Source organism: Paenibacillus sp. FSL F4-0122 (assembly GCF_038002845.1).
Lineage (GTDB): Bacteria > Bacillota > Bacilli > Paenibacillales > Paenibacillaceae > Paenibacillus_AQ > Paenibacillus_AQ odorifer.
The window spans coordinates 461,373-519,043 of the sequence record NZ_JBBODI010000001.1 but is presented as its reverse complement, the minus strand read 5'-3'; the positions used below and the strand labels follow the sequence as shown (position 1 = coordinate 519,043).

Here is a 57,671-nt window from a genome sequence, read left to right as displayed (position 1 = left end):
TCAATCTATTCTTTATATTCCTGGCTTGATTTCAATTTCTGCGGCAGCACTGATTTGGCTGTTGATCTTTAATAAGCAACTAGGGATCACTGGTAATCTGTTTGGATCACAAATTGCTTGGCCTGCAAATCAACCCTATGCGTGGATTATTATCATTGTAATTACTTTATGGGGTGGTATTGGGGGCAACATGATTATCTATCGTGCTTCCTTAAGTGGCGTGGCTCAAGAGTTATATGAATCAGCGGAGCTCGATGGTGCGGGTTCAATTAAAAGATTCACCAGTATTACCTTGCCATCTATTCGTTTTCCATTAATTTATACCTTTGTTATGACAACTGCGGGTGCCTTTAATGTATTCGGCCAACCGTTAATGATGACCGATGGTGGACCTCGACAAAGTACACACGTTCTAATGATGTATATTCGTCAATTAGCTTTCGGTAACGGTGAATCCATCGCCGGGATGGCATCAGCTATGGCAGTTTTACTGGGATTAGTTATTTTGGTGATCTCAGCACTGCAATATTATGTAATGAACCGAAATGCTTCATAGGGTTCGCAGAAACTAATTGACTAACAAGGAAATGGAAAAGGTAGGTGTACTAAAATGTCAAACCAGGCAGTAAATCCAGTTGTAAATACAACAGGCAAAATAAAAGGCTCCTCCAGTGTAAGTATTTCAAAATATATATCCTATATATTTCTAGGTATCCTATGTGTGATTTGGATCATTCCTGTTATATTCGGGATTTCCACCTCATTTAGATCACAAACGGAAGTAGTATCCTCGGGCTTTAGACTATTTCCTAAAGAGTGGGTCTTTGAGAACTACGTTACGATCCTAAACAATACTTCTACAGCTCCAATTCTACGTTGGTTAGGTAACTCATTGTTTATTGCTACATCTCACACCATTCTGGTTGTTATTGTTATTTCGATTACAGGTTTTGGTTACACCCGTATTAAGTTTAAAGGAAGAGACACATTGTTCTTTACTTTGCTGGGGATCTCCTTCTTCCCGGGTGTTGTTAACTTGATTCCTTCGTATAAAATCATTGACTCCTTTGGTTGGGTGAACACTTCCTGGGCTATGATTATCCCTGGTCTTGCGGGTATGGGTAATATCTTCTTGGTCAGACAGTTTATGAACGGTATCCCAAAAGAATTAGATGAATCGGCTAAAGTTGATGGTGCAAGTGACTTTAGAATTTTCGCGCAAATTATATTGCCGTTAGTTAAACCAATACTAATTGTTTGCGGATTGTTCTCCTTTACTGGATCTTGGAATGACTTCCTCTGGCCGGTTATCGTGTACACAGATGTAGACAAAATGCCAATTACCGCTGGTTTGCTCTTATTGCAAGACATCTACGGAAACTATCGTATGATCGGACAATTAATGGGCTCGGCAATCATGGCGATTATTCCAACATTGCTGCTATTCGTTTTTGCACAAAAATACTTCGTTCAATCCATCAACCTGAATTCGGGTATCAAAGGTTAGATCGAATGAACTTAAACTTAAATACACCTTGACTTCTTATAAGGAAGGGTGTGTTTTGGTGACCTGCAAATATAAAAAAAGAGATAAATATAGGAGTTGTCATTGTGAGAGAATTTAATGTAAAAAATCCACTAGTTGAGCAACGAGCAGATCCTTGGATCTATAAACATACTGATGGTTACTACTATTTCATAGCTTCAGTTCCAGAGTTCGATAGAATTGAGCTTCGCCGTTCTGAATCCATTCAAGGATTGGCTGAGGCTGAAGGAAAGACCATTTGGGTTAAGCATGAAACGGGTTTGATGAGTGCTAATATTTGGGCGCCAGAGATTCATTATATTGATGGAAAATGGTACGTATATTATGCAGCTGCACATACCTCTGATACGAAAGACGGTTTATTTGATCATCGCATGTTTGCGTTAGAAAACCCATCCGCAAATCCTTTAGAAGGTGAATGGGTGGAAAAGGGTCAAATAAAAACAAAATGGGAATCTTTTGCCTTGGATGCAACAACTTTTGAGCATAAAGGAGTTAGATATTACGTTTGGGCACAAAAAGATCCTGCTATCCCTGGCAATTCAAATATTTATATTTCCGAAATGGAGAACCCTTGGACACTAAAAGGTGAGCAGGTGTGCATCACTACTCCTGAATACGATTGGGAAAAAATCGGATTTTTGGTGAACGAAGGCGCGGCAATCCTTAAGCGTAATGGACGTATTTTCATGACATTCTCAGCTAGTGCAACAGATCACAACTACTGTATGGGATTGTTGACTGCTGATGAAAATAGTGATTTAATGGATCCAAAATCATGGGTCAAGACACCTGAACCTGTGTTTACGACTTCTGAGGAAAACGGCCAATATGGTCCAGGACATAATAGCTTTACTGTCTCTGAGGATGGCACACAGGATATCCTGGTTTTCCATGCTAGAAGCTATAAGGAAATTGTCGGTGATCCGCTTTACGATCCGAATCGTCACGCACGTGTGCAAGTAATCCAGTGGAATGAAGACGGAACGCCAAACTTTGGTGTACCTAAACCGGATACGAAATAAAAAGGGATTTGTCGCATAAAACAACAGAGCAATGATTCTCCCAGTGGAGAAACACTGCTCTGTTGTTTTTTATAAGAGTCATAGTTATAACCCTCCTGAGGCTTAAGGACTCAGCTGACGCTATTTGCAATTTTTTAGTCATTTGAGTAAGGTTGCGGACCCCAGTGCAGCTATTCCTTTAGAAAAGGTTCGTTTTTGCTGATCTTCAAGCCAATAACGACTTTAGGGTCCGTTAGGTACGCAAATTTGTGATAAAGTTGCATTTAAGGTCAACTGTGTCCGATAGTTGCTTCGGGAACGCGTAAAAGCGAGTTGATCAAATGAGGTACTCTTATAATGGAAGATCCCGTCTTCTGAACAGCTCTACTCCCAAGGAAAAGGTGAGCACTCCGATCAACAGCAGCCAACTGGAGACCTGAATAATCTCCACGTTGCCCTGAACGATTTCCCCGGGTTGATAAAAGGAGAATAAGGTTAGGAAACGCAGCCCTTCCAGTTTGTCGCTTATTTTACCGAGTAGATCCAGAGTGAAAAATCCGAAGGCGATGGCGCCGGAAATTCCGAGCGCTTTTTTCTCGTCATTACATACAGAGGACACGAGAAAGGTAAGGCCGCCTACCGCAAAAAATAATAAAAACGCCACGGTATTCAGCTGAGCGAAGCGACCGCTGTTAAAGTCATATTCACTGCCAAGGAACCATGCTTTACCTAATAATCCGGCGAGGGTGGTTACACCCATAATTAAGAGTAATGCTGTAGTGAGAACAAGTGCCTGCGTGGTAGCGACTTTTCTCCGTGTAGTTGGGGCTATGAGCAGATAAGCCATGGAACCGCGATCCACGAGTCGAGCCATAAGCTGCGTTGACATTTGCACACAAACTATGGAAAGAATCAGAACTAGTATAAGTCCATAATATTCTCCGGAGATAAAAGCTTCAGCACTGGTAAATCCGCTATTTAACCCAAAGGCTTTACCCACACCCTCTGGCATCGCCTTAATAAGGTCATCAATTGCTTGTGTACTCCCCGCAATCCCTGGATAAAGCCAGATCATAAACAGAATATAGAAGGCAGAACCAAAGGCGTAATTCAATATTCCTTTCAGGTTCACTCGCATCATTTCCTTATAGAGCGGAAGATTCATTGCACTGCCCCCTCACGGTCATAATAGTCCATGAAGATGTCCTCTAGATTCTGCGTGAATACGTCGATGCTGCGGATATTGTATTTTCCAGTTTCCCGGATGAATCGATCATAATTGCCTTGCACAGCTATGCGGACCCTATTTCCCTCATGAGCTTCCACTTGTAGGCCGGAGGCGGCAAAATCCACTGCATCTTCACTATTCGCAAAAATGACCTCAAACAGCTTCCGTTGCATCGATTGTAGTTCATGAATATTTTTTACGGTGATAATCCGTCCGTCTTTAATAATTGCGGCGCGGTCACAGGTGCGTTCAATTTCCTGAAAGCTGTGTGAGGACATGAGAAAGGTAGTTCCGGCTGATTTTTCCTCCAGTACCAGATCAATAAATACCTTTTGCATGAGCGGGTCGAGACCCGAGGTAGGTTCATCCAGAATAATAACTTCAGGACTGTGCATAAAAGCAGCGACGATTCCGACCTTTTGCTTCATTCCCTTTGACATTTTTCGGATCGGAGTTGTGGCATCAAATTGCAAGCGTTCAATCAGCTGCTCGCGTTTGGTAGTATTTTTGATTCCCTGCATGGCTGACATGAATTTAAGGAAAGAAAGGCCCGTCATCCCATCAAAAAAGTTAATTTCACCGGGTAAGTAGCCAATATGCTTCTGGACTGTCCCTTGTGCCTTCCATACATCAAGCCCATGGATACTCGCATGCCCTTGATCTGGTTTCATAAAACCCATGATATGCCGTATAGTTGTCGATTTACCCGCGCCGTTAGGACCTAGAAATCCAAAAACCTCGCCTTTGTTTACGGTAAATGTTACATCTTCGATTCCTTTGCCATTCGAAAATCGTTTAGTTAAGCCTTCTACAACCAGCATGCCGCCACCCCCGCCGCAAAATAATGAACTAATATGAATTGAATATTTCATATGTTATATTATTCCTAGTGGTTAATGAAGTCAATATAATTATGAAATAATTGAAATGGAATATTTCATTAAATTTAAATACGCATACTTAATAACGAAGTTAGGGTGGAAGCTATGAATGGATTTGAGAAGAGAGCAGCACAGATTAAATTCAAAATTATGAAAACTACTATGGAGATGCTCAAGAGCTGGGAACCCAAACGTCTACGGATCGCAGATATTGCGAAAGAAGCAGGAGTCTCTCAGGTGACGATTTATAATTATTTTGGCAGTAAGGAAGCGCTGCTTAGTGAGTCTTTTAAGGACTTTGTTCAGAAGGAAATTCAGGAGTTTGAAGATTACATTTATCAAGAGCATTCTCTAAAGGAGATTATTGGTTACATTCTAACCATGGAAAGGCAAACTTACAGCGGTTTATCTCCCGCGACTGTGAAGGAGCTTATGGTTGAGGATCAAGAAATGTTCCGTTATATTGAGGAACGATATGCGAATGACATTTTGCCGGTGCTGGTGAAGATGGTTGAGGATGGGAAAGCCCGGGGAGAAATCTCAAATAAAGTATCCACCAAAGGGATACTTTCACTAATGGGGATGTATATGCGTAATGCGGGTGAACTTCTAGACGAAGCTAGCAAACAGGAAGATATGGATGCCTTCATCGAGGAAGCCATCCATATTTTCTTCTATGGCATTTGCGGGAAAGAGTAAGGGGAGCTTGAGCTACGTGAACATCACCCTTAATTGATCAGGTCAACAGCGGATTCCCATTCATGCCGACCCAAAGAGCGGATTGTTCAAGCTGGGCAGCAAGCTGAAGCAGCAAATCTTCACGGCCTTTGTTCGCCATGACTTGAACGCCTAGCGGCAGGCCAGTTGCTGACTTATGGACGGGCACACTCATTGCTGGCTGGCCTGTCAGATTTGCGAGCTGGGTGAACGGTGTATAGGTTAGGCTTGGCTCAAACATCTCGTAAATTAAGCGGCTCTGTTCTTCTTTTGGCAATTCGTTTACGTGCAGCAGCTTTGCTATCTCTGCAGGTTTATGCGTTAATTCACCAATTTTGGGAGCGGAGTTTGCATTCGTAGGTGTTATATATAAGTCGTAATGATTAAACAGTTCCGCCATTTGGGCGGCTGCAACGTCCCATTCATCCAGACTATGTACGAATTCGGCCGCTGAAACATTTTTTCCGGTCTCACCAAGAACCCACGTAATGATATCGACATCGTCAGCAGTTATGGAACGTCCCATATTTCTCTCCAGGGAGACGAACATGGCTGCTACCTCTCCGGCATTCATCGTATAGTAGTTCTCCATCAGTCTTGTGCCATTCACAGGACTTTCTGTTTCTTCAACCGCATGTCCTTCAGCTTCGAGCCATTTCACGGTTTTGAGAACAGCATTTACGGCCTCTTCAGAGACAGGCGTACCTACTGGGGAAGCAGTCGTAAATCCAATTCGTAGTTTACGTTGCGTAGGCTTAAACAGATCATCCAGATATACGCCCGGATATAACGGAGTCTGGAAGGCGGCTTCTGGCTGCACAACCTGCAGCAGATCTAACATAGCAGCGCTATCGCGAACGGACCGGGTTAAGGCAAAATCAATAGAAGCCCCTTGCCATTGACGGCCGACTCCGGGTCCTACTGGTGTGCGCCCGCGCGTGGGTTTAAGTCCGAATAAGCCTGTGAATGAGGCGGGAATACGGATGGACCCACCACCATCACTGGCTCCTGCTACTGGAACGATACCAGAAGCAACAGCTGCCGCGGCTCCGCCACTCGAACCTCCAGGAGAATATTCGAGATTCCAAGGATTACGAGCAGGTCCATGGAGGACATTCTCTGTAATGTTTTTTAAGCCGAACTCTGGTGTGTTCGTATGGCCAAGTGGAATGAAGCCGGCTTTCCTAATCCGTGCAACATAATTTGAATCCCACCGCGCGACATTGTTCTTCATCAGCATAGCCCCACAAGTGATGGGCTCGCCAGCGATAGATTGGGAAATATCCTTTAATAGAAACGGAACGCCAGCAAACGGCCGAGTGTTATCCTGAACAGGCATCTCGTCGGCTTCTCTAAGAGCAGCTTCCCGGCGGGTGCGCACCACCGCATTTATGACCGGATTGACCTCATCTAACCGAGCAAAGGCGGCTTCGACCAGCTCACGAGGTGAAATTTCACGTGCTTTGACAAGTGAAGCAAGTCCTAGAGCGTCATAGGTAGAGTAAGAAAAGGTCAAATTAATACCCACTTTCAATTTAGGATGATTATTATATTATACATCCCATTAGTTATTTTTTGAAAATGGGTAATCTGACATCTATCAATTCTTTTTTACGTCATATTAGGCTATACTTAGTGTTAAATGATTTTATGGGGTGTACTGATGAACGAAGAGAAATATCAGAATGTGGATGGATTAATGGAGGCTTTCCAACAATTCGCTAGAATGAACTGGCGTAAAACTACGATTTGGGGCTTGAAGCCAAGTGAGGTCCGGATGTTGGTTTCTTTAAAGCTTGGTAAAGAACGGGAAGGGAAGAAGGGACAGACGGTTTCGGAGATTAGCAAGTTTCTGAAAGTCACCTCTCCTACGGTTACCCAAATGCTCAATAGTCTGATTGCACAAGGATATGTGGTGCGTACTTCCGATGCACAGGATCGCCGAGTTAGTGAGATCACGCTTACGGAAAAAGGGGAGCATCTGGCTGAGATGGCCGTAACGAAATCCCGGAATACCTTTAAAGGTATGATTGATTACATGGGCAAAGAACAGACGGATACGTTAATGGAGCTGTTAAACGGAGTTTACGTTTACTTCGAAGAATTGAATGATCAATCAAACGAATCCTAGCCCTTCTTATCAAAAAGAGATGCTGCACAGCCTAAGCTGTTTACGGACATCTCTAATGTAAGGTTATTTGTGATTAATGTGCAGCAGGCACAGATTTTTCGAGTTTTTTACTCCCGGTTTTATCCTCTGCGTGTGCCTCCATTTTTTTCTCTCCACTACGTAATGGAATCTCTTTAAGGAACAGAACGAGCAGTGCTGCGATAACTAACAGCGCCGTACCACTTAAGAACACAACTGTCAGGGAATCGCTCAGTGCGTTCCGCAGCATCTCAATCAATTGATTGAAGAGCGGCTGGATTTGCTCTGGCAGTGTTGCATGCAATTCCTTTAGTTTAGGTTGATCTAGCAACATTTGAGGGTTCATAAATGCAGAAAGCTGTTTAGCGGATTCAGGATCGAGTTTGGATAAATCCGGACCTTTGCCTGAAGATACCGCTGCCTCTAATTTTTTCGTTAATGAGGAGTTCATAATGGTACCCATGATGGCAATACCTATGGTTCCACCTAAATTACGGAATAAAGTATTTGTAGCAGTAGCAACACCTAGCATTGAAGGAGCAACAGCATTTTGTACGGTTAGAGTAAATACGGGCATCGATAGTCCTAACCCAACCCCGAAGATAATCATGCTGACTACAGCCGTAGCAATGTTACTCATAAAGGCCATTAATATCATGGCTACAACCATGAATGGCATCCCCATTAGAGCATAACGTTTATATTTTCCTGTTTTGGAGATCCATCTTCCCACTAAAGTACTTAGTACAATCATAGTAAGTGACATTGGCATATTGATAAAACCAGATTTAGTTGGGGAGACGCCCTCTACCCCTTGCACAAAGAAGGGCAGGTAGATCATTGCGCCCATCATACCGGCATTCATCAGGAAACCGACAATCATTGAGATGGATACGATGGAGTTTTTAAATAAGGATAATGGCAATACGGGGCTCTTAGCTTTACGCTCAATCAGAATCAGGATAATCAGACCCAGAATGGAAGCCCCAAACAAGCCGAGAATCTCCGGAGAACCCCAGTCATATTTTGTTCCTGCCCATGAAAAGCCGAGCAAGAGCGCAACGATGGTCAGGGAAAGGAAAATGGAGCCTAAATAGTCAATGGACTCAGATGTAGAACGCGTTGTTTTAGGGAACATTTTCAAAATCATAAAGAAGGCCACGATACCGAAAGGCAAGAAGATCCAGAAGATCCATTTCCAAGCCATGTGATCTACCATGAATCCGCCAAGAGTAGGACCAATTACGCTGGAGAAACCAAATATCGCCATCATAATTCCAGTCCACTTGGCTCTCTCTCTTGGAGCGAACAAATCACCTACAGCGGTTACGGTAGCCGACATGAGAATCCCGCCGCCTAGACCTTGAATCCCGCGATAAGTGATCATTTGAAAAATGTTGGTCGACAATCCGGATAGGAACGCACCTATAATAAAAATGACAATCCCTGATAACAGGAAGGGCTTTCTTCCGTAAATATCGGATAACTTACCGACAAGTACGGTAGCAATGGTTGAGGTGAGCATATAGATGGTAATTACCCAGGTATAATGTTCAATGCCTCCAAGCATCGCAATAATTCGGGGCATTGCTGTGCCCACAATTGTCTGGTTGATTGCTGCGAAAAACATAGCCGCCATTAAAGCAATCATAATTGTAACTTTCTTTTTCTGAGTGAGATGCTCCAGAGCAGTTCCTCTCCTTTAACTTCTATATATTGTAGTTTGGGAATTCATGTCGTAATAATTAGGTAGCCAAACTATCATTTATGTATAATACACAAATTCATCAATTAGCACAACAGGTTAATTATTAAATTTTAATTTAAAGAGAATTTGAATTTGACTTGATTTTTTGGGAATAGGTAAGTAATCTAATTAGATTGAGGTATATTGGAGGTGCCCTATGGATACCCATGACAATCAAGAGCAGAAGCTTATCATAGCCCTTGAAAATATAAAGCGTCTGACTGCTCGCCCCTACTCGATTGATGTAGTATCGTATAGAGAGTTTGTTATGATGTACGTCATTCACACTGTAATGAAGCAAAAGAAAGCGACCGAAGGTGACAAACAGCACCGGGGAGTTATGATTTCTAAATTAAGTGACCTGCTCCAGATAAGTAGACCTACTGCCACGCAAATGGCAAATACTTTGGAGGAAAAAGGTTACGTAGTACGTACAACATCCGAGACAGATCGTCGGGTCGTATATATCTGTTTGAGTGAGCTTGGAGAGCAGATTTATAGCAGGCAGATGGCATCCTATTCCGGTATTTTGAGTGAAATCACGCAAAAGGTCGGTAAGGAAGAGATCGACCAGCTGATCTTTTTGTGCGATCGTTTTCAAGAAGCGGTGCATGAGGTCAGAAGCCGTCATTTTTTTCCACAGTCGGATGAAGAGTCATTAGTTATAGAATCAGTATAAAAAGCCCAACATCAAAAGATATTCCTGCACACCCGCGGGAACATCTTTTTTTGCATCTTAGAGCAAGGAGCGATTATCATCAGAATATTAGCAATTAGTGACATTCACGGAAGTTATGTAGAATTCAATGCACTGTTATCAAAAGTGAATTATCGCCCAGCGGAGGATAAGCTTATCTTGATGGGAGATTATGTGGATAGAGGGCTGGACAGTAAAGGAATTGTGGAGGAAGTGATGACTCTGCAGCAAGAATGTGGAGCTATAGTTCTCAAAGGAAATCACGATAAAATGGCTTGCGATGCGCTCACCGGCGAAGATGATAAATTGGATACCCATTGGCTTACTAATGGCGGATTTCATACGCTGATGAGTTATTGTGAGGCGGGCTCCGAAGGTTTGCAGGAGGATTTTGGCTGGAAGGATTATATGCAGCTAAAAGAAAAAATTAGGCGGGACTATAGACATCATATAGACTTTCTAAGCACATTGCCGCTTTATCATGAGACGGAAGAACATATTTTTGTTCATGCGGGCATTAATCCATTAATAGAGGATTGGAAGCAGCAGGACCCTTATGATTTTATCTGGATTAGAGAACCCTTTTATAAGAATCCGGTAGTTAGCACTAACAAAACGGTTGTTTTCGGTCATACTTCGACGATGGATCTGCATGATTCAGAAGAAATTTGGTTTAGTCCACTTGGAGATAAAATTGGCATAGATGGTGGCTGCGCATATGGCCAACGACTAAATTGCTTGGAGATTTCCGCAGGGAAATACATAACGCATTTTGTTCGGAATGGTGAGACGCTTTGAGCGTTCTCCCATTTTTTTTAGAATAGTAATGAATTAAACGTTAACTATGTATAAAATAAAGATAGGAGGGGTGCAAATAGGTGAATGCAAACAGCAAATATCATATCCTCATGCAAGGGGCCATCAGCAAGAATGTGAGCGAAACCTGTAAGGAGTTTGGCATTTCCCGGACGATCTATTATAAGTGGTCTAAAGCTTATCAACAACATGGAATGGATGGACTTGGGGAGAAGAAAAAAAAGCCGGTAATGCCTAATAAAGTAGATAAGAAAACGGAAAGATTGATTTTGCAGTACGTCGCCAGATTTCCTGAGGATGGGCCTAGACGCATCTTTTATGAACTGCAAGATGAAGGTATGCAAATAGGGGAATCGGGTATTTATAATGTACTACGTCGAAACGGACTAAATAAACGAATAGAGCGTGAAGCTTACGCCAATCAAATCAAAGCAAAGAAGAGGGATGGCGCACAATCCACTCTCACTAAAGGATTTAAAGAGAAACGGAGAACACTAGATTATAAGATGAAGAATCCGATAAATGCTCATCCCGGGTATATGTGTCAGCAGAGTATCAGCTATTTGGGAGTTTTCCCGAGGGTCGGAAAGGTATATCAATATGTAATTTATGATGCCTACTCCAGACTAGGTCTAGTTAAGCTATACAATCGTAAGTCTACCATTCATTTTATAGATTTTATGCATCTGAAAGTTCTCCCATTGATGAAGACATTAGATTTTCATATCGATAATCTGGTTACGAACAAAAGCCGTGAATTCATTACGAACTGGGACAGAGGAAAACATAAATATAGTGAATTTTTACATAAGAACAATATTAATCAAGTAGCTATAACGGTAGACCAAACAGAGATATTTCAGCCCTTGCAGCAATTTGCGGCGGTGTTGACCAAAGAATTCTACCAGCAGGCTTGGGTAGATGATACGATAGATTCTTTTGAAATTTTAGAAAAGCGCTTACATGAATACTTGAGAACCTACAACTTCAGCAGGCAAATTACAGATGGGCCTAATCAAGGTAAAATACCATCGGATGTCGCACTTGCCTATACGGGACAACGAGAAACTTTGCCATTATGGTTATTTACAAGGAGATAACGGATGATGACAAACACGAAGAATAAAGACCGAATTGGGATCATCGGTGCAGGGATTTCTGGGGTTACAGCTGCTTACGAATTAGCGAAAAAAGGATATACCCACATTACCCTCATGGAGAAGTCGGACAGAGTAGGAGGAAAGTGTCATTCTATTGAGTACAAAGGAAAAAGTTATGAAATGGGGACGCTAATCGGCCTGCCTACCTATAAACATACGATGGATTTAATGAGAGATTTTGATCTTATGGATAGGGGACCCTTGTTAGAACGTGGATTTTTTGATAATAATGGGAGAAAAACTTCACAGATTCCCATGGAGCAGATAGAGGCGTTTACACAAGAATTCAAACGACTGCCGGATATTCTAAAACGCTATGAGTCTCTCCAAGAACCGGGATTTCTTCACTTACCACCAGATTTATGTCAGCCATTTTCACAGTGGTGTGCAGAGAATAAGCTGTCTGTCCTTGAACAGGTCTACATGCATTATTTTAATACTTTTGGATTTGGTAGTATCCATAATGTGCCCGCTGCATATGTGTTGAAATTTCTAAGCTATGATAATCTGTTGTCGTTTATTGAAATTACTCATATGATAACCTGGCCTAAGGGTGTTACTGAACTGATAAGACGAATGGCCGACCAAGTGAACGATCTCCGCCTGACTTGTGAAGTGCTTTTTATGGAGCAAGAACAAGATGGACAGGTTCGAGTAGAGACGAGTCAGGACATCTTTTATTTTGACAAGGTCATTTATACAGCAGCTTTAGAGCAAATGGGCGATACAGTTAGCCTGTCCAGTGAGGACAAAACCTTATTAGCGAGTATAACGTATGAATGGTTTAGGGTATATGCCTACAGAGTGAAAGGGCTGCCGGAGCTTTCTGGCTATATCCCCCGGAATATGTACCCTGAACGTAAAGGGCATATGATGGCATGGTACTATCGGTGGGCAGATATGGGAACTACGGATCTAGTTACGGTTTATGTAGCAGAGAATGAAGCTATGACTGATCTGGAAATGCGAGAGACGGTAGAAAATAAACTTCGCGAGCTGGGCGGAGAGAGCATTCGACTGTATATGATGAAGCGTTGGAAGCATTTCCCTCATGTGGATTCTAATGCACTACATGAGGGGTTTTATGAACGGGTTGATCAGATGCAGGGGAACAACAATATCTATTTAGCTGGAGAAATCATGAACTTCCCTACACTTGAGAATTGTATTGTATATGCGAAACACTTGGTTGAACGATTCTTTTAAATAATAGTAAAGAGGAACCTTGTCCACAAAGAAATTTGTCGACAAGGTTTTTTTTACATTCAAGTTAGGTTTGCAGTATATAGTTCTGTAGACATGCATTCTAATAGATTGCTCAGAAGAAAGGTAGAAACTTTGGCGAATCCTAGTGCTATGGTTGTGTAAACTCAACTTGAAATGAAACTAAAAAAACACTGATAAATCAACGTTTTAAGCGATTTGATCATTCAAAGAGGGATGTACTATATTGGACCTGAGACACAGATTATATACACCAAACTACAAGGAGGAGTAAAACATGTTTTTATTCGAATCGATTCCCTGGTACTCTGCGCTAATGTGGTTAGTAGTACTAGCAGGATTAATGTTTGTAAATGAAATCGCACGGAAGAGCAAGTGGTTCTCAATCATTCTGTTTATAGTTGTCCCTATTGTTCTTACCATAGCGGTCTGGCCGAATACGGCAGGCGAAGGCTCTAGTACCGGAACATGGTTTCACTGGGTAAAAGTATATTCTGCTTTGGCAGGATGTATAGGGTTTATGGCTATCCGTTATGTTAAAGGATGGGACAAAAATAAATATATATTAATGTTCCCGGCTATTATCCTTGCAGTTAACATTCTTGAAGCAGTTATTCGTGATTTCCAAGTGTACAGCTTGCAAGGTATGGTGGATGGCGTAATGATGGTAGGTGGTCCTTGGAACATTATGAACGGGATCGCAGGTATTCTGAACATTATTACGATTTCTGGTTGGATGGGAATTGTGATCAGTAAAGATAAGAGTAAAGATATGTTGTGGCCTGACCAGCTTTGGTTCTGGATCATTGCTTATGACATTTGGAACTTTGCCTATGTATATAATGCAGTTTCTGACCATTCCTTCTATGCAGGTGCAGCATTGTTGATTTCTTGTACCATCCCGGCGTTCTTCTTCAAAAAAGGGGCATGGCTGCAGCATCGTGCACAGACTTTGGCGATTTGGATGATGTTTACGATGTCATTCCCGGCGTTTGTTGGCGAGTCAAAGTTCTCTGTACAATCCTCTCATAGTGAAACCGCTCTGTGGGTAGTAAGTGCATTATCTTTAGCTGCTAATATTGCAGTGTTTGGTTATCATTTCTATAAAATTATCAAGCATAAACGCAATCCGCTTAAAGAGGAAGTTTATACGGATTTAGCTGCTTATAAGGCTATTGCAGAGGGTGCGAATTAATAGAAATAATATAATAATGAAAGAGGTTCCTCCAGCTTAAAGGGTGGAACTTCTTTTTGTGAGTAATTAAAGTTCTAATTATCAGAGCTCCATCTCCGCCTGATGTTGCTGCGCGCGAAACTCTTTCCTTTTTATACAAAGCAAAAGACAGGTCAGTAATAACACACATAATAAAGTTGCCGTATACGTGAAATTGCTATTCCAAAACACTATCTGAATATTCATTAATGAGTGAACGCCGATCACGAAAAATAGATTTTTGGTTAAGATATAGAGTAGAGCGAATATAACTCCTAGAATTAGAAGCATGATAAAATCATAAACAAACTCCATTCCAACTAATCCTGAGTAAATCCGGTTTGGGATATGTATGGCGGCAAAGATCGATTGTGAAATTAGCATTGCAGAGATCATCCGTGTAGTTTTGTTGTTGATTTTTTTTAAGCATAGATAGATTTGAACGAGCAGGAAGCCGCGAAATAAGATTTCTTCCAATAAAGCATTTCCGAAGATTTGACCTAGAATTTCACCGAAAACTAAATTTGAATGGCTGAAGATAGCATTGTTAAGTGTTAGCTCTGAGTGATTCAGGTGTACCATACACAAATCTACTATATTTATAGCGAGCCAAAACAGAAAGGTACCCAGCAGTCCGGCTCGTAATTTTTCTATTTTTAACCCAAAATCCCGGGGAGAAACTTTAGCTATCAGAATCAAAAAAATAATTACTTCTAAGAGAAGCCCAACTAGATTGGCGGCTAACGTTTCATTGATCCAGTGGTTTGTGTTTTTGGCGATAAAACTTAAATATCCATGCTCAAAAAGGATGAGATTAACCGCAAGAGTAAAGATAATATGAATAAAAATGAGGCTCGCTATAAAAAGGTAGTGTGTAGGCTTTGCTTCAAAAATCGATGATGGATTGAACTCCTTGGAGTGAAGCATCAACGGCAGTCCTCCTGAATACAAAATATTCCAAATTAACCTTAGATTTCACTATATCCTTTTTGAGTCCAAGTTTACTGTTACAAAAATCATGTGTTATTCTTCACATTCGCCCATCCCCAGATTGACAGAAGCAAGGGCACTGGCTATACTTGAAATGTTAAAATGCAAATCGGACAAATCGTTGATGAAAATGAAGTACACCGGAGGATGGCTTGATCAGAGAAAAGGTTCCTTTACGAAACGTTTCGTAATGGCTGTGAGAACCTTGAAGACAGGCCGGTGGAAAGCTAATTTCGGAGTGTGAGATCAATGCTCACCGGGGGCGCCCGTTATCAGCCGCGACAAGGCGATCGTCTGCAATTGTCCCATTAGTGGGGTCAAGGCGATAACCAGGGTGGTACCGCGATATTAATCGTCCCTGAATTATTCAGGGGCGTTTTTTTGTTTTTATTTTTTAGGTATTTTGTAATTTCCGGTGTAAATGCCGAAGTAAAAAGATGAGACGGGAGCTGTAAATTATGAAAGCAAGTGAAATTCGTTCCAAATGGCTTAAGTTTTTTGAAAGTAAAGGTCACAAGATTGAACCAAGTGCGTCCCTCGTTCCTCACAACGATCCTTCGCTTCTGTGGATCAATGCGGGTATGGCACCTTTGAAAGTATACTTCGATGGCCGGGAGGTTCCAGAAAATCCGCGCCTGACTAACTCACAAAAATGTATTCGTACCAATGATATCGAGAATGTGGGTAAGACACGCCGTCACCATACATTTTTCGAGATGCTGGGTAACTTCTCCATCGGCGATTATTTCAAAGAAGAAGCTATCACATGGGCTTGGGAGTTCCTAACCGGCAAAGAGTGGATCGGCTTTGACCCGGAACGTATTTCCGTAACGGTGTACGCAGAGGATGAAGAGGCATTTAAGCTGTGGAATGAAAAGGTTGGCCTGCCTGCTGAACGCATCATTAAGCTGGGCGACGAAAATTTCTGGGATATTGGCGAAGGCCCATGCGGTCCTTGCTCGGAAATCTTTTATGACCGCGGAGAAGCTTACGGCAGTGATATGAGCGATCCGGAAATGTATCCAGGCGGAGAAAATGAACGTTGGCTGGAAGTATGGAACTTGGTGTTCTCACAATTCAACCATAACAAGGATGGCAGCTATACGCCGCTTCCGAATAAAAACATTGATACAGGTGCTGGTTTGGAGCGTTTTGCATCCATTCTACAGGATGTAGATTCCAACTTCGACACTGATTTGTTCCAACCTATTATTCAAAAGACAGCACAGCTCGCGGGTGTAACTTATAAAGATAACGTTGAGCAGGATATCGCGCTTAAAGTAATCGCTGACCATGTGCGTACCGTTACTTTTGCAGTAGGGGATGGAGTACTTCCTTCTAATGAAGGACGCGGTTATATTATCCGCCGTTTGCTTCGCCGTGCTGTTCGGTACGGAAAGACCTTGGGTCTGGATCGTCCATTCCTGTATGAGCTGACTGAAACCGTTGGCGAAATTATGGGTGTCTACTATCCATCCGTTGTGGACAACCGCGAATATATCGCAAAGATTATTCGTACTGAAGAAGAACGTTTCCACGAAACATTGTCTGACGGATTGGCTATTTTGGGTGAGATCAGTGCTAAAGCAAAAGCAGAGGGTCTCAGCAATATTGCTGGAGCCGATGCATTTAAGTTATATGATACTTATGGATTCCCATTTGACTTGACCGAAGATTTCGCAGCGGAGCAAGGATTAACTGTAGACCGTGAAGGTTTTGATGCGGCTATGCAGGAGCAACGTGACCGTGCAAGAGCTGCACGTCATGATGGCGGCAGCATGAAGATTCAGGGAGGCGCACTAGCAGACCTGACGGTTAAAAGTGAATTTGTTGGATATAATGACTCGGTAACAGAGTCGAAAATCCTGGCTATTGTTGTGGGTGATGAATTGGTAGATGTCGCCGGCGAAGGCGCAGAATGCCAAGTTATTCTTGAAGCAACACCGTTCTATGCTGAGAGCGGCGGACAAGTAAGTGACACCGGTGTGCTTACTGGGAGTTCAGTTACGGCTAAGGTAAAAGGACTCTTTAAAGCGCCGCACGGCCAACACGTACATTTGGTAACTGTGGAAGCGGGAGAATTGAAAGTGGGCGAATCCGTTCGCGCGGAAGTGGATCGTGCAGAGCGTGAAGATATCGTGAAGAACCACACAGCTACCCATTTATTGCACAAAGCGCTTAAAGAAGTTCTTGGCGGGCATGTTAATCAAGCGGGATCTTTAGTGGAAGGTGCTCGTTTGCGGTTTGACTTCTCCCATTTTGGAGCGATTACTCCAGAAGAACTGAGCGATATCGAACATCGCGTAAATGCACAAATCTGGCGCGGTCTAGATGTAGTGATTGAGAACAAGCCGATTGATGAAGCTAAAGCAATGGGAGCAATGGCGCTCTTTGGTGAAAAATACGGTAATATCGTCCGTGTCGTTCAAGTGGGCGATTACAGTCTTGAGCTTTGCGGTGGTTGTCATGTATCCAACACGTCGCAAATCGGAATTTTCAAGCTGCTTAGCGAAAGTGGCATTGGATCCGGAGTGCGCCGCATCGAGGCAGTTACCGGACGTTACGCTTACCAGTTCACTGAAAGCCAGCTAGATTTGCTCAAACAATCAGCAGGCCTTCTCAAGTCTTCTCTGAATGACGTTCCGAAACGGATCGAAGCGCTGCATAACCAGGTGCGTGAGCTTTCACGTGAGAATGAATCTCTGCAATCCAAGCTGAGCGCTACTTTTGCTGCTGAACTTACAAGCAGTGTGAAGACAGTTGGTGCAGGTACGCAGCTCCTGGCTGTTGCTGTTCAAGCAGGTAATATGGATGCTTTGCGTTCTACAGCGGATGAATTGAAATCCAAGCTTCCGGATGCAGTGCTTGTATTAGGTGCGGCGATGGATGATAAGGTGAACTTTGTAGTATCTGTACCGCAAGACCTTGTGAAGAAAGGTTTCCACGCTGGTAAACTCGTTAAAGAAATCGCAGCGGTTTGCGGCGGCGGCGGTGGCGGGCGTCCAGATATGGCGCAAGCCGGCGGTAAAGATGCTTCTAAGCTAAACGAAGCATTGGCAAAGGCTGAAGAATTGGTAGCTTCCTTAGCCTAAGTTAAAATTACGAAACCATTTCTCTAACTAAACGTATTACGAGAAAACATAGCGGTACTGAGAGTTTGATATCAGTACCGCTACTCTTTATTAGCAGGATGTTAGATTATTCATGAAGAATTGTGCTTGACAATAGCTTAAAAGCCAAAAATATCATAATTTTTGTAGAGAAAATGCCAAAAAAAGCGTTAATAACGGGCAGGATTTCCTCGTTGGGGCATGAATATGTTATGATAAAGGAAGCAAGCGAGCTGCACAGTAGCAACTTTGCGAAGCCGTCCCAAAAGGCGATTTTGCAGAAGGAAGGTGTCACAAATGGACTCCATGGACAAAACGGTCAAATTCAATGTGAAGGGCGACGAAAAGGAAGCTTCTCCCCAGGAAATATTGCTAGCAGTATACGATGCACTGGTGGAGAAAGAGTATCATCCGATCAATCAGATCGTAGGGTATCTTCTTTCCGGAGATCCGGCTTATATTCCGCGCCATAACAATGCGAGAAGTTTGGTCCGGAGAAAAGAACGTGATGAGCTGATTGAAGAGCTGGTTAGATTCTATCTCGTCAATCACAGGGTGGACAATCCGAAATGAAGAAAAAGTTAGGTTTAGATTACGGCGACCGTAGAATCGGTGTAGCCACAAGCGATGTTTTTGGCTGGACGGCACAAGCTCTTGAAACGATTGAGCGCCGAGGTACGGGTAATGAGTTCGAACGCATTCGTGAACTTGTTGCAGAGCACGAAATTGGAGAGATTGTAGTTGGTCTGCCGAAGAATATGAACGGCTCAGTAGGACCCCGGGGCGAAATCTGTATTGAATTCGCTGATAAGTTACGGGAAGAGTTAGAAATGCCCGTACACCTTTGGGATGAGCGTCTGACGACGGTATCCGCAGAGCGGGTGCTGATTGAAGGGGACGTCAGCCGGAAGAAACGCAAGGGGATTGTGGATAAAATGGCTGCAGCCCTGATTTTGCAAAATTTTTTGGATGCTAACAGTAAAAGGTGAGGGGTGCGAGGATATGACAAACGAACAGATTGGCCAAGAGGAAGAACCGGAAATTATCTATATTCCCGATGAGGAAGGTAATGAAGAGGAATTCGAGGTCATTATGAAGTTTGAGGTTGATGGCTCGGACGCTAAGTATATGATGGTGGTTCCGCTAGACTCCGAGGACGAGGAAACCGATGAGGTATACGCGTTCCGTTATGTGGAAGAAGGCGACGATCTTCAATTGTTCATGATCGATAATGATGAGGAGTGGGCGATTGTCGAAGAGACTTTCAACACACTGGTCGACGAGTTGGACGGAGGATCGGAGAATGACTGAGATATCCGCTGATCAAGCGGTGTGGACTTCACGGCTTAAAGAAGCATACGGAGAAACTGTAGAACTGGAAGATGAGCAAGGCAAATCTTCCATTTACGATATTATCGCCGAATTTGAAGTCGGTGATCGCGGATATGCGGTGCTGAAAGGCTCTGGCAAAGACGTGGAGTATGAAATCCTGCGTATCGTTGTCTCTTCTGACGGACTTCCGGAATTGGAGAGCATTATGGACGATGAAGAGTGGGAAGACATCTCTGAGCTATACGATGAGATGACTTTTCCAGCAGATGGCGCTGAATAAATCTTAAACATGTACGTTACATTTATGATGGGCACGGAAGAGGGCGGAGAATTCCGCGCTCTTTTTGCTTGAAATGCGAGCAATATCCTGTATAAACATCAATTTAAGGAAATATATATTGAATTTTAGGCAATACACTTTTATACTTTATAGTCGGAAAGTGAGGAACCAGACTTGAAATCCGCAATCCGTACTGTGTTAATCATTATTCTTTTGCTGGCAGCAGCAGGAGGTGGGGGAGCATGGTACATTTGGAACGGGATGCAGCCGGTAGAGCCTGCAGGTCCTGCTGTAACATTTACGATAGAGAAGGGCATGGGAAGTGCGGAGATTGCTGATCTGCTTGAGCAGAATGGCATTATCCGTAAGAGTCTTTTTTTTAAGGGATATTTGAAATGGACTAAAGAAGGCTCTAGCTTCAAAGCAGGTACTTATATCGCTAAGCCGGGTGACAGCTATGATGAACTCATTGCGAGATTAAATGCAGGTGATGTAGTTAAGGAAGAAACTGTGGTCTTTACCATCCCCGAAGGATATACTGCTGAGCAGATCGCTAAGAAGCTCGCTGAAGCTTGGAATCAGGATGCGGCTACTTTTCTTGAAATTATGGATACTGGTGCAGGTTTGAAGGGGATTGATATTCTGGGTATCCCGCAGGATAAGAATCTTCGCCACCGTCTTGAAGGATATTTATTTCCCGAAACCTATGAACTGGCCAAGGATAGCACGCCCCAGGAAGTTGTAGAAGCACTTTTGGATCAGTTCCAGAAGAAGCTGGATACGATTCCCGACTGGCAGCAAAAGCTAGAAACGCGTGGATTGTCTCTGCATGAACTGTTAACCGTAGCCTCGCTGGTAGAGCGGGAAGTTGTGGTGGATAGTGAACGTCCGCTTGTGGCTGGGGTTATTTATAACCGCCTAAAGAAAGAACAGAAGCTGGAGATTGACGCTACCGTTCAATATTTACTCAATAAGCAGAAGGAAAGACTTTTGTATAAAGATTTAGAAGTTGATAATCCATATAATACGTATAAGAATATTGGACTTCCTCCGGGACCTATTAGTAATCCGGGGCTGGAGTCCATTCAGGCGGCACTCGAACCAGAAGCTTCTGAATATTATTTCTATGTGACCAAAAAAGATGGTACACAGGGCCATTTGTTTGCTAAGACCTACAAGGAACATTTAGCCAATATCGAAAAAAGCAAGCAAGAATCGAAGTAAACTATTAAAATGAAGAGTGGTGCGGTTGAAATAACTGTACAAGTAGGAGGTACAACATGACTAACAAACCGGAATTGCTGGTGACGGCAGCGTCCTTAGAGGAAGCTGCTGCTCTGCTGGATGCCGGAGCAGATGCGCTGCTCATTGGGGATGACCGTTTCGGGATGCGGCTTGCTGGACATTTCTCTCTGGAGGATACAGCGACTGTCGTAGAAATGGCGCATTCGCGAGGCTGCAAAGTGTATGCAAGCTTGGGTGGGCTGATGTCTAACCGTCTGCTGGATGAGCTTCCTGACTATGTGAAGGCTTTAGGTGAGCTTGGCATTGATGGTGTTGAATTCGGGGATCCAGCTGTGTTAACCACAGTGAAGAAAGAAGCGCCAGTAATGAAGCTGCACTGGAATGCGGAAATGACTTCCACCAACTATGCGACCGCGAATTACTGGGGACGCAAGGGGGCTTCTCGTGTCGTGCTGGCCCGTGAGCTGAATATGGATGAAATGACGGAAATGGTTCCGCTTTTGGAGATTGAGGCACAGGTGCAGGTTCATGGAATGACTAATATATACCATTCCAAGCGGAAGCTTGTTGAAAGCTATATGTCACATCAAGGCCGTCCTAGTGATGGAGGAAGTCTCGGGAAGGAACGCGGACTATTTCTGATTGAGGAAGAACGAGATGACCAGAAATTCCCGATTTATGAAGACGAGAACGGCACTCATATTATGAGCTCGGATGATATTTGTATTTTGGAGGATCTGCATATTCTGATGGCTGCAGGTATACACAGCCTTAAGATTGAGGGACTCTTGAAATCGATAGCGTATAATGTGACGGTTGTGAAGACTTATCGTAAAGCTATAGATCTTTATGCGGCTGATCCGGAAGGTTATGCCTTCGATGAGGAATGGATGGATGTAATCAGAACGGTGCAGGACCCTGAACGGGAGTTAAGCTTCGGATTTTTCTATAAAGAGCAAGTATATTAAGTTTGACAAAAATAAAGAGGTTATAGGTCCCCACGAAGATTAGGACAGCATTTATAGCATGTGACTTAGCTTTGTGGGGCGATGGAGGGGAGAACAGGAATGGGAACCATGACAAAGCCGCAATATAAGGGCAAACGTTACCGTCTGGACAAACCGGAGCTCCTCGCTCCGGCTGGTAATTTGGAAAAATTGAAGTTCGCAGTACACTATGGTGCGGATGCTGTTTATATCGGAGGACAACAATACGGCTTGCGTTCCGGCGCAGATAATTTCAGCTTCGAGGAAATGCGCGAAGGTGTTGAATTCGCCAAGAAATATGGCGCTAAGGTATTTGTTGCAACAAACATTTATGCTCACAATGAAGATGTCGCGGGAATTGAAGAATACCTGCGTAACTTATATGAAGCTGGCATTGCTGCTATTATCGTAGCTGATCCAATCATTGTAGATACAGCACGCCGGTTAGTGCCTGGACTTGAAGTGCATTTGAGTACACAGCAGTCTACATTGAACTGGCAAGCGGTGTCCTTCTGGAAAGAAGAGGGGCTTCCGCGTGTTGTTTTGGGCCGTGAGACAAGCCTGGAAGAGATTGCTGAGATTAAAAAACATGTCGACATTGAAATCGAAAGCTTCATCCATGGTGCCATGTGCTCCTCATATTCGGGTCGTTGTGTATTGTCCAACCATTTCACCGACCGTGATTCCAATCGCGGGGGCTGTTGCCAGTCTTGCCGCTGGAAATATGATTTGTTTGAGGATGCACGTCCGGAAGGGACTTGGGTGTCTGAGGAAGAGCAGGCTGAAGCGAAATCTCCAGCTCCTCTGCTTCCAGGTGTAACTCAGATTCCACTGCATCAGCAAGGAGATAATCCCTTCTCCATGGGCTCTAAGGATCTGTGTATGCTGGAAAGTATACCTGAACTGATTGAAGTGGGCATCGACAGCTTCAAGATCGAAGGGCGAATGAAGTCAATCCACTATGTGGCTACTGTCGTAAATGCATATCGTAAAGCCATTGATGCTTATATGGCAGATCCGGAAGGGTATGAATTGAAGCAGGAATGGATGGATGAGCTTAACAAAGCGGCTAACCGTCCGCTAAACACAGGATTCTTCTATGATACTCCGGATCATGAAGATCATATCTATGAGCCTGAAGAAAAAGCAGCTCCGTATGATTTTGCCGGACTTGTAATTGAATACGATGCTGAAAGTGGTACGGCACTAGTTCAACAGCGCAATCACTTTAAGCCAGGTCAGGAAGTAGAATTCTTTGGACCTAACGATACGTTCTTCAAGCAAACGGTTGGCGAAATATGGGATGAGAAAGGCAATTCGCTTGATGCCGCCCGTCATCCACTGCAACCTATTCGCATGAAGGTAGATCAACCAGTTGCATACTTTGATATGATGCGTAAGAAGAAGTTTTAATAAAAAACAGGGAAGCTTTTGGTCATCCAAGAGCCTCCCTGTTTTTCTTTTTGACAAAGCGAACAATAAGTTATATATATTAGGGATTAACAAATATATCCAAGGGAGGAGGTCCAACAAGCTATTTATTATGATTAAACATACATAGGTTAAAAGTTGTAAAAAAAGTCTCGTAAAGCTAAGGAAAAAGACCTAATACGCCGATATATATATTGGTTAACGCTTTCATGCGTATTCTAATATTAGCGGGTAGGTGATCAAGATGGGGGATCCTGATCAAGATAGTATTAGTGAAAAGCATAATGAGAGAAGGTTTAGCATGAATAAAAAGAATAAGAAATCGGCGATTACAGGAAACAAGGAAACAAGCAAGATTGAAGGGGCAGGCAAGACACCTAAGTTTAATTTGAAGAATGGAATAGATTTACGGGGACAGATCAAAAGAGTTAATCCTATGGAATCTGTTGGCGTGAAGATATTCCTGATATTTTTGTGTGCAATTGTAATTGTGGTAATGGCACTTGGACTGCTATCTTATTCAAAAGCCAAGAAGACAATTAAGAACAACGTATCGGAAGCCTACCGTCAGACTATTATTCAGACCTCAGAGAAGTTAGATATTACTTTGAAGCAGTACGAGAACTTGGCTTTACAGCTTTATTTTGATGCGCAGATGCAAGAAGATTTGAAGTCTTTAGTGACTGCACAATCTTCCTATGAGAAATTTGAAGCTACAAGCGCAGTAAGTAAAAAGTTGTCCAGTCAGATTACAACGGATTCTAATATTCTTAGTGTTTCTTTGATCCCGGAGTCACCTGATCAAGACATTGTTACAAGTGGCAGTGGCGGCATTAAGTTAGATAACATTAGAGAACAAGAATGGTATAAGAAGATTGTCGACAACACTGCATCTTATGAATCCTACTATTCTAAAGGTGATGGTGATGCGGCCAAGAACATATGGTTCTCTACAGCTGTTCAAGGTGATGGAGACAAAAATATTGCTATGGCAAGATCTCTCAAAACCCTGGGCTCAGGTACAGGATACATAGTCATCCTTGTGTTGAAGAATACATTGCTGGAGGAATCATTCGCAAGTGTCCAGCTGGGAGATGGCTCTCGAATTCAACTTGTCACTCCTGATGGAACCGTAGTAGCTTCTTCGGATTCAAAAGACGATGGTAAACCTTCAGAGTTTGCTTTTATTCAGGCAAGTAAAAAAGATAACAAGAGTTTGGATGAAAAAGATACAAACGGGGAAGAAATCCTTGCTGTCTTTAATCCAATGATCCGGGCGGATTGGAAGTTGGCAGGGGTAGTCCCAACAGATGAGCTAGTGAAAGAAGCACGTCCGATTCTGTTGACTACTTTTATTGCGGCTGCTGGCGCGGCTCTTCTAGCCATAGTAATCGGGATTTGGATGGTGCGTATGATTGCTCGTCCTCTAGCTCGCTTGAAGGATCTTATGGTACAAGGTGCAGGTGGTGATCTTAGTGTACGTACAGAATATGTATCTAAGGATGAAATTGGCCAGCTGTCAGCTTCCTTTAACGTGATGATGGAGCGTATTACTGAGCTTGTATCGCAAACGACAGAAACCGCTCGGGATGTGCTGGAGACCGCTGGTGAGCTTGGTGAAGCCTCACGTAAGACAGCTATTTCTGCGAAGGAAATCGCAGCCGCTACGGAAGAAATTGCCGGTGGGGCAGGCAGCCTGGCGCTCGAAGCTGAACGTGGTAATGAGCTTACAGATGTGATAGCTACGCAAATGCAGACTGTGATTTATGCCAACACTGAGATGGATGAAGCAGCACGTGGGGTTGGTGAAGCTAGTGCTCAAGGTGCTAAGCAATTAACGGACCTGCTGGATCAGACCAGCCGCACTGGAGAAAAAACAAGTGCGCTTGTCGAACGTGTCAACCACCTGAAGGAGACCGTATTCTCCGTAATTAAGGTGTTGGATGTGATGAAGAGTATCACGCAGCAGACGAATATTTTATCATTAAATGCGACAATAGAAGCCGCTCGTGCAGGAGAAGCTGGTAAGGGCTTTATGGTAGTTGCGGGTGAAGTGCGGCAGCTTGCTGACCAATCGAAGCAATCTATTGCCCTTGTTGCTGGAATTACGGATAAGATCATGGCGGAAATGAACGAAACGGAAGCTGTATTATCCGAAGTAGCACCACTGTTTAAAGAACAAGTAAGCTCTGTGAAGAGTACAAGTGATATCTTCTTGTCCGTAAAAGGACAGATGGATGAATTCATAACAAGCTTAGAATCGGTAACAACAGCGATTAGCAGTCTGAATCATTCACAAGGTGTGTTGTCAGAGGCTATGGGGAATGTTAGCGCCGTAGCAGAACAGTCTTCAGCAACTTCCGAAGAAGTAGCTTCCCTCAGTAATGAACAGCAAAATGTAAGTGATCAACTCGTTTCATTATCTGGCAAGCTGGAAAGTGCTTCAGGTCAATTGAAGGACAAACTGTCATTATTCACTATAAAATGAGTGGATTCATCACTAATCTCTAAATTGTTTACCTAACAAAACCGCTTCTTCAACATGAAGAGGCGGTTTGTTGTTGTGTAATGAAGAACTACACCGTATAATAACTTTGTTAGGTATTTGTTATAATTTAATAACAAGTTAGGTAAAAAGTATTAAGGAGAAGGACCAAATGAAAGGTAGACGCATCTCTGGCTGGTGGTCCGTTATCGGGGACATGAGCATGGAACGCAAGCTGCTCCTCGTCTTTTTAATTATCATTACCCTCCCGCTATCCTTCATCAGTGTATTTACCTTCAAGAGCTACTCAGAATCTATTCAGGGGAACACTATTGCTTATTCTGAGAAATTAATCGATCAAATGATGGATGGAGTAGACGATTATATCGAAGATATGAAGCGTATTTCATCTATGCCCGCCTATGTGAATGATATCAAACTTAATTTAATACGTTCAAACCGCTACCATGAGCAGAAAAAGATTATGGGAGGCGCAACTGGGAGTGCTACTTTATCACCCGGTGATTTTGATCTACTGTTGTCCATTCAACGGGGGATAGAGGGCAACATTTCGTTTATTAACAATATTAAGCGAGGCGCGAACTCGGTTTATATTTTTGACGCTTACGGAAATGGTTATTATTCTGCGAAGGATGGTGGCGTACGGCTCGATCTCGAGCAAAGCTATAAATACTGGAGCCAGCAGACTAAGGATTCCAGCGGAGAAGCATTATTGTTCGGTACTCAGGCGTATACAAGTAATCTGCAGAGCACCCGATATGCTTTTACCGTTGTTCGCAAAATCGTGGATGGCTTGTTAAATCCAATCGGGCTGATTGCGGTTGAAGCGAATATCAGCAATTTGGAGAATCAAGTTACGGAGCTGGATAAAGTCACCCATGGGAAGTCGTTGATTGTGGATGAGAAAGGAATGGTCATCTACGACAGCGACAAGAAGCTGCTGGCCACAGATATTTCTGATTCAGACTTGTTCAAAAGAGTTGGGGGAATTTCTGGAAGCTTCTATGATACAGTCAACGGAAAAGAGCGCTTAAATATATACTCTGGTTCTGCCAAAACCAATTGGAAGGTAATTATCTCTATACCTGTTGATGTACTGATGCGTGATGTGAAGGTGACCCGTAATACAACACTTGCTGCTACATTAAGTATCATTGTACTGGCGTTAATTATTTCGATTATTCTTTCCGTTGCCCTTACTAAATCGCTGACTCAAATGATTCAATTGATGAAAAAAGTTCAGGGTGGCGATCTGGATGTGATGTTCAGAGTTAAACGGCGTGACGAAATTGGTCTGCTGGGGCATCAATTCAATCGTATGTTAGCCCGAATCAGGCAGCTAATTCAGGATATCTACCGCATAGAAGAACAGAAAAAGGAAGCAGAGCTTCATGCGCTGCAGAGCCAAATCAATCCTCATTTTATCTATAACACACTGGAGTCGATCCGAATGACCGCTGAGCTGAATGATGATGTCGAAGCTGCGGATATGATCTCTATTCTGGGCAAACTGCTACGGTATAGTACAAGTGATCTGAGCGGTAATACGACATTGAAGCAAGAGCTTGGATATGTGCGTAATTATGTTGAGCTGCTTAACTATCGTTATCCTAACCGGTTTTTGCTGGATATTGATGTGCCGAAGGCGTTAGATAATTACTCTATTATCAAGCTGGTCTTCCAGCCCATCATTGAGAATGCTGCTTATCATGGCTTAGATGATAATAAGCCGCAAATGCATTTAAGCATCCACTGTGAGATTACAGAGCAAATGCTGTTGTTTCATATCAAAGACGACGGTATCGGAATGGATGAGAAGACTTTGGAGAAATTGAATGATGGGCTGCAGAACGAAAGTCCTCCTAAGAAAAGCATTAACGGGGGCATAGGCATGAAAAATGTACAGCAGCGAGTGCGTCTTCATTATGGAGCGGCATTTGGGATCCAGGTATATAGTGAGCTTGGACGAGGGACCGATGTTATTTTGTCGCTGCCATTACTGGAGCCGGAAATGATTGGCTTACCTGAGTAACGAAATAAGAGGGGGCTGTCCGTTGAAGGGGTTGAAATTAGAATGGACTATGCGAACCATACTGTTACTTCTCTTGGTGTTATTGAGTAGTAGCTGTGCCAATAACAATAAGCAGGCGCAATCCACTCCGCCTCCAGTTGGAGACGAGGTGATGTCTGACTTGTCCGGCACCATAGTCATGATGACCAATCGAATAGATCTGATTGAGAACGGAACTTTTCAAGGATACGCGGACCAGTTTAAACAGAGATACCCCGAAGCCAATGTGGAATTTGAAGGTTTGTCCAATTATGCAACGGATATTCTGGTACGGCTGTCCACGAAAGATGCCGGTGATGTACTGCTGCTTCCGGTGAATCTTCCGGCAAAGGAGCTGGATTATTTTTTCGAACCGCTGGATGAAGAAACCGCTGCTAGTGAGCGTTTCACTTCTTTTGCTACGTATAACGGGAAACGTTATGGGCTGTCCACTGGGACTACTACGGTTGGGATTGTCTATAATAAAAGGGCATTCGAAAAAGCAGGGATAACTACTGTTCCGAAGACACTGGATGAATTCTACGAAGCTTGTGCGAAATTAAAACAAGCGGGTATTATCCCCCTATATATGAATTATGGGGCCGTCTGGCCTTTACGTGAATGGGGGAACAGTCTGGTTAACTATATGACAGGCAATCCAGAGTATCTAAATAATATGGTAAATGAGGATAGCCCATGGCAGCTTGATAATGAGTGGGGGAAATCAATTTCCATTGCTCGAACCTTAATTGGTAAAGGCTACGTAGAAGATGAACTATTCTCGAACAATTGGGAGATATCAAAGACTAGGCTAGCTAAAGGTCAAGCAGGAATGTATTTACTGGGGAATTGGACGATTGGACAAGTCCTTGATGTGGGGGCTGAACCGGATGATATAGGATTCTTCCCGTTTCCTTATGATAATGGCAGCACTCATTATGCACCGATCAATCCAGATTGGTTCATGGGGGTTAGTAAATACACCAAGAACAAAGAGCTTGCTATGGCGTGGTTGAATTTTTTTGTAAAGGAGACTTCCTATCGGGATGACTGGGGATTCCTTCCGGCTGATGGAAGCTTGAATTCCTCTATGTCGCAGTACCGTGAGTTTTTATCTTATAAGCCTAAGCTACTTGATGCTACCGTACAAAGTGATGCGTTCATCGATCTGGCGAATAGAGCCAAGCTGTCCTTTTGGTCCGGGGATTACATTCAGGAGTTACTGGCTGCGCCTGATTTACAAAAGGCTTTTGACGAATTGAATGCAAAATGGAAGGAAGCGCGGGCAGGAACATCAGAAACTTCTCAGCCTTAAAGTTAGTACTACATAAATTTGATGACATTCTCTGGAGGGTTATATATGGCTAAAAAGGTCACTATGCAAAAAATCGCTGATCATCTCGGCGTATCCAAATTCGTTGTTTCCAAGTCACTTTCGGGTAAAGGCGGCGTTAATGAGACGACAAGAGAACGAGTGATTCAAGCGGCATCGCAGCTGGGTTATTTTACGCAAAAAAATGCTTTTGTCCAAGGCATAAAACGCACCCCTCCGGTAGGTGGCGGTGATCGGAATAAGCAATCCGTGCTTGTGTTAATGCCGAATATTCGTTCTCAGACGCAGGATTCCTTGTATTGGGGGAAAATTGTGGATGGTATTGCTATTGCGCTGGATCAGGAAGGGCTTGGGATGGTCATTATCTCTGAGAATCGTGCGGATAATTTCGTCAATATTTTGAATCCAAATGGAATCCTTGGCTTAGTAGGTGTGGGACAAATCTCTACTTCCTTACTGCTTGAGGTGCATCGTATTGGTCTGCCGATGGTGTTGATTGACCATGAAGATCCGCTAATTCCAAGTGATACCGTGTTTGCAAATAATGTGGATTCCATGGCTCGACTTACGAATCATTTGATGGGAACAGGCCATACCCAAATGCATTTTATCGGCAATATTGGATTCTCACGCAGTTTCCGCGACCGGTGGATTGGCTTCCGGAGTGCGCTGGAGGAGAGCGGAATAAGACTGCCTTTGGAAGATGATGCGAATCTTTTTCTGGAAGGGGTGGAGGAAGACTTATTTCAGGAGGATTTTAAAAGCTGGGTGAATAAGCGTAAAAAAGCCAAAACACTCCCGACAGCCTTGGTCTGCGCTAACGACTCCACAGCCCTTTCGGTCAGTGACATTCTTAAGGAAGAAGGGTTTAATATTCCGAAGGATATCTCAGTTACAGGCTTTGATAATATTGAGGATGCCTTAAGAGGAGTTCCACCGCTTACAACTGTTCATGTTCCTAAAGAAGCGATGGGCCGAGCCGCAGTGGAGAAACTTCTGAGCCGTATTCATAATCCTTCTGCGCCGCTTGAGAAAATACTTATCGCAGCGGACATTGTTCATCGTGATTCTGTGGATAAGCCGCGAGACTAGAACTATGTTGTGATTTGCTTGAGTAAGGGGGAGTTTAGCTATGACAGAACCAGTTGTCATGCCAAGGATTGAAGGCGAACAGATTCAACTACGAGGTGTACAAGTATCCGATCTGGAGGTTTATTATAATTTTTTGCTTGATGTTGAGATGGGGCAATTAACAGGATCACAAGGAGATTTCTCCCGTGAGCAAACAGCAGCTTGGATTCGTAAGATTAGTGTTCCAGCCGAGGATCGTGTAGATCTTATGATTATAGTAAAGGACACGGGTGAGCTCATTGGAGAAGTGGTACTAAATGAAATAGATCCGGACAATCGTAGTGCAAATATCCGAATCGGCATTTGTGGACATGAACATCGGGGTAAGGGTTACGGTACTGAAGCTATGACTCAAATGCTACGATATGGCTTTGAAACTTTGAAGCTGCACCGCATCCATCTCGGCGTATATACTTTTAACCCCAGAGCCGTTCATGTCTATGAGAAGCTTGGTTTTCAACGCGATGGTGTGGAGCGGGATGCTCTTTATGTAGACGGAGAGTTTCATAACATGATTCTGATGTCCATGCTTGAGGAGGAGTTCCGCAGTTTGTACAATTAAAAAAAGTGAATCTACGGTAAGGAAGATTGTAAGTAACTTCCTCACCAGATTCACTATGAATATTAGTCTGTAATATTTCCAGCCATTTTGAGGCGTTTGGCAATTTCTTTAAAGTCTTCGGGGGAGATTCCTGGAGCGAATTCCTCTTCGACTGCCGGAGCAACGGGGATCGGAAAACCTTTAGGGGCTCCCTGAATGACTTCAAGCGGAAGATTATCCTCCGGGTGGGTTCCCTTCCAAATCTGATCGATGGCGCCGAAGTCACTTTCACTCCAGGTGTATAGCTTGGTGTGCACGCCTTTTTCTTCATATTTTTTTGCTTCACTGAATGATTTATTATTTAACGAAGGAATCGGCACGAGCTTAGTTACATTAACACCTGTTGCCACTTCGATTGCTTTGGCATAAGCGACCACGTGGACACCACCACGGACTAAAAGGAATCCGACTACAGCGCGTGCAGCTGGATGGTCTGTCATTTCGTAGACCTTCATTTTATGTGTTCTGGCTCCGCATTCGAGGAAGAAGTTATGTAGCAGATCTTCCACTAGGTTGCCGCTATTAAATACGTTTGCTCCGGTCCACGGGTTCCCCGTTGAATCAAAAGGCATAGCCCCTTGTGCACCAGCCAGAAAGTGATAGGATAGACGCGCATCTTTTGCGGACCCTAGAGGGGTGGAATCGGGCTCTTTATAACTTGTTGACCCTCGAAGACATTTGTTGATGGCATGCGAAACCAGCTCGACGTGGCCAAGCTCTTCCGCTGTTATGCTCATCACCAAATCATAAAAGGGCTTCAGTTTGTCTTTTGAACGGAAATTAAAGGATTGAAAGAGGTAATTGTTAAGGGTCGACATTTCTCCGAACTTTCCGCCAAGCAATTCCTGAACAGCGGCAGCAGCATTGGGATCGGGCTTCTCAACTTCAGGAATCTCGATCATGATTTCATCCATACGTTTGAACATTAATATCTCAGCCTCCTTGAGGTTAGGGGTTACTGAGCTATTTTGAGCTTAATCTATAGGAATTACTCATGAATGGGTTGAAAAGTATGGATGTGCGTCATGTAAATGGCTTTTTGTGTCGAAAAGGCAAACTGCAAATACTATCAAATACGCATAGTAACCCGCTAATGGACACAGCTGACCCTATATGCAGTATTATCCGATATTTGCAATACTAACGGACTCCAGAGCAGCTATCGTCCTAGAAAACGCCCCAAATGGACCTCTTTTCAGGGAATAGCGTCGTTGGAGTCCGAAAACATACTTTAAAGGCTAAATATATGTGAATAGCGTCATCTGAGTCCTTAAGATACTTTAGATGATTGATATTCGCTTGAAGCAAACAGTGAATGATTAAAACGCAGAGCAGCGATCCTCCAATAATAGGAGAATCGCTGCTCTGTTGATTTCTAGGGTTTATGAAACCTTATTTACAATGCTAAATTACGGTCAATAAGAGCAATACGTTGCTGTACACAAGCATAAGAGCGAAGTGGATCCTCTGGAGTGTTCAGCACATAATCTAACATTTGGTCAACGGTAGTTGTAGCCACGTGGATACGAGTGTCGGAGGATGCGTAGTAAATATAGATTTCACCGTTATCACGTGCAATCACGCCATTACAGAACACGACATTGGAGACATCGCCGACACGTTCTTCACCATCTGGTGCGATGAAATGACCGCCAGGTGAATGAGTGACTTTGTTTGGCTCATCCAGATCAGACAAGAAAGCATATAGTACGTATCGGAGTCCAGCAGCTGTGTTGCGTACACCATGAGCAATATGCAGCCAGCCTTTTGCAGTTTTGATTGGAGCCGGACCTTGGCCGTTTTTAACTTCCTTGATGGTATGGTAGTGGCGTTCATCCATGATGGTCTCACTAGTAATTACGGCATCTTCAATTGTATCCGAGAGTCCCCAGCCGATACCGCCACCGGAACCTGCATCGATAAAGCCATCTTGTGGGCGAGTGTAGAAGGCGTATTTTCCATCTACAAATTCAGGGTGGAGCACGACATTACGCTGCTGAGCAGAGCCTGTTTTGAGATCCGCCAGACGTTCCCAGGTTTTCAGATCTTTGGTGCGAACAATACCACACTGTGCTACTGCGCTAGAAAGGTCACCATGTGGAGCTTCTGGATCTTTGCGTTCTGTACAGAAGAGGCCGTAGATCCAGCCATCTTCATGGCTTACGAGGCGCATGTCGTAGACGTTGATATCAGGAACTTCTGTCTCAGGCAGCACAACTGGATGATCCCAGAAGCGGAAGCCGTCTACGCCATTGTCGCTTTCTGCTACAGCGAAAAAAGATTTGCGGTCATTGCCTTCAACCCGAGCAACAAGATAGAATTTGCCGTTCAGTGCAATAGCACCCGGGTTGAAGACGCCGTTGACGCCAATTCTTTCGGCAAAATTAGGGTTGGTGTCTGGGTTAAAATCATAACGCCAGATTAAGGGCGCATGCTCAGCAGTTAGCAGTGGATGAGTATAACGGTCATAAATGCCGTTTCCATAAGGAAGCTTTTCGTTCTTGCGGGCGATCAGGGCTTCATAACGTTCTGTTAATTGTTGTTTGCGTTCTTGGAATAATGATGACATTAGATAGTCTCCTTTATAGTTGATTTCAGTCGTGCGATCATTTCGAAGCAGGCTCTGCTGTTATGATAAGGACATTTCCAGGCGCTAACCTTTGATCCGTGAGGCAGGGGCTGAAGGTTCTCGTCCACGCCCCAGTACCATTCACCGAGCTTGTGATCCACCATGTATTTATCGATAAAAGTCCAGGAGGCTTGGGCAGCCTCATTAAATTTGCTGTCACCAGTCAGCTGATAAGCATTATAGAATCCAACAACCGCCTCAGCTTGCGGCCACCAATCTTTATCTTTGCTCAGCAGCCCGCTTGGGTCAGCTTCATTCCATATCCCACCATCGCTATCTATACCTTCCGCAAGAACGGCTTCTGCCATGGAGACAGCGACTGTTCGCACACGCTGCAGCAGCAGCTCTTCTCCAAGGGTTTCAGCAGCTTCCACCAGCAGCCAGCTTCCTTCGATGTCATGTCCGTAGGAGATAATATCTGATTTCACATTCCATCCCTCATCTAAGAAAAGATGAAAATGCTGGCCTTTCTGATCAATGATATGATCCAGCATCGTTTCGATTAGCTCAGTTAGCGTGCTCTTTAGCTCCTCCGACTTCCATACCCGATAGAGACCGGTATACGCTTCCAGAACATGCAGATGGGTATTCATAGATTTTTTTTCATTCATATCCTTGCTGCTGAGACTGAGGTTATCAGTGATTTGCCATTCCCGTGATAAAGCTTCGACATAACCTTTATAAATAGAATCATAGCCGTATTTCTCAACTAGCTGGAATAATTGAATCGCATCCTCTAAGACTTCTGGACGTCCGGTCGCATGGTAGAATTCAGCCAGTGCGTAGATAGCAAAGGATTGGCCATAGATCTGCTTTTTCTCTTGAGAAGGTCTGCCCTCAGCATCCACCATCCAGTATAATCCGCCATACTCTTTATCAATGAAGTGTTCCATCAGATAGGTATAAGCACGTTCTGCCATCGCCAGATATTCCGGTTTACCGTAGATCCGGTAAGCGCTCGCAAAGGACCAAAGGATCCGGGCATTAAGCACAAGGCTTTTCTCTGCGTTAGGAGTAATGTTCAGCTGATTGTCGATCTCACCTACAAAACCGCCGTTTACTTCGTCCTTCGTCTGTTTCATCCAAAAACTAAGAATATTATCCTGCAGCTCATCCTCAAGTTGGGTCAACCATAATTCTGGTGAATTAATCATTGTAATCAGTCACTCCTCACATTATTTGGTGATTTTTGAGGTGAAATATTCGTTGATGATCCCAGCGGCTTGCTTACCGTACATACAGTAATCATCATTCTGTGCTGCTTCTTCAATTGGATAAAGATGAGTAGGCCAATCCCAGAGCATAAAGCCCTGAACCCAATCTCTGTGCTCACAGCCTTGAAACATTGCCTGATAGAATTTACTTTGTTCTTCTTGACTTGGTTCGCCCTTTAAGGTCCAATCATTGGGAATCGCAGCGCTCCCGCTCCGGCTTGGGCAACCCGCTTCCATGAAAAAGAACGGCTTATTCTGTGAGCTCACCACTTGCTCAATCCGGTCGAGCTGAGCCTCCCAATCACTAGCTGGATAATACCCACTTGAAGAAATCACATCGAGCGCATCCCACCAGGTTACGTTATCCTCCTGATACTTATCGCAATTATAAGTAAGAATACCTGAGTAGACCTTCCGCACCTCGGCAATAAGCGAACGCCATTCGGCTTCGCGTCTATCCGTCTGTACAAGCTCACAGCCAATACAGAACATTTCACAGCCTGTTTCCTCAGCGATAGCGGCATAGTGCAGAATAAATTTAGTATAAGAGCTGAACCACTCAGACCATTTAGGCTCGCAAGGGACATCCTTATCGAAAAAGTTAATATGGGCACGCCAAGTTCCGTCAGCACAATTAACAATCGGCTTCAGACATACTTTTAGCTGCAGTGACTTCGCTTTGCTGATAGCCCATTTCACTTCTTCGTCGCTAACGGTTGGAGCCTCCCAGTAGGGAATTTCCGTAGAATGAGCGGTAGCTTGAAGCGCACTGAGCGCAATGGCCGTCCAGTTCGCTCCGGTGACAGAGGACATTAATTCCAGCGAACACTCAGCTTCTTTTGTTGTCCATGAACCACGTCTACCTGAGAAACCCCAGGTTACGCCTGCAATGTATTCGTTGTTTAACATCATCGAGGATCCTCACTTTACAAATGGAAATAGATAAATTAGCAAACTTAATTTTGTTAGATAGTTATTATTGTTTTGTTAGTTTATAATAACAACTTAATTTAGTTATATACTTTTTCGTAGATGATTTCAAGGACAATTTGTAGTTGGAGCTGGGAAATTTGAATAACTTTAGTTATAGTAAATATAAGACTATAAAAGGGCGCAATCGTACATTGACGTAATGCATGGGGAGATACTATTCGTGATGATAGCGCAATCATAATAACTGGCGGATACAACTGGAGGGAATTACTTAAATGATAAATGTTATGATTGCGGACGACGAGGAAGTCATTCGCAGGGGGCTCGAAAAAATCACATCCAGAATGGAAATAGACGTACATGTAATTGGATCTTACGGAAACGGGTTGGAAGCCTGGGAACATTTAGAAAAGTTATCCCGAGAGGATATAGATCTGCTTATTACAGATATCAAAATGCCTAGAATGGATGGTTTTAAGCTGATTGAACAGGTTAGAGACCATATGGAGGATATACCTATTGCTGTCCTTAGCGGTTTTAGTGAATTTGAATATGCCCGTCGAGCGATCCGCCATGGGGTGATGGATTATTTGCTTAAACCGATTGATAAGACTCAGCTATATGAGCTGCTTAAGAGAGTAGAGGATGTAAAGAAAAAGAACGTGACGGAGCATGAGGAGATTTTCTCACAAGCTGCGGATGGTGGGGAACATTATGTAGTTGAGCAGACAAAAAGCATTCTGGAGAGAGAGTATGATCAGAACTTCGAGCTAGAACGCCTAGCGGAGATGGTGGGCATGAATGCGAGTTATCTCAGCCGTTTGTTCAAATTAAAGACGGGGCAGACGATCACAGACTATCTGATTCGGATTAGAATTTCTAAAGCTAAGGAACTGCTAATGGAGCATCCTGACCTGAAGAATTATGAAATTGCCGAGAAGGTGGGTTATAGCGATCCGGTATATTTTAATAAATTGTTCAAGAAAATGTGTGGTATGACACCTAAGGATTATAAAAGCGGCTGTAAATTCCCGAAAATTGAACGAGAGTTTTAGGCATATATAGGAAGCTATTTATTAGGAGGGCGAAAAGCTCTCTTTTTTTGTAGATATTTTTATAAATTAGATAACAAAATTATTATAAGTAAAACAAAAATAACAAATACAAGACCAGAAAAAGCAATTGAAACCATCGTTTTGCGTCGAAAATAGATTTATAATGGGTTTGTAAGCGATATCATCACTTATTTTTAAGAGTAATTCAGATAATCCGGTATTAATGACTACTCTTTCAAGTTATAAGTGATGATAAAAGTTATTATATTTGTTATTTACCTAAAACTAGAGTTGAATTGAAGAGAGGGGTCGTAACAGCATGAAAAAAGGCAAAACAATGATGGGCTTGATGGCACTAACACTTGTGGCGGGATTGTTTAGCGGTTGTTCCTCAAACAACAACACTAACAATGAAGCTGCTAAAAACACAGGAAACAATGGTTCTTCAGCAGAGGCAACTGCTCCAGCCGATGGTACAGCAGCCAAGGATATCAAAGGGGATATCACAGTCATAACGCAAAGAACAGATATTGTTGATACCGTATTCAAAGAGTATGCGGCTAAATTCAATGAGAAATATCCTGATGTAAAGGTGAACTTTGAAGCGCTAGCTACTTACGAAGACCAAATTAAAATTCGTATGAGCACTAGTGATTATGGCGACGTTCTTTTGTTACCTACTAGCATAGCTGTAAAAGATATTCCTGATTTCTTCGAACCCCTTGGCAAGCTTGAAGAAATGAGCAAACAATACACAGGGCTGGAAGAACGTGCAGTAGACGGAGTTGCCTATGGTATTCCGATGACCATCAACTTTAATGGCATTATCTATAACAAACAAGTCTTCAAAGATGCCGGAATTACAGAGGTTCCCAAAACCCCTGAACAATTCTTGACTGCTCTGCAGACTATTAAAGACAAAACACAAGCTGTTCCTCTTTACACAAATTACGCAGCAGGCTGGACACTGACACAATGGGAAGCGGATCTGGCTACAGTAGCTGGTGACCGTGATTATGTGAACATTGCTCAAGTGGCTAGCGACGACAACTATGTAGCGGGTCAACCACACTATGAATTGTACAAAATTCTGTACGATGCAGCACAAAAAGGTTTGATTGAAGAAGATCCAACTACAACAGACTGGGAATCTTCCAAAGCTGATCTAGCCAACGGAAAAATTGGGACTATGGTGCTTGGATCTTGGGCGATTGGCCAAATCAAAGGCCTGGCTACAAATCCAGACGATGTTGGATTTATGCCTTTCCCAACCAATGCGGATAAAATCCTTGTGCCGCTTGCTGGTGACTACAATCTGGGTGTCAGCATTCACAGTAAGAACAAAGAAGCTGCTAGAGCTTGGGTGGATTGGTTCATCAACGAATCTAATTACCCTACAACTGAAGGCGGCGGTATGAGCCCGGCTATCGGTGCAGAGCTTCCAGAAATCCTGAAACAATATGAAGGTACAGATGTAACCTTTGATACTCTTGCTCCTGCTAAAGCTGGTGAAGAAGGCTGGTCTGATGAAATCGACAAACAAGCTGAGATCGGTGCTTGGCAGCCAGACTTCAAGAAACGGATTATTGAAGCAGCGATTGGCAACAGAAAAGAATCCTATGATGACATCATGAAAGACCTGAACGACAAGTGGAAAGCCGCTCGCGCTAAAGTCACAGCACAGTAAAAACTATAAGCTTCTTAGATGCTATAGGCGGTAGTGAATGTGGGAGGGGATATGCTAACAAGCATTTCCCCCTTCACATTTAAACGAGTCTTAAATAAATGAGGATGCTTTTTCTGGAGGTGTATCGGGTGTTTAAGTTTTCAAATTTGAGTTATAAAAATCAAAGAATCGCTATCATCATCTTATTCTCATTAGTGCCGATATTATTGCTGCTCACATTCGCTTATTATCCAGTCATCAGTATGTTTCGGTACAGCTTCACCAGTTGGAATGGATTGAGCAAAAATATGGAATATGTCGGTTTAGAAAACTACAAGACCATTTTTACAAAACCTGAGTATTTTTCTGTGTTTAAGGTCAGCTTGTATTATTTCTTTACCACTTTTATTCAGATGGCACTTGCTTTGTATTTTGCAACCATCTTAAGCTTTAGTGTTCGCATGAAAAACTTGTTTAAAGGGATTTTGTTCTTCCCGACCTTGCTAAACGGTGTAGCGATCGGTTTTATCTTTCTCTTCTTCTTCAAACCAGATGGAACGCTAGATACGATTCTTAATCTGATTGGGCTTGGCAGTCTGCAGCAGAAGTGGCTACTGAATCCTAATTTGATTAACTTCTCGCTCGCAGGTGCATCACTGTGGAGATACATGGGAATGAACTTCCTGATTTTCCTTGGAGCTATTTCTTCTATCGGTAAGGATATCTATGAGGCCGCTGAAATTGACGGTGCAAACAGATGGCATCAGTTTATGCATATTATTTTGCCAAGCATTAAACGTATTCTGCAATTGAACTTGATTCTTGCGGTTAGTGGCGCCATTGGGGTATTCGAAATTCCATACGTCATGACAGGCGGATCTAACGGAAGTAGTACATTCGTAATTCAGACGGTCGATGTAGCTTTCAAATACAGCAAGGTTGGTTTGGCATCGGCGATGGCCGTGGTATTGCTGGGTATTGTTATCATAGTTACTATTTTGCAGCGCGTTCTGATCAAGGAGGAGAAATAAACTATGCATTCTGTAAAATATACCACTGCTAGTATATTCAAATATCTCACCTTGATTTTGGGAGCACTTGTAGCTTTGATACCTATCGTGGTCGTGTTTTTCGCTTCATTAAAGACCGGAACGGAATATGCTTCTACCGGACCGTTAACGCTGCCAGAGAATTGGTTGAATTTCTCCAACTACACAAAGGCTTTTGTAGACGGGAAAATGCTGCTCGGTTTTAAAAATACTGTCATTATCGTTGTGATTTCTATTGCGGGTGCCACGTTGACGGGTTCGATGATGGCTTATATTTTATCGCGCTTCAAATTTAAAGGCAGTAAGATCCTAATTAGTATGTTCCTGATTGCTACTCTGATTCCAGGCGTAACTACACAAGTGGCTACTTTCCAAATCATCAATCACTTGGGATTATTTAATACCAGATGGGCGCCAATCGTTATGTACTTGGGCACGGATATTATCGCTGTTTATATCTTCATGCAGTTTTTGGATTCGATCTCCGAGTCACTGGATGAATCCGCGATGCTGGACGGAGCTTCGTATTGGACGATTTATTGGAGAATTATTTTGCCATTGTTGAAGCCGGCGATTGTAACTGTAGTGATCGTGAAGGGTGTTAATATTTATAACGATTTTTACACCCCTTTCCTTTATATGCCGAAAACAGATTTGCAAACGATCTCCACAGCACTCTTTAAGTTTAAAGGTCCATATGGATCGCAGTGGGAAGTAATATGTGCGGCGATTATGATCGCAATTATACCTACATTGGTTGTGTTTACCGCCTTGCAAAAATATATCTACAATGGTTTTTCGCAAGGTTCTGTAAAGTGAGTTCAACAGTAAATTTAATAACAGTACTAGATAAAATAGCATACTGAAAAGTTGCATACATTTGGAGGGAATACTAATGAGTGAAGTAAAATTGGTTGGAGCAAGTGCAATTAACATCCCGAACATGCCTTGGCAAGAAAAGCCTGCTGGCTACGAGAATCCGATTTGGAGACATAATGATAACCCGGTTATCAAAAGAAATCCTGCAAAAGGTGTAGCCCGTATTTTCAATAGTGCGGTTGCTGCGTATGAAGGCAGTTTTATTGGTGTATTTCGTGTAGAAGATAACACGACTCGTCCGCATCTGCGTATGGGACATAGTGTGGATGGTTTGGATTGGAAAATCGATGATGAGCCGATCCGATTTATAGATGAAGAAGGTAATCCTTATCAGCCGCGTTATGCTTACGATCCACGTCTGGTGAAGGTTGAAGATACATTTTATATTATCTGGTGTACAGATTTCTACGGCGCAGCTATTGGTGTAGCTAAAACACAAGATTTCAAAACATTTATCAGCTTGGAAAACCCATTCCTGCCATTCAACCGGAACGGCGTACTGTTCCCTAGAAAAATCAACAATAACTTCGTGATGTTGTCCCGTCCAAGTGACAGTGGCCATACGCCATTTGGTGATGTGTTCCTTAGTGAGAGCCCTGACTTCGTATATTGGGGAAAACACCGCCATGTAATGACCAAGGGTGGTCAAGGCTGGTGGCAAAGTGTCAAAATTGGTGGCGGACCAGCGCCGATTGAAACTACTGAAGGCTGGTTGATGTTCTACCATGGCGTAACTGGAACCTGCAACGGTCTTGTGTATAGCATGGGGGCGGTTATTTTGGATATCAATGAGCCCTCGAAAGTAAAATATCGCTCGAAAAACTTTGTATTAACGCCAGAAGAATGGTATGAGGAAAGAGGTTTTGTGAATAACGTCCTGTTCCCATGTGCCACACTGCATGATGCAGAAACCGGCCGTATCGCCATTTATTATGGCGCTGCTGATACTTATGTAGGCGTTGCTTATACAACGGTTAATGAAATCGTCAACTATGTCATCGAAACTCATGAAGAGGTTGGCGATGATGCAGGTTTAGGCAAAATCTAATTGGACTTAATGACCTATATTTGCAGGGAGCTTGCTTGTCCGGAGAATTGCGTAGCGTAGAGTTCGAAAGAAGTGTTGGGATTGGTGTTGTTAAGTGTGCTCAGTGCGGAGGTTGCCATGTGCGGCCTCCGTTCTGTTGCAGAATGTGCAACAGAACAACTCAATATTGCTTGTAATAGATAAGTAGCAGGTGAGGGGGGAATTCGGCTCTGTTGGCGATCGTTGCTTAGTCACTCTGTGGCTTGGTTACTCCATGGCTTTGCTACTCAATGGCTCTAACGTAAATGGTTGCACTTTGTGCACTTAAACTAACATTTCTTTGGTTACTAGGTGATATAGTTGCACTTTGTGCAACTGTATCAGCCAAGTAACCTTCAAAAGCTCCTTTTAATGTTTTTTAGTTGTACAAAGTGCAACTAAAAGGGGAAAAAGACATATTCCGCTGTAATAGCTGCACAAAGTGCAACTCTATGGCTCTGACGTAAATAGTTGCACTTTGTGCACTTAAACTAACATTTCTTTGGTTACTAGGCGATATAATTGCACTTCGTGCAACTATATCAGCCAAGTAACCTCCAAAAGCTCCTTTTGCCGTTTTTTAGCTGTACAAAGTGCAACTAAGAGAGAAAACACACATATTCAGCTGTAATAGCTGCACAAAGTGCAACTATCCAGCCAGAAGCTGTTACTGTGCCGATTATAAAGAAGTTAATGGGCAAGGTGGAAAATGTGGGTGTTGTGGAGGTAAGAGGAAGATAGCGGATAAGTGGAATGTGAGTGGTTGTAGAGGTAATAAGAAGGTAGTAGGTACGTGGAGTGTGATTAGTTGTGGAGGTAATAAGAAGATAGCGGATAAGTGGAATGTGAGTAGTTGTAGAGGTAATAAGAAGGTAGTTGGTACGTGGAATATGATTAGTTGTAGAAGTAATAAGAAGATAGCGGATAAGTGGAATGTGAGGGGTTGTAGAGGTAAAAAGAAGGTTATAGGCACGTAGAATATGATTAGTTGTGAAGGTAATAGGCAAGCAGCGAGTGAGTGGTGAATGTGGATCTGTTGGTGATTCTGCTACTCTGTTGCTTAGTTACTCTAGGACTTCGACGTAAATAGTTGCACTCTGTGCACTTAAACTAACATTTCTTTGGTTACTAGGCGATATAATTGCACTTCGTGCAACTATATCAGCCAAGTAACCTCCAAAAGCTCCTTTTACTGTTTTTTAGTTGTACAAAGTGCAACTAAGAGGAAAACACACATATTCAGCTGAAATATAGCTGCACAAAGTGCAACTATCCAGCCTCGGAGCTGCAATTAAACTATTCAGTCGCAGAAAACGCAACTAACCCATCCCACTATCCCGTCCCACTATCCCATCGCAAATATCCATACACCAACGGAAAACCCATATTGGGTTTTCCGTTTCTATCTAGCATAGTAACTGTAACGATGCTTCGCGGTTACGAACAGTAAGCGAACAATATCGTTACATAACTTAAGGAGGAACAATATTTTGGGAAGCGACATGAATTTGTCACAGTTAAAGGAATATAACGGAAGTAGTCCAAAGCCGGGTGATTTCGAGCAGTTTTGGGAGCGGGCATTACGTGATCTGGATGCACAGCCGCTGGATTATGAGCTGGAGCCGGCGGAGTTTGTCAGTGAGCTTGCGGAGTGTTTCCATTTGTATTTTACCGGAGTTGGCGGTGCAAGAATCCATTGCAAATATGTAAGACCGAAGAAAAACGTACATAAAAAAGGCCCCGGTCTAGTGATGTTCCATGGGTACTCCTGTGACAGCGGGGATTGGATGGAGAAGGTGGCTTATGCTGCCCACGGGATTAGCGTCCTGGCGATGGATTGTCGCGGACAGGGCGGCCTCTCCGAAGATAATCTTACCGTAAAGGGCACCACGATACGTGGACATATCATTCGAGGGATGGATGATCCTAATCCATATAACCTTTATTATCGCAATGTGTTTTTGGATACGGCACAGACTGCCCGAGTTCTGATGTCTATGGATGAAGTTGATCCTGAGCGTGTAGGTGCCTTTGGACTATCTCAAGGTGGAGCGCTGACTGTCGCTTGTGCAGCATTAGAGCCTCGCTTAAAAATAGCCTTGCCTGTGTATCCCTTCCTTTCAGATTATAAACGTGCTTGGGAACTGGATATTACCACCTCAGCTTATGAGGAGATCAACTATTATTTCCGGTTTTTTGATCCCCATCATTTGCGTGAGGATGAGATTTTTAATAGGCTCGGCTATATCGATATTCAGAATCTTGCGGAAAGAATTCAGGCTAAAGTACTGTGGGTTACCGGGTTATCCGATACGATTTGTCCACCTTCAACTCAATTTGCCGCATACAATAAAATACTAGCGTCCAAAGAGCTTATGGTTTATTATGAGTACGGTCATGAGTATTTACCATATCTTGCCGATCGGGCGTTGGAATTGTTCATGACCTTGTAAGAGATAAGCCAGCAGGCATAACTGAAGACAACGGTGGTGAACAATTGATGAAGTCGCAAGCAAAAAAAGAAAAGGCGCATTTCCAGCTGCACCCTGCCAAATCGATTGGGGTGCGGCTTTTTCTCATCTTCTTCATCTCAACAATGGTGCTCGTTCTCTCACTTGGCTACATTTCCTATTCCGTAGCTGAGCAAACGATCGAGAATAACGCGCTGTCAGCCAATCAACAGACAGTCGTCCAAGCTGCAGAGAAGTTTGATGTTGAATTATTGCGTTATGAGGACGGCCTAGGAAGAATTCTTTACAACAATGAGATTCAGGATGCACTCAAACAAGGGAATAATCCCACTACAAGTAATGAGGAACGTAATTTGCAGTCTAACCAGATTAGCGCCGAGCTGAATGCCTGGCTGACCGCATCAAAGGGGGTAGAAGCTGTATACCTCATCCCGATGAATCAGGAAGTCCCCACTTCTTCAGCGGGATCAAAAGACAACGCTTTTATCAAGGAATTCAGAGAATCATCATGGTTCAAGCAGCTTGAAGAGGAACCACAAACACTGTGGATTCCCCGGACAGTACAAGAACAAGAAGGAAATACTTCGGGTATGTTTCATTTGGCACAATCGATAGCTGGGGATACACAAAGCCCGGGATACATAATTATCTGTGATATTAGAATTAGTGAATTAGAAAATCAGCTTCGTAAAGTTGATCTCGGACCCAGCTCTTACATGCAATTGCTGACGGATAAGGATGAATTGATCGCATCGTCCCAGCAAGTAGGAACAGATACTTATCTCAGTCTGGGAGGGACCCTTCTTCATGGTTTGGAGCATGAGGCGGGGTCATTGCCAACGAAGGATGAGAAAGGGAAATCCATACTAGCTGTGTATGGGACGATGGAAAGCTCCAGCTGGAGATTGCTTGGTGTTGTTCCGGCTGAGAATCTTACGAAAGACGCACTTCGTATTCTAAAAACTACATATATTATTGTTGCGGTGGCTGCTATTGTCGCCATTCTAATTGGTTACTGGATGTACAGAATGGTATCCAAGCCCTTGACCCGGCTTAAAGATTTAATGTCTAAGGGGGCAGATGGGAATCTTGGAGTACGCACGGAGATTACCTCACGAGATGAAATAGGTCAGTTATCGGGTTCCTTTAATAGGATGATGGAACGGATCACAGAACTGGTTATCCATACTAATGAAACGGCTCGAAAGGTAATGGAAACGGCCAATGAACTTAGTGGGGTATCGCGTAAGACAGCGATGGCCGCCAAAGAGATTGCCGCTGCAACAGAAGAAATTGCCGGAGGTTCAGGCAGCCTGGCTTTGGAGGCGGACCAGGGCAACGAGCTTACGGGGCAAATTTCGGTGCAAATGAACAAAGTGAACTCAGCTACGCATGAGATGGATCATACCGCACATAGTATCGGCGTGCTTAGTGAAGAAGGTTTTAATGAGTTAAAAGAGCTGCTTGGCAAAACCAATAAGACGGGCGATATGACGAATAAGCTCGTGTTGAAAGTGAATGAGCTGCAAGACACCACATCATCAGTGATGAAGGTGCTTGATGTTATGCAGAATATTACACAGCAGACGAATATTTTGTCTCTAAATGCAACGATAGAAGCGGCAAGGGCAGGGGAGTCCGGCCGGGGATTTATGGTAGTGGCCGATGAAATACGCCAGCTTGCAGATCAGTCCAAAGATTCCATTGCTGTGGTGGCTAATATAACAGACACCATTATGAAGGATATGAACGAGACCGTAGGTGTTCTCTCGGAAGTAGCCCCTCTTTTTAATCAGCAGGTGACTTCAGTGGAGAGCACTAGCGATATCTTCGTATCTGTACAGGATCAGATGCGTCATTTTATTACACGTTTGGAATCTGTTGCTTTATCGATGGATAGCTTGAGCCAATCCCAAAAGGTGCTGTCAAATTCCATGGGCAATATCAGCTCCATTGCAGAGGAATCATCAGCAGCTTCGCAAGAAGTGGCTTCGCTTAGCGGGGAGCAACAAAGTGTGAGTGATCATTTAGTGGAGCTGTCTGAGCAGCTTGAGCATGCGTCCCGGCAGTTGCAAGAAAAACTGTCCAAGTTTAATTTGTAACCTTGCATAACCTCAGTAATTATTTTCAATACAAAGACCAGTCTCCAATTATTTGGGACTGGTCTTTGTGCTATTCAAAAGGTTATAAAATAGCTAACTAAGCATGAGTGTAAATAATCCAGCGGGTGGGACATAATAAAGGCTATGAACGTCAGTCAGGAGGAATGGGATTGCACAATAATGTCCACAGACGCATACTCGGCGGACTGATTATTTTATGTTCAGTGGTAGCCGTGTTGGTCCTTAGGCTGGCGTGGATTCAACTGTTTATGAAGGAACAGACGGTCCCTGGAACGAAATATACACTTGCAAAGATGGCGGAAATTCAAAGCGAACGGGAGACTGTATTGGATACTGGGCGGGGGCGCCTGTATGACCGAAAGAGTGAACCCCTTGCCGGGGAAACCATTTGGACGGCTGCTTTTTTTCCTCAAGAGGCGAAGGCTAGGAATACCGTGACGAAGGTTGTATACGAAGAAGCTGAGTCCATGCACCGATTGGCAGCTATCCTTGGAGTGAGTTATGAGCAATTGCTAAACAAGCGCTCTTCCCTTAAAGAACCTCTGCTTTGGCCATCCTCAGTGGGAAAAGGACCGCTCGCACTTACATCCGCACAAGCGGAAGAAGTGAGTGCATTGGGGATCGAGGGCGTAGGCGTGCTTCCTTTTGCTCGCAGATATGATGGGAACGCAACTGGACGGCAGTGGCTTGGATATTTATCGGAAGCGGTCCCAAACACTGGTGGGAAGGCTTCGCCATCGGGGCTGAGAATTCCGATGACAGGAACGGACGGGTTAGAAAAGACCCTGGAGCCGTTGCTTCGAGGCGTCGGGCATACTGAGGCATACGCTCAGGTTGATGCGCACGGGCAACGTGTCCCGGGCAGTCCCATTCAAGTACGAACCCCGGGCAATCCGTATTATCCGCTGTCTTTATATACAACGATTGATAAAAAGCTTCAGGAACAAATAGAGGAGTTAGCTGTCAAAGCTGGAATGGAGGAAGGAGCCGTGGTGGTGTTAGACACCGGAACGGGAGATATTGAAGCCATGGTATCTTTACCTTTTTACGACCCAGAGAAGATATCCCCTGAAGGGGGAGAGTGGAATAACCGGGCGCTGCAGGCTGCTGTACCTGGATCAATCTTCAAAATCGTCACAGCAGCAGCGGCACTAGAAGCCGAGGTCACCTCAGCGGATGAGCTCTTCTATTGTTCAGGGCAATATGAGAAATATGGATTATCTTGTCTAAAAGGAAAAGGACACGGCGCCCTCACGCTGGCGCAAGGGTTCGCCGTGTCCTGTAATACAGTATTTGCTGCGCTGGCAGAGCGCTTAAGTGGGGCGCAGCTTCAAGCGACAGCACTCGCGCTGGGGCTCGGAAGAGATATTAGCTGGCAAGCGGAGAATACGCTTGGTTTTCCAGTTCTTAAGCCACTATCCGGTGAGCAGAAGGGGACGATCTTCACTTCTTTGCTGCCGGATGATCCAGGCGCCAGAGTGCAGACGGCCATTGGGCAGCGAGATGTGCAAGTGACACCACTTCAGGCAGCCAACCTGGTAGTGACGTTACTGCATGGAGGGGAAGTGAGAGCGCCAAGAATTCTCCAGCGTGTGACCTTTGCAAATGGTCAAAAGCTAGAGGATCTGCCGGGTCATCTTTCCCCTTCAACTGCAGGGAGGATCTCAGAATCTACAGCCCGCCAGCTGCTGTCCTGGATGCGTAAAGTTGTTACGGATGGAACCGGCACAAGTCTGCAGAGTACGAAATGGCCGGTTGCCGGGAAATCAGGTACGGCACAAACCCTTGTTAAGGGTGTGCCGCGTAACAATCAATGGTTTATCGGCTATGGGCCGGTGGATCATCCCAGATATGCTGTGTCGGTAGCGGTTGAGAACGTTGCTCCGGACAGTTCACATCTAGCGGTTAAGCTGTTTGGTCAAGTGTTGGATTTACTATCATCGGTTCCCTCTGGAGCTTGAGGTTCAGGTGGTGGCGCAGAGCTGGTATGATTGGAAGCTGGACCGTTAGCAGCAAAGGGCGAAACGATAAATTCCTCTTGCGGAAGATAGATCCAGCTCTGAAGATACCCTTGTTGAATCAGTTCTTTTATCAGAATAAGCAGAATCGGCGACAGGATCAGACCGGCCATACCGAAAGCAGATGTGGACAGAATGACGAACGACAGCATAAGGAAAGCTGAGGATACGCCAATCGAATTCCCGGTAATCTTCGGCTCAAACAGCTGTCTAACAATTAGTACAATGGCAAGGAGGATAATTAATCCGATAGCCAGTGAAGTATTGCCCACGATGAACAAATAGATGATCCAAGGGACTAAAATTGTCGTCACGCCAAGAAGCGGCAAAACATCAAATACAGCGCAGACTAACGCCATTGTGATTTCGTTGCCGGTTCGCAGAATAAATAAGCCAACCAGAACTATGGCAAAAGTAATGCTGATCAGAATAAGTTGTGCTTTTAAATAGGACCCGATGGCTTTAAAAACATTGCCTTGTAAAAAGGCAAAGGCGTTCTTAAAAGTTTTTGGCATTTTGTCATGCGCGATTTTACGCCAATCTTTGATCTCCATGCTAAGGAAAAATGCCAAAATGATGGCTATCCCGAAATTGGCCATGAAGGTGGAGAAGGAGCCAAGAATACCGGCCATATATTTTAGAAAAGTAATCAGCCATCCTGTTAGGACATCCGTGGCATCTTTAAAGTAGCCGTTGACCTTGTTCGTAATATCGGGTGGCAAGTTATCTATTTTTTGCTGCAGGTAGGTCGTGGTCTCCACAAAATGCTGCTGCACCACATATGTATATTTAGGGAGGTTCTCTTGGAAGTGAAGGGCCTGGATCGTAATCAGTAGACCGGCACCAAATAATGTACCTAACAGCACAATCAGAAAGAGCAACACTGAAATAGCGGAGGCGAAAGGTTTACCAAGACCACGGCGGTTCAAGAAGCGGGCCAAGGGTTCGATAAGCAAAAATACAAAAAAAGACAGGAATACAGGTGCAGCTAACTGGTACAGTTTACTAAAGGAGAACATAATTAAATAAACCGTGAGGACAATTAATCCGATGTCAAAAAATGTGCGCCAATATTTTTTGTATAACGGCAGCATAGATATAAACAACTCCCTTTTTTTTATAAGTGGATATGCCAGGTTGATTACATTGTACATGATTTTACTTTAAAAGCGTCTATTTCTTTGATACATGTGTTAAAATAGGGGGTAACGTTTTTTTTATTCTACTTCACTTGGCCGTTTCACAGGTTCTGCTTGCAGACATTAGGCGAGCCAAAGTCAACTCTGGAAAAGCGGGGAATTAATATGCAGACTTTGCTGCTCTGGTTATTTTACATCTCATCATTTTATGCTTTTATCCCTGGTATGATCAGCCGGATTTTTGGTTACCGTGTCTTTCGTAAAGGAACTGGGCGAAATGAATTCGCTCTGACCTTCGATGATGGACCTGATCCTCGATTTACACCATTACTGCTGGAATTACTGAAGAGGTATGATGCAAAAGCGACCTTTTTTGTAGTAGGCTCTAATGCTGAACGTTATCCTGATCTTATTCAGCGTATCCATGATGAGGGACATCTCATCGGGATTCATAATTATGTTCACAAGACGAACTGGCTCATGCGGCCAGCAACCGTCCGCCGGCAGATTCAACGTACGAATGATATTATTTATAATATTATTGGCGAACGCAGTACGTATTACCGTCCACCTTGGGGCATTGTCAATTTATTTGATATTTCCAAACGACGCCAAGTTGAAATTGTGCTTTGGTCGGCAATGTTTGGCGATTGGCGTGAGAAGCTCGGCGCCGAAAAACTTACTGAGAAGATGCTGGCCCGTCTAAATCCCGGGGAAGTGATGTTGTTGCATGATAGCGGCACAACGCTGGGTGCAGATGCGGATGCTCCAGGGAATATGCTTGTGGCTCTTGAGCAGACACTGGAGGAAGCCCGTAAACGGGGACTCCGCAGCATTCGGATTGACGAAATGATTAAGATGGCTGAGACGTCACCTATCCGGCGCTTATCTTTTGGTAAACGGGTGCTTGTAGGACTTTGGTTAGCTTGGGAACAGGTATTTCAAGCTCTTTTTCATCTCCAAACGATTACTCCGTCAGATCCTTTCCTGCATTATCGGATGCGGAAATATCAGGGCGAACCGGTTGAACTCGAGGGTGGAGCACTGCTCCGTAAAGGTGACAAAGTCATTGAGCTGCACATCGATAATAAACAGCTGTTCGAATTAGGAATTCATTCACGTTCTTCCGCTCAACTTGCGATTCGAATGATCCGCAGAATGGAAAAGGATCTGCCCATTCTTGCTGAGATCATTGCCAAAGATGTGGATCTTGCAGAAGCCAAAGCGCTTTACGGGGTCAGCATGATTAACCGGGGACCGGAGAAATTCGGCTTTACCGTACGCGATTTGCCGGATGGCTTATTCGCACGTTCCTCTAAATTTTACTTAAGGATCCTGTTAAGTGTGATTCATCCAGCAGGTGGGGCAAGGCTTAAAGAACGGAGCGAGGTCCTTGTGCCGAAGCTTATCCTGATGCCTGTCTCAGAGCTGCTCAAAAAGATGAATCAACAGCTGCCTCATCATCCGAAAACTGCAAAAAAACGCAAATCGCAACAGGAAGAATCGTTGTCACTTAATGATTCGGTTGCGGAAGTAGAAATGCCAGGTGCGACAGTAACAAATTGATTCATGATCTTATTGATAAATATTATACAGTGGACGTGTAAAGAGATGTTCTACAATCCAACGTTGGGTTGTGGAACATTTTTTTGTTGGGATAATTAAAAAAAGAGCAGCCCGCCAGTAAAAATACTAAGGTGGGACTGCTCTTGCTTGTTTTAATATTCTTTTCTGCTAAAGGGATTAGATCTTCAGCACAGCGCCGTTACTTGCGTTGGTAACCATTTTGGAGTAACGAGCCAGGTAACCAGTTTTAACTTTAGGTTCGAATTCTTTCCAACCTGTACGACGAACTGCTAATACTTCTTCTTCAACCAGCAATTCAATCTTCCGGTTGTTGAGATCCAGTTCAATGATGTCTCCATCCTCAACAAAAGCGATCGGACCGCCTTCAGCTGCTTCTGGAGAGATATGACCGATACTGATTCCGCGGGAAGCCCCCGAGAAACGACCGTCTGTAATCAGACCGACCTTAGCACCCAGCCCCATACCCACGATTTGTGAAGTAGGCGCCAGCATTTCCGGCATTCCAGGTCCGCCCTTAGGACCTTCATAGCGGATAACGACTACATGGCCTTCTTTAACTTTACCGTTGGCGATACCTTCCAGTGCAGCTTCTTGGGAATCAAAGCAGATCGCAGGACCTTTATGATATCCGCCTACTGAAGCATCAACTGCACCAACCTTGATGATAGAACCCTCAGGAGCCAAGTTTCCGTAAAGTACGGCCAGACCGCCTCTTTCGGAGTAAGGGTTGTCGATAGTATGAATTACGGAAGTATCTTGGATCTCGTGTCCGATTACGTTCTCGGCTAATGTTTTGCCGGTAACGGTCATACATTCCCCGAACAGAGCACCTGGTTTCTTCAGCAGTTCATTCAATACAGCACTAACGCCGCCCGCACGGTCCACATCTTCGATAAAGATATCAGAAGCTGGAGCCAGCTTAGCCAGATATGGAACACGGTTTGCAACTTCGTTAATGCGTTCAAGCGGATAATCGATACCTGCTTCTTGAGCTAATGCAAGGGTGTGCAGCACTGTGTTAGTAGAACCACCCATTGCCATATCCAGTGCAAATGCGTTATCAAGGGATTCTTTAGTTACGATATCTCTTGGTTTAAGATCCAGCTTAATCAATTCCATCAGTTGTGTTGCGGATCTGCGAACAAATTCTCTACGCTCATCAGCAACAGCCAAAATTGTACCGTTACCTGGCAATGCCAGTCCAAGTGCTTCTGCAAGGCAGTTCATGGAGTTGGCAGTGAACATTCCGGAACAAGATCCACAGGTTGGACAACCGAATTGTTCTAATTCAAGCAACTCTGCATCGTTGATTTTGCCGACTTGGTGAGCACCAACGCCTTCAAATACCGAGGTCAGAGAGAGCTTGTTACCTTTACTATCTACGCCGGCTTTCATTGGGCCGCCGCTTACGAACATGGTTGGGATGTTAACACGCAGTGCGCCCATCATCATGCCCGGTGTAATTTTATCACAGTTAGGGATGCAGACCATGCCATCGAACCAATGCGCGGAAACTACGGTTTCCAAGGCGTCAGCGATGATCTCGCGGCTTGGCAGTGAATAACGCATGCCGATATGTCCCATAGCAATTCCGTCATCTACGCCGATCGTATTGAATTCAAAAGGAACGCCACCAGCTTCGCGAATCGCTTCCTTAACGATTTTACCGAACTCTTGCAAATGCACATGCCCTGGAACAATATCAATATAGGAATTGCAGACCGCAATAAACGGCTTTCCGAAATCTTCTTCTTTTACTCCGGCTGCTCTCAGGAGACTACGGTGTGGAGCACGGTCAAAGCCTTTTTTAATCATGTCTGAACGCATTTTCTTGGCTGCCATAATGACATTCCCCCCTAAATGAATTTCAATCAAATATAGTGTCGCATTAACGCAATGAACTCCAAAGACCTGCGTATATACGGTTTATAGAAAGAACGGGGACCTGCTTCCTGAATAAGAAAAGCGATGCCGTTTCTATAAAAAAAGCCGCTGTTTTGGTATAAACAGTTACCGCCTAAAATGAACGGAGAAGTCATTGTTATTAGTGAGTCTATCACAAAGAGCACGTTTTTTCTACCGGACAATGTGAAGTTTGTCGATTGACGCAAAGCGTGGGAAGTGGAGGAAAAGCTCATTTTCGAAAGGAAAGTGCTTTATTTGGAAAATGGATCAGGGTTCGGATGTATCTATTTACCACTCTAGACAACTTTAGGAGAGCTGAGTATGATGGGAGTTATTATTTTATGGGAGGTGCTGGAAAATCGGGATTTGTGTATTATTATCGCCGCGGTGGATCGTTTTTACGGGGATGAAAAGCTAAGGAGGGAAAGGGAATGTCACAGCGTACAACTTATTTAAATCCAATTGTAGCAAGCTCAGGAGACCCATGGGTATTCAAACATACCGATGGATATTATTACTTTATGGCCACAAAAGCTAAATGTCTGGAGCTGACGAGATCTAGAACCTTGACCGGCCTTGCGGAGGGCGACAAGAAAGTGATCTGGTCTCCCGAACCGGGGGGCAGCTACAGTTACAATCTGTGGGCGCCGGAAATTCATCATTTGGACAACAAATGGTACATTTACTACACTGCGAATGACGGAGGAGGCGACGATTCACGACGGATTTGCGTGCTGGAGAATGAAGAGGCAAACCCGCTGGAAGGGCAGTGGGTATGGAGAGGTGCTTTGCAGACACCTGTCCCAGGGTTGGATGGAACAGTAATGTCATTGCGGGATCAGCTGTACTTTCTGTATGCGGGATATGGTCATTTCCCTGATTATGGGTCGGCTATTTACATTATGCGAATGAGTAATCCTTGGACCTTGGAAGGGGAACATCACCTGCTTACCGCTCCAACTCTGTCATGGGAGAAGCAAGGTGGCATGGCGATTAACGAAGGTCCGGTAATTTTGCGGCGCAACAATCGTATTTTCATGGTTTATTCGGCAAGTACGACTTGGTCTGAGGATTATGCACTAGGGATGCTCACCATGAGCGAAGCGGCAGATCCTTTGCAACCGCTGTCATGGGAAAAATCAATGTCGCCTGTATTTTGCAAAAGTGTAGAGAACGGGATTTTTGCCACGGGGCACAATAGCTTCACACGATCTCCTGATGGCAAGGAAGATTGGATAGTCTATCATGCGCTTCCTTCCGCTGGAGCGGATGTGTCTTTGCGAGCAACCCGTATCCAGAAATTTGGGTGGAAGGTGGATGGGACACCGGATTTTGGGGTTCCTTGTAGGGATACGCTTGCTCAGACCGTACCGTCGGGAGAATAAGAATAAAACAGAAAAACAAGATTGAAAAGGCCATTCATTACAGAAAAACTGTAATGAATGGCCTTTTCATGTAATGCAGATATTTTTATTCGCTGTCGATAATAATTGACGAAAAACGCCTGTGTTATAAGGGTTTTTTCGCCAAAATACAGGGTGTTTAGTACGTTTTTTTAATAGGTTTGTAGTTGGTGTAGCCATATATTTGTTTGAGAAAAGTTCGTAAGATTACAAAATTATTGTATGAAAGCGTTGACATATGGATTTTGGATGCTTATAATTCGATCTGAGATACAGAAAAACTGTATTAATCAAGGGGAGTTATCTACAGGGCAAAAAGGAGCGTGGTTCCAAGCTTTGGATTTGCTTAAGGCGTTGTGGCAAATATTTTATAGTGGGAGGTTAAGTATGAAGAACAATGCAAAGCGTTTTTTTAGTCTTTTATTTGTGTTAATACTGATCATTTCGACTGTAACAGCATGTAGTGGCAACAGTGCAAACAATGGGGCTGATAACGGTGGCTCCAACAACAAAGAGAACGAGAGCACAGCCAAAGACCCGGTTGAGTTTACAGATATCAGCGCAGACATACGCGGCAATACAGCCCCAACGCAAGAGCAAATCGACGAAGTTAATCATTCCTTGAATGATACATACCTCGGCGACGTTTTCGATGAAGTCATTCCAAATGATTACTCAGCTTATCCTGTTAAAGGTGATGTGGTTCTGGATGTATGGATGCCTGCGAATTCCAATATTCCGGATATGAACAATCATGCTGTCCAGAAGCAGGTGGAGCAATTAACGGGAATCAAAGTAAACTTCATCACGCCGCCAATCGGCCAGGAAGCGGATGCCTTCACGCTGATGATCTCCTCCGGTGAACTGCCTGACATTATCATTGAGCCGGGACGTTATCCGGGAGGTTTTGAAGCGGGCGTAAATGACGGCGCTTATATCGATCTGACAGATCTGATGGAGAAAAATGCTCCGAACTATACGAAGTGGCGCAATTCGGATGAATCAAGAAGAAAAACCACGGTCACGGATGACGGCAAGCTGCTTGGCTTTTATGGCATCGCCCCATATTCAGAGTGGACTTGGTTTGGAACGTTGATTAAGCAAGAGGCGCTGGATAAAACAGGGCTTGAAGTTCCAAATACGATTGATGAATGGCATACCTTCCTGACAAAAGCAAAGGAAGTCGGATACAAAGCACCACTTAATTACGGCTCTACTTACGGCCAGATTTTTACCGGCATCATAAATGGCGCATATGGAGTATGGGATTGGACGTTCCTTGATGAGAATGGCAAAGTGGCCTGGGGGCCAGCACAGCCGAAAGCTAAGGAATATTTGACCACCATGCAGCAATGGAACAAAGAAGGATTACTGAACCCGGACTGGGCAACGGCAGACTTTAACCAGAGAATGGCGAGTGCCATTTCGGGAGATACCGCGATGATGATGGACTCTCCGGATACGATGTGGAGTTATTGGAAAGAGCAAAGCGGTATCGACTTTGTGGGGGCACTGAACCCGGTTCTAAACAAAGGAGATAAGTCCGCAACCACGTACAAAAATTTCAAAAGAGCGGGGATCGAAGCTGCGATCACAACGCAAAGCAAAAATGTAGAAGCGGCAATGGCTTGGCTTGATTTTAATTACAGTAAAAAGGGCTGGGAATTGATTAACTTTGGTGAATACGGCACGGTCCACCTGATTGATGACACGGGAATGCCTTATTATCCAGAGAACAGTTATATCTTTAAAGACCCTGAAGGTCAGCCCGTATCGACAACCTTATGGAAATACCGGATGCACAACTGGCCGGATATCCGGGATGAGCATCATTCCAACCCGCTGATCGCTGCCAAAGGAAGTTATTCGGGAGACATTCGCAAGAATTGGACAGAAAATATGGACACCAGTATGGCTATGCCACCTATTTCTTTTACCAAGGATGAAGCTTCGCGGGAAGCCGAGCTTGGAAACCAGCTGTCGACACTGCGCGGAGAGTATTTTGCAAAAATCATAATGGGAGACCTGCCGGTAGATGCCTATGATAAATTTTTGAAAGAAGCTCAGAGCATGGGACTGGAAGAGTTTTTGAGTATCCATCAGGCAGCCTTAGATCGATATAACAAACGATAGGTGGTTGTTTTATGGAAATGTTACGAAAAAACAGAGCGATAAAGCCCACTCCTCAGGACGCCAAACCTAAAAATACCAAGCTAGTGATTAAGAAGGATTTGAAAAAGAACTGGTTTGTCTATCTGTTGGCCGTCCCTGTTGTAGCATGGTTCCTGATTTTCTGCTACGGGCCGATGTGGGGGGTTATGATCGCCTTCAAGGATTTTAAACCCCTGCTGGGGTTTGGCCAGAGCGAGTGGGTAGGGTTTAAGCACTTTATTGATTTTTTCCAAGGGCCTTATTTCTGGCGGGTCGTTAAAAACACCCTTCTCCTCAATGTTTGGGGGATTGCCTTTGGATTTACAGCCCCGATTATTCTGTCCTTGATGCTGAACGAAATCCGTGGGGTTAAGTTTAAAAAAGTGGTCCAAACGATCACCTATATGCCGCACTTTATTTCCCTGGTGGTGGTATGCGGGATCATTCATATCTTTGCCGCAGATGAAGGGATTATCACGCAAATCCTGCAATTTATTACCGGAAAAGAGTACTCTTCACTGCTCGGCTACTCTTCGTTCTTCCGGCCGATTTATACCTTCTCCGGCATTTGGCAGAGCATCGGCTGGGATAGCATCATCTACCTTGCGGCGATGAGTTCCATCGATACTTCATTATATGAAGCTGCTGAAATTGACGGAGTGGGACGGATTAAAAAAATGTGGCATATTACGCTGCCGCAGATCAGCCCAGTTATCATCATTCTGTTTATTTTTGCCATCGGCGGGTTGATGTCATCCGGGTACGAGAAGATTATCCTGCTGTACAATCCTCTGATCTATGATACGGCGGATGTTATTGCCTCTTATGTTTATCGTCGCGGTTTAAGAGAAGCCAGTCTTAGTTATTCTACGGCTGTGGGCTTGGTCAGCTCAATCGTTAACTTCGGGCTGCTCTGGATGACAAATACAATAGCCAAACGCAGGTCCGAGGTCAGCTTATGGTAAGAAAGAGGGACAGCTATGAAAGATAATTTGCAGCGTAAAAC

General features: G+C 43.9%; 47 protein-coding genes (2 of these 47 cut by a window edge). 36 read left to right on the top strand and 11 right to left on the bottom strand.

Annotation, left to right across the window (positions count from 1 at the left end):
• The 3 genes from MHH49_RS02145 to MHH49_RS02135 form a co-directional block, all read left to right on the top strand.
• Positions 1-556, top strand: the 3' portion of a protein-coding gene (locus tag MHH49_RS02145; RefSeq protein WP_036675641.1) for a carbohydrate ABC transporter permease. 323 nt of this gene lie to the left of the window's left edge; only the last 556 of its 879 coding nucleotides appear in the window; the start codon falls outside the window, past its left edge; the stop codon is at positions 554-556.
• A gap of 54 nt (positions 557-610) precedes the next feature.
• Positions 611-1,507, top strand: a complete 897-nt coding sequence (locus MHH49_RS02140; protein ID WP_036675639.1) for a carbohydrate ABC transporter permease — start codon at positions 611-613, stop codon at positions 1,505-1,507.
• A 104-nt stretch (positions 1,508-1,611) separates the two neighbouring features.
• Positions 1,612-2,571: a glycoside hydrolase family 43 protein gene (locus MHH49_RS02135; protein WP_341137849.1), complete on the top strand. Its 960-nt coding sequence runs from the start codon at positions 1,612-1,614 to the stop codon at positions 2,569-2,571.
• A gap of 331 nt (positions 2,572-2,902) precedes the next feature.
• On the opposite strand, the gene MHH49_RS02130 is transcribed toward MHH49_RS02135, so the two are convergent.
• Positions 2,903-3,715, bottom strand: a complete 813-nt coding sequence (locus MHH49_RS02130; protein WP_036675636.1) for an ABC transporter permease subunit — start codon at positions 3,713-3,715, stop codon at positions 2,903-2,905.
• A complete protein-coding gene (locus MHH49_RS02125; RefSeq protein ID WP_036675634.1) occupies positions 3,712-4,599 on the bottom strand; it encodes an ABC transporter ATP-binding protein in 888 nt (295 codons plus the stop codon). Before MHH49_RS02125 ends, MHH49_RS02130 begins: the two co-directional genes overlap by 4 nt.
• A gap of 165 nt (positions 4,600-4,764) precedes the next feature.
• On the opposite strand from MHH49_RS02125, the gene MHH49_RS02120 reads away from it, so the two are divergent.
• Positions 4,765-5,358 (top strand): TetR/AcrR family transcriptional regulator, encoded by a 594-nt coding sequence (locus MHH49_RS02120; protein WP_036675633.1) that lies wholly within the window; start codon positions 4,765-4,767, stop codon positions 5,356-5,358.
• Positions 5,359-5,395: 37 nt separating this feature from the next.
• Here the strand turns inward: MHH49_RS02120 and MHH49_RS02115 are convergent, their stop codons facing one another.
• Complete coding sequence (locus MHH49_RS02115) at positions 5,396-6,898, bottom strand: amidase (protein ID WP_076104938.1); 1,503 nt, start codon at positions 6,896-6,898, stop codon at positions 5,396-5,398.
• Positions 6,899-7,039: 141 nt separating this feature from the next.
• Here MHH49_RS02115 and MHH49_RS02110 point away from each other — a divergent pair, with 141 nt between their 5' ends.
• A complete protein-coding gene (locus MHH49_RS02110) occupies positions 7,040-7,507 on the top strand; it encodes a MarR family winged helix-turn-helix transcriptional regulator (RefSeq protein WP_036675630.1) in 468 nt (155 codons plus the stop codon).
• Positions 7,508-7,580: 73 nt separating this feature from the next.
• Here the strand turns inward: MHH49_RS02110 and MHH49_RS02105 are convergent, their stop codons facing one another.
• Positions 7,581-9,212, bottom strand: a complete 1,632-nt coding sequence (locus MHH49_RS02105; protein ID WP_036675626.1) for an MDR family MFS transporter — start codon at positions 9,210-9,212, stop codon at positions 7,581-7,583.
• Between the two features lie 217 nt (positions 9,213-9,429).
• On the opposite strand from MHH49_RS02105, the gene MHH49_RS02100 reads away from it, so the two are divergent.
• The 5 genes from MHH49_RS02100 (at position 9,430) to MHH49_RS02080 (ending at position 14,364) form a co-directional block, all read left to right on the top strand.
• Entirely contained in the window at positions 9,430-9,951 is a 522-nt protein-coding gene (locus tag MHH49_RS02100) for a MarR family winged helix-turn-helix transcriptional regulator (RefSeq protein ID WP_341137848.1), read from the top strand.
• 18 nt (positions 9,952-9,969) lie between these two features.
• Complete coding sequence (locus MHH49_RS02095) at positions 9,970-10,767, top strand: metallophosphoesterase family protein (RefSeq protein ID WP_341138768.1); 798 nt, start codon at positions 9,970-9,972, stop codon at positions 10,765-10,767.
• A gap of 80 nt (positions 10,768-10,847) precedes the next feature.
• A complete protein-coding gene (locus MHH49_RS02090) occupies positions 10,848-11,885 on the top strand; it encodes a helix-turn-helix domain-containing protein (RefSeq protein WP_076104914.1) in 1,038 nt (345 codons plus the stop codon).
• A 3-nt stretch (positions 11,886-11,888) separates the two neighbouring features.
• Entirely contained in the window at positions 11,889-13,151 is a 1,263-nt protein-coding gene (locus MHH49_RS02085) for an FAD-dependent oxidoreductase (protein ID WP_081384073.1), read from the top strand.
• A 295-nt stretch (positions 13,152-13,446) separates the two neighbouring features.
• Positions 13,447-14,364 (top strand): DUF5692 family protein, encoded by a 918-nt coding sequence (locus tag MHH49_RS02080; RefSeq protein WP_036675614.1) that lies wholly within the window; start codon positions 13,447-13,449, stop codon positions 14,362-14,364.
• An 81-nt stretch (positions 14,365-14,445) separates the two neighbouring features.
• On the opposite strand, the gene MHH49_RS02075 is transcribed toward MHH49_RS02080, so the two are convergent.
• Positions 14,446-15,309 carry a CPBP family intramembrane glutamic endopeptidase gene (locus MHH49_RS02075; RefSeq protein ID WP_076104916.1) on the bottom strand — a complete coding sequence of 288 codons (864 nt, stop codon included), beginning with the start codon at positions 15,307-15,309 and terminating at the stop codon, positions 14,446-14,448.
• Between the two features lie 521 nt (positions 15,310-15,830).
• Between MHH49_RS02075 and alaS the strand changes: the two genes are divergently transcribed.
• From alaS to MHH49_RS02010, 13 genes are all read left to right on the top strand, one after another.
• Complete coding sequence (alaS, locus tag MHH49_RS02070; protein WP_036675605.1) at positions 15,831-18,464, top strand: alanine--tRNA ligase; 2,634 nt, start codon at positions 15,831-15,833, stop codon at positions 18,462-18,464.
• 315 nt (positions 18,465-18,779) lie between these two features.
• The gene (locus MHH49_RS02065) at positions 18,780-19,055 is read left to right on the top strand and encodes an IreB family regulatory phosphoprotein (RefSeq protein ID WP_036675601.1); all 276 of its coding nucleotides are present in this window, start codon (positions 18,780-18,782) and stop codon (positions 19,053-19,055) included.
• On the top strand, positions 19,052-19,471 hold the full coding sequence (gene ruvX, locus MHH49_RS02060) for a Holliday junction resolvase RuvX (protein ID WP_036675598.1): 420 nt from the start codon (positions 19,052-19,054) through the stop codon (positions 19,469-19,471). Before MHH49_RS02065 ends, ruvX begins: the two co-directional genes overlap by 4 nt.
• Before the next feature lie 13 nt (positions 19,472-19,484).
• Positions 19,485-19,793 (top strand): DUF1292 domain-containing protein, encoded by a 309-nt coding sequence (locus MHH49_RS02055; RefSeq protein ID WP_038569507.1) that lies wholly within the window; start codon positions 19,485-19,487, stop codon positions 19,791-19,793.
• A complete protein-coding gene (locus MHH49_RS02050; protein WP_076104918.1) occupies positions 19,786-20,094 on the top strand; it encodes a DUF1292 domain-containing protein in 309 nt (102 codons plus the stop codon). The genes MHH49_RS02055 and MHH49_RS02050 overlap by 8 nt, the downstream gene beginning before the upstream one ends.
• 174 nt (positions 20,095-20,268) lie before the next feature.
• Positions 20,269-21,318: an endolytic transglycosylase MltG gene (mltG, locus tag MHH49_RS02045; protein WP_235219365.1), complete on the top strand. Its 1,050-nt coding sequence runs from the start codon at positions 20,269-20,271 to the stop codon at positions 21,316-21,318.
• A 56-nt stretch (positions 21,319-21,374) separates the two neighbouring features.
• Positions 21,375-22,307, top strand: a complete 933-nt coding sequence (locus MHH49_RS02040; RefSeq protein WP_038569509.1) for a peptidase U32 family protein — start codon at positions 21,375-21,377, stop codon at positions 22,305-22,307.
• Positions 22,308-22,406: 99 nt separating this feature from the next.
• Entirely contained in the window at positions 22,407-23,738 is a 1,332-nt protein-coding gene (locus tag MHH49_RS02035; protein ID WP_341137847.1) for a peptidase U32 family protein, read from the top strand.
• A gap of 319 nt (positions 23,739-24,057) precedes the next feature.
• Complete coding sequence (locus MHH49_RS02030; protein WP_235219364.1) at positions 24,058-26,244, top strand: methyl-accepting chemotaxis protein; 2,187 nt, start codon at positions 24,058-24,060, stop codon at positions 26,242-26,244.
• A gap of 169 nt (positions 26,245-26,413) precedes the next feature.
• On the top strand, positions 26,414-28,294 hold the full coding sequence (locus tag MHH49_RS02025) for a cache domain-containing sensor histidine kinase (RefSeq protein WP_036675579.1): 1,881 nt from the start codon (positions 26,414-26,416) through the stop codon (positions 28,292-28,294).
• Between the two features lie 22 nt (positions 28,295-28,316).
• A complete protein-coding gene (locus MHH49_RS02020; protein ID WP_052096880.1) occupies positions 28,317-29,627 on the top strand; it encodes an ABC transporter substrate-binding protein in 1,311 nt (436 codons plus the stop codon).
• A 45-nt stretch (positions 29,628-29,672) separates the two neighbouring features.
• Positions 29,673-30,737, top strand: a complete 1,065-nt coding sequence (locus MHH49_RS02015; protein ID WP_038569512.1) for a LacI family DNA-binding transcriptional regulator — start codon at positions 29,673-29,675, stop codon at positions 30,735-30,737.
• A gap of 40 nt (positions 30,738-30,777) precedes the next feature.
• A complete protein-coding gene (locus MHH49_RS02010) occupies positions 30,778-31,338 on the top strand; it encodes a GNAT family N-acetyltransferase (protein ID WP_076274233.1) in 561 nt (186 codons plus the stop codon).
• A gap of 62 nt (positions 31,339-31,400) precedes the next feature.
• On the opposite strand, the gene MHH49_RS02005 is transcribed toward MHH49_RS02010, so the two are convergent.
• The 4 genes from MHH49_RS02005 to MHH49_RS01990 all read right to left on the bottom strand — a co-directional run bounded on the left by MHH49_RS02005 (position 31,401) and on the right by MHH49_RS01990 (position 36,132).
• Positions 31,401-32,303, bottom strand: a complete 903-nt coding sequence (locus tag MHH49_RS02005) for a manganese catalase family protein (RefSeq protein ID WP_036675571.1) — start codon at positions 32,301-32,303, stop codon at positions 31,401-31,403.
• Positions 32,304-32,773: 470 nt separating this feature from the next.
• Positions 32,774-33,946: a glycoside hydrolase family 130 protein gene (locus MHH49_RS02000; RefSeq protein ID WP_038569513.1), complete on the bottom strand. Its 1,173-nt coding sequence runs from the start codon at positions 33,944-33,946 to the stop codon at positions 32,774-32,776.
• Positions 33,946-35,160, bottom strand: a complete 1,215-nt coding sequence (locus MHH49_RS01995) for an AGE family epimerase/isomerase (protein ID WP_341137846.1) — start codon at positions 35,158-35,160, stop codon at positions 33,946-33,948. The genes MHH49_RS02000 and MHH49_RS01995 overlap by 1 nt, the downstream gene beginning before the upstream one ends.
• Before the next feature lie 21 nt (positions 35,161-35,181).
• Positions 35,182-36,132 carry a glycoside hydrolase family 113 gene (locus MHH49_RS01990; RefSeq protein ID WP_038569516.1) on the bottom strand — a complete coding sequence of 317 codons (951 nt, stop codon included), beginning with the start codon at positions 36,130-36,132 and terminating at the stop codon, positions 35,182-35,184.
• 296 nt (positions 36,133-36,428) lie between these two features.
• Here MHH49_RS01990 and MHH49_RS01985 point away from each other — a divergent pair, with 296 nt between their 5' ends.
• The 8 genes from MHH49_RS01985 (at position 36,429) to MHH49_RS01950 (ending at position 48,423) form a co-directional block, all read left to right on the top strand.
• Positions 36,429-37,208, top strand: coding sequence for a response regulator transcription factor (locus MHH49_RS01985; RefSeq protein ID WP_036675560.1), 780 nt, complete (start codon positions 36,429-36,431; stop codon positions 37,206-37,208).
• A 319-nt stretch (positions 37,209-37,527) separates the two neighbouring features.
• Positions 37,528-38,895 carry an ABC transporter substrate-binding protein gene (locus MHH49_RS01980; RefSeq protein WP_038569518.1) on the top strand — a complete coding sequence of 456 codons (1,368 nt, stop codon included), beginning with the start codon at positions 37,528-37,530 and terminating at the stop codon, positions 38,893-38,895.
• Between the two features lie 128 nt (positions 38,896-39,023).
• Positions 39,024-39,905: a carbohydrate ABC transporter permease gene (locus MHH49_RS01975; protein WP_036675555.1), complete on the top strand. Its 882-nt coding sequence runs from the start codon at positions 39,024-39,026 to the stop codon at positions 39,903-39,905.
• A gap of 3 nt (positions 39,906-39,908) precedes the next feature.
• The gene (locus MHH49_RS01970; protein ID WP_036675551.1) at positions 39,909-40,742 is read left to right on the top strand and encodes a carbohydrate ABC transporter permease; all 834 of its coding nucleotides are present in this window, start codon (positions 39,909-39,911) and stop codon (positions 40,740-40,742) included.
• Positions 40,743-40,818: 76 nt separating this feature from the next.
• Complete coding sequence (locus MHH49_RS01965) at positions 40,819-41,850, top strand: glycoside hydrolase family 130 protein (RefSeq protein WP_036675546.1); 1,032 nt, start codon at positions 40,819-40,821, stop codon at positions 41,848-41,850.
• Between the two features lie 1,508 nt (positions 41,851-43,358).
• Positions 43,359-44,321: an acetylxylan esterase gene (locus MHH49_RS01960; protein WP_143758712.1), complete on the top strand. Its 963-nt coding sequence runs from the start codon at positions 43,359-43,361 to the stop codon at positions 44,319-44,321.
• Positions 44,322-44,368: 47 nt separating this feature from the next.
• The gene (locus MHH49_RS01955) at positions 44,369-46,441 is read left to right on the top strand and encodes a methyl-accepting chemotaxis protein (protein WP_052096882.1); all 2,073 of its coding nucleotides are present in this window, start codon (positions 44,369-44,371) and stop codon (positions 46,439-46,441) included.
• A gap of 170 nt (positions 46,442-46,611) precedes the next feature.
• Positions 46,612-48,423: a peptidoglycan D,D-transpeptidase FtsI family protein gene (locus tag MHH49_RS01950; protein ID WP_370510597.1), complete on the top strand. Its 1,812-nt coding sequence runs from the start codon at positions 46,612-46,614 to the stop codon at positions 48,421-48,423.
• On the opposite strand, the gene MHH49_RS01945 is transcribed toward MHH49_RS01950, so the two are convergent.
• Positions 48,381-49,574, bottom strand: a complete 1,194-nt coding sequence (locus MHH49_RS01945; protein WP_341137845.1) for an AI-2E family transporter — start codon at positions 49,572-49,574, stop codon at positions 48,381-48,383. The genes MHH49_RS01950 and MHH49_RS01945 overlap by 43 nt on opposite strands.
• 210 nt (positions 49,575-49,784) lie before the next feature.
• Between MHH49_RS01945 and MHH49_RS01940 the strand changes: the two genes are divergently transcribed.
• On the top strand, positions 49,785-51,185 hold the full coding sequence (locus tag MHH49_RS01940; protein ID WP_038569525.1) for a polysaccharide deacetylase family protein: 1,401 nt from the start codon (positions 49,785-49,787) through the stop codon (positions 51,183-51,185).
• Positions 51,186-51,362: 177 nt separating this feature from the next.
• Here the strand turns inward: MHH49_RS01940 and ilvD are convergent, their stop codons facing one another.
• Positions 51,363-53,048 carry a dihydroxy-acid dehydratase gene (ilvD, locus tag MHH49_RS01935; protein ID WP_036680967.1) on the bottom strand — a complete coding sequence of 562 codons (1,686 nt, stop codon included), beginning with the start codon at positions 53,046-53,048 and terminating at the stop codon, positions 51,363-51,365.
• Positions 53,049-53,542: 494 nt separating this feature from the next.
• Here ilvD and MHH49_RS01930 point away from each other — a divergent pair, with 494 nt between their 5' ends.
• The 4 genes from MHH49_RS01930 to MHH49_RS01915 form a co-directional block, all read left to right on the top strand.
• Entirely contained in the window at positions 53,543-54,496 is a 954-nt protein-coding gene (locus MHH49_RS01930) for a glycoside hydrolase family 43 protein (RefSeq protein WP_036680969.1), read from the top strand.
• A gap of 405 nt (positions 54,497-54,901) precedes the next feature.
• Entirely contained in the window at positions 54,902-56,647 is a 1,746-nt protein-coding gene (locus MHH49_RS01925) for an extracellular solute-binding protein (protein WP_036680971.1), read from the top strand.
• Between the two features lie 11 nt (positions 56,648-56,658).
• Positions 56,659-57,630 (top strand): ABC transporter permease, encoded by a 972-nt coding sequence (locus MHH49_RS01920; protein WP_038569527.1) that lies wholly within the window; start codon positions 56,659-56,661, stop codon positions 57,628-57,630.
• 15 nt (positions 57,631-57,645) lie between these two features.
• Positions 57,646-57,671, top strand: the 5' portion of a protein-coding gene (locus MHH49_RS01915) for a carbohydrate ABC transporter permease (RefSeq protein WP_036680976.1). 910 nt of this gene lie beyond the right edge of the window; the window shows 26 of its 936 coding nt (coding positions 1-26); its start codon is at positions 57,646-57,648; its stop codon lies beyond the right edge, outside the window.

What these genes read in the sequence shown, in the direction of transcription:
- MHH49_RS02140 (WP_036675639.1), top strand. Translation starts at nt 611, where the DNA reads ATGTCAAACCAGGCAGTAAATCCAGTTGTAAATACAACAGGCAAAATA.
- MHH49_RS02130 (WP_036675636.1), bottom strand. Translation starts at nt 3,715, where the DNA reads ATGAATCTTCCGCTCTATAAGGAAATGATGCGAGTGAACCTGAAAGGA.
- MHH49_RS02125 (WP_036675634.1), bottom strand. Translation starts at nt 4,599, where the DNA reads ATGCTGGTTGTAGAAGGCTTAACTAAACGATTTTCGAATGGCAAAGGA.
- MHH49_RS02120 (WP_036675633.1), top strand. Translation starts at nt 4,765, where the DNA reads ATGAATGGATTTGAGAAGAGAGCAGCACAGATTAAATTCAAAATTATG.
- MHH49_RS02110 (WP_036675630.1), top strand. Translation starts at nt 7,040, where the DNA reads ATGAACGAAGAGAAATATCAGAATGTGGATGGATTAATGGAGGCTTTC.
- MHH49_RS02100 (WP_341137848.1), top strand. Translation starts at nt 9,430, where the DNA reads ATGGATACCCATGACAATCAAGAGCAGAAGCTTATCATAGCCCTTGAA.
- MHH49_RS02085 (WP_081384073.1), top strand. Translation starts at nt 11,889, where the DNA reads ATGATGACAAACACGAAGAATAAAGACCGAATTGGGATCATCGGTGCA.
- MHH49_RS02080 (WP_036675614.1), top strand. Translation starts at nt 13,447, where the DNA reads ATGTTTTTATTCGAATCGATTCCCTGGTACTCTGCGCTAATGTGGTTA.
- MHH49_RS02075 (WP_076104916.1), bottom strand. Translation starts at nt 15,309, where the DNA reads ATGCTTCACTCCAAGGAGTTCAATCCATCATCGATTTTTGAAGCAAAG.
- alaS (WP_036675605.1), top strand. Translation starts at nt 15,831, where the DNA reads ATGAAAGCAAGTGAAATTCGTTCCAAATGGCTTAAGTTTTTTGAAAGT.
- MHH49_RS02065 (WP_036675601.1), top strand. Translation starts at nt 18,780, where the DNA reads ATGGACTCCATGGACAAAACGGTCAAATTCAATGTGAAGGGCGACGAA.
- ruvX (WP_036675598.1), top strand. Translation starts at nt 19,052, where the DNA reads ATGAAGAAAAAGTTAGGTTTAGATTACGGCGACCGTAGAATCGGTGTA.
- MHH49_RS02055 (WP_038569507.1), top strand. Translation starts at nt 19,485, where the DNA reads ATGACAAACGAACAGATTGGCCAAGAGGAAGAACCGGAAATTATCTAT.
- MHH49_RS02050 (WP_076104918.1), top strand. Translation starts at nt 19,786, where the DNA reads ATGACTGAGATATCCGCTGATCAAGCGGTGTGGACTTCACGGCTTAAA.
- MHH49_RS02040 (WP_038569509.1), top strand. Translation starts at nt 21,375, where the DNA reads ATGACTAACAAACCGGAATTGCTGGTGACGGCAGCGTCCTTAGAGGAA.
- MHH49_RS02035 (WP_341137847.1), top strand. Translation starts at nt 22,407, where the DNA reads ATGGGAACCATGACAAAGCCGCAATATAAGGGCAAACGTTACCGTCTG.
- MHH49_RS02030 (WP_235219364.1), top strand. Translation starts at nt 24,058, where the DNA reads ATGAATAAAAAGAATAAGAAATCGGCGATTACAGGAAACAAGGAAACA.
- MHH49_RS02025 (WP_036675579.1), top strand. Translation starts at nt 26,414, where the DNA reads ATGAAAGGTAGACGCATCTCTGGCTGGTGGTCCGTTATCGGGGACATG.
- MHH49_RS02015 (WP_038569512.1), top strand. Translation starts at nt 29,673, where the DNA reads ATGGCTAAAAAGGTCACTATGCAAAAAATCGCTGATCATCTCGGCGTA.
- MHH49_RS02010 (WP_076274233.1), top strand. Translation starts at nt 30,778, where the DNA reads ATGACAGAACCAGTTGTCATGCCAAGGATTGAAGGCGAACAGATTCAA.
- MHH49_RS02005 (WP_036675571.1), bottom strand. Translation starts at nt 32,303, where the DNA reads ATGTTCAAACGTATGGATGAAATCATGATCGAGATTCCTGAAGTTGAG.
- MHH49_RS02000 (WP_038569513.1), bottom strand. Translation starts at nt 33,946, where the DNA reads ATGTCATCATTATTCCAAGAACGCAAACAACAATTAACAGAACGTTAT.
- MHH49_RS01995 (WP_341137846.1), bottom strand. Translation starts at nt 35,160, where the DNA reads ATGATTAATTCACCAGAATTATGGTTGACCCAACTTGAGGATGAGCTG.
- MHH49_RS01990 (WP_038569516.1), bottom strand. Translation starts at nt 36,132, where the DNA reads ATGATGTTAAACAACGAATACATTGCAGGCGTAACCTGGGGTTTCTCA.
- MHH49_RS01985 (WP_036675560.1), top strand. Translation starts at nt 36,429, where the DNA reads ATGATAAATGTTATGATTGCGGACGACGAGGAAGTCATTCGCAGGGGG.
- MHH49_RS01980 (WP_038569518.1), top strand. Translation starts at nt 37,528, where the DNA reads ATGAAAAAAGGCAAAACAATGATGGGCTTGATGGCACTAACACTTGTG.
- MHH49_RS01970 (WP_036675551.1), top strand. Translation starts at nt 39,909, where the DNA reads ATGCATTCTGTAAAATATACCACTGCTAGTATATTCAAATATCTCACC.
- MHH49_RS01965 (WP_036675546.1), top strand. Translation starts at nt 40,819, where the DNA reads ATGAGTGAAGTAAAATTGGTTGGAGCAAGTGCAATTAACATCCCGAAC.
- MHH49_RS01955 (WP_052096882.1), top strand. Translation starts at nt 44,369, where the DNA reads ATGAAGTCGCAAGCAAAAAAAGAAAAGGCGCATTTCCAGCTGCACCCT.
- MHH49_RS01945 (WP_341137845.1), bottom strand. Translation starts at nt 49,574, where the DNA reads ATGCTGCCGTTATACAAAAAATATTGGCGCACATTTTTTGACATCGGA.
- MHH49_RS01940 (WP_038569525.1), top strand. Translation starts at nt 49,785, where the DNA reads ATGCAGACTTTGCTGCTCTGGTTATTTTACATCTCATCATTTTATGCT.
- ilvD (WP_036680967.1), bottom strand. Translation starts at nt 53,048, where the DNA reads ATGGCAGCCAAGAAAATGCGTTCAGACATGATTAAAAAAGGCTTTGAC.
- MHH49_RS01930 (WP_036680969.1), top strand. Translation starts at nt 53,543, where the DNA reads ATGTCACAGCGTACAACTTATTTAAATCCAATTGTAGCAAGCTCAGGA.
- MHH49_RS01925 (WP_036680971.1), top strand. Translation starts at nt 54,902, where the DNA reads ATGAAGAACAATGCAAAGCGTTTTTTTAGTCTTTTATTTGTGTTAATA.
- MHH49_RS01920 (WP_038569527.1), top strand. Translation starts at nt 56,659, where the DNA reads ATGGAAATGTTACGAAAAAACAGAGCGATAAAGCCCACTCCTCAGGAC.